Here is a 54,583-nt window from a genome sequence, read left to right as displayed (position 1 = left end):
TGCGCCGTCGGAGCCGTCGCGCCCGAAGACGGCCCGCGCCAGCCCGCAGACGATCGCCACCTCGCTGCGCAGCTGCTCGGAGGCCGGCGCGAGCGTCCCGCGCGAGCCGTGGACCATCCCCATCGAGTCCTCGACCGTCACCGCCTGCGCGCCGCGCGCCTGCATGTCGACCTCGGTGCGGCCGAGCGTCGGCAGGATCAGCGCGCGCCGCCCGGGCACGACGTGCGAGCGGTTGAGCTTCGTCGACACCTGGACCGTCAGCCGGCAGCTCCGCAGCGCGGCGTACGTCGTCTCGGTGTCGGGCGCGGCGGCGGCGAAGTTGCCGCCCATCGCGAAGAAGACCTTCGCGCGCCCGTCGCGCATCGCACGGATCGCCGCGACCGCGTCGAGCCCGTGCTCGCGCGGCGGCGCGAAGCCGAGCTCGGCGCCGAGCCGGTCGAGGAACGCCGCGGGCGGCTTCTCGTAGATCCCCATCGTCCGGTCGCCCTGGACGTTGGAGTGGCCGCGGACGGGGCAGACGCCGGCGCCCGGCCGGCCGATGTTGCCGCGCAGCAGCAGGAAGCTGACGATCTCGCGGATCGTCGCGACGGCGTGCTTGTGCTGCGTCACGCCCATCGCCCAGCAGACGATCGTGCGCTCGCTCGACGCCGCCAGCCGCGCGACCGCCTCGATCTCCGCGCGCGTCAGCCCGGTCGCCTCGAGCACGTCCTCCCAGCGCAGCGACGCCAGCCCGTCGGCGTACGCCTCGAAGCCGTCGCAGCAGCGGTCGATGAAGTCGCGATCGAGCACGGTGCCGGGCGCGGCGGCCTCGGCGTCGAGCAGCAGCCGGCCGAGCGCCTGGAAGAGCGCGAGGTCGCCGCCGAGCCTGATCTGCAGGTGGCGGTCGGCCAGCTCGGTGCCGCGGCCGAGCAGCCCGCCGGGCTTCTGCGGGTTCTTGAAGCGGATCAGGCCGGCCTCGGGCAGCGGGTTGACGGCGACGATCCGCGCGCCGCCGCGCTTGGCGCGCTCGAGCGCCGAGAGCATCCGCGGGTGGTTGGTGCCCGGGTTCTGGCCGACGACGATCAGCAGATCGGCCTGCTCGACGTCCTCGAGCGTGACCGAGCCCTTGCCGATCCCGATCGTCTCGGTCAGCGCGACGCCGCTCGACTCGTGGCACATGTTCGAGCAGTCGGGCAGGTTGTTCGTGCCGTAGGCGCGCACGAACGCCTGATAGGCGAAGGCGGCCTCGTTCGACGTGCGGCCGGAGGTGTAGAAGACGGCCTCGTCGGGGGAGGAGAGCCCGTTCAGCTCCTCGGCGATCAGGGCGAACGCCTCCTCCCAGCCGATCGGCTCGTAGTGGCTCGCCCCCTCCCGCAGCACCATCGGGTCGGTGAGGCGGCCGGAGCGGCCGAGCTGGTGGTCGGTCCAGCCGGCCAGCTCTGCGACCGGGTGACGGGCGAAGAACTCGGGCCCCACGCGCTTGCGCGTCGCCTCCTCGGCGACCGCCTTGGCGCCGTTCTCGCAGAACTCGGCGCGCGCGGTCTGGCCGGGGTCGGGCCAGGCGCAGCCGGGGCAGTCGAAGCCGTGCGGCTGGTTGAGCCGCACGAGCGTCTGCAGCGCCCGCCGCGTGCCCATCTCCTCGTGGGCGTGTCGCAGCGCGACCGCGACGCCCTCCATCCCCGCCGCGTGCGCGTGCGGGGGCTCGACCTTCAGCCGACGGTCCTCGTCCTGCGTCTGCTGCGCCATCGGCGGAGCCTATCCGCGCCGTGCGGCGGCCGTCAGCGCGCCGCTCAGCCGCGCTTGCTCCACGCCGCCGGGTCGCCGGCGAGCGCCGTGACGTGCTCGGGCAGCTCGCCGGCGACGACGTCGGCGAGCGTCGTGCGGTCGAGCACGTCGCGCAGCGCCGCGCGGGCGGCGACGAGGACCTCCGGCAGGCTCGCGGCCGCGCCGTCGTAGGAGAGCTCGTGCGGGCGCTTGCCGGAGACGTTGGCGAGCGGCCCGTCGATCGCGCGGATCACGTCCGCGACGGCGATCTCGTCGGCCGGCGCGGCCAGCAGGTGGCCGCCCTCGACGCCGCGGCGGCTGTCGACGATCCCGGCGCGGCGCAGGTCGTTCAGGATCTTCTCCAGGAAGCGCGGCGGGATCTGCTGCGCGGTGGCGATCGTCTCGGCCTTCACCGGCCGGTCGCCCGCCGCCGCGGCCAGCTCCAGGGCCGCGCGCAGCGCATAGTCGGTCTTCGCTCCGATTCGCACGTCGTCGATTCTTGTCTATTCCGACCTGGAAGGCAAAATTGCGGGGACGCTCGACGCGATCTCGGAGGTCGCGGCCTCCGGCACGCTATCGAGCGGCCCGCGGGCCGGGTGGGCGGTCGCGTGCGGCGGTGGCGGGACGACCGTCAACCGCCCCCGCGACGGGGATTCTCGCTACACTCCGTGGCTCGCGCCGGTTGGCGACCGACTCTCTGTCTGCCGCCGGTCGATGGCACTTGCCCTGAGACGACGACTGGAACCCTGGAACGACCATGGCTCGCGGAGACGTTCGCATCGCAGTCACCCTCGCGTGCGAGGAGTGCAAGCGGCGCAACTACCAGACGAACAAGAGCAAGCGGAACAATCCCGAGCGGATTCAGCTCCGCAAGTACTGCCGCTGGTGCAAGAGACACACGGCCCATCGGGAGACCCGCTAGTCCCCTAGCGCGTACACGACGTGGCCCGCGACCGCAGACGAGCGAAGCAGCGCCGCGAGCGGCAGAACCGCTCCGCGAGACCTTCGGCGAACGCCGAGGGCAACAGCGCGCTGCCCGAGGAGAACACGCTTCACCAGCAGGAGCCCGCCGAGCTCGCCTCCGGTGAGGTCGATCTGGCAGACGCGCAGCTCGCCGTCGGCCGTCCCGAGCTCGCGAGCGCGGACGCCGCCGGCGCCGCGGAGCCCTCGCTCGGCGGCAGCACGGCCGACGAGCTGATCGAGAGCGCGATCGACGACGACGGCGAGTCGCTCGACACCGACCGCGGCGGTGGCCGCGGCGGCGACGGCGGCGCGGTCGTGGCGCGCGGCGGCGATCGCACGCCGGAGCCCAAGCGCCGCGAGGGCGGCCGCTTCATCAACTTCCTGCGCGGCAGCTGGCGCGAGCTGCAGCGTGTCCAGTGGCCCGACCGCACCCAGGTCGCGCAGGCCACGGCCGTCGTGATCGGCTTCGTCGCCATCGCGGGCGCCTTCCTCGGCGCTGCCGACTGGATCTCGTCGCGGATCGTCGACCTCATCGTCTGAACCGGCTCGCGCCCCTCCCGAAGGAAACCTCCCCCGACATGTTTCGCTGGTACGTCGTCAACACCTATTCCGGTCACGAGAACAAGGTCAAGCACAACCTCGAGCACCGTGTCGTCTCGCTCAACCAGAGACGCGCCGTGCGGCAGGTCGTCGTGCCGACCGAATCCGTGACCGAGATGAAGGACAACCAGAGAGTTGTCACCGAGAAGCGCACGATGCCCGGCTACGTGCTGGTCAACATGGACCTCAACGAGGATTCGTGGGCGCTCGTCAAGGGCACGCCCGGCGTCACCGGCTTCGTCGGCGCGTCCAACGAGCCCGTGCCGCTGACGCAGGCGGAGGTCGATCGGCTGCTCCACCGCGAGACCGCGGAGCGTCCGCGCACCCGCGCGCAGTTCGCGATCGGCGAGTCGGTCAAGGTGGTCTCCGGGCCGCTGTCCGACTTCTCCGGCGAGATCTCGGAGATCAACGAGGACGGCGCCAAGCTCAAGGTGCTGGTATCAATCTTCGGCCGCGAAACCCCGGTCGAGGTCGGTTTCGACCAGGTGAAGAAGATCTGACATGGCGAAGAAGGTTCTGACAGTCATCAAGCTCCAGGCCGTCGGCGGCCAGGCGAGCCCGGCCCCGCCGGTCGGCCCTGCGCTGGGCCAGCACGGGGTCAACATCATGGAGTTCGTCAAGGCGTTCAACGCCCAGACGCAGCAGGACAGCGGGACGGTCATTCCCGTTGAGATCACGGTCTACGAGGACCGCTCGTTCACGTTCGTCACGAAGAGCCCGCCGGCTGCGGTCCTGATCAAGCAGGCGCTCGGCATCGACAAGGGCTCGGCCGAGCCGCACGTGAACAAGGTCGCGCAGATCACCGAGGACCAGCTTCGCGAGATCGCGCAGAAGAAGCTCAACGATCTGAACGCCCACGACGTCGACCAGGCGGCGAAGATCATCGCCGGCACGGCGCGCTCGATGGGCGTGGAGGTGGTGTGACGGTGGCCAAGCACGGCAAGTCCTATCTCGAGGCGCGCCAGCGCTACGACCGCGAGCACCTCTACCAGCCCGCGGAGGCGATCGCGCTCGTCAAGGAGCTGAAGCGCTCCAAGTTCGACGAGTCGGTCGAGCTGCACGTCCGCACCGGCCTGAACGTCCGCCACGCCGACGAGCAGCTGCGCGGCACGATCGCGCTGCCGCACGGCCTCGGCAAGAACGTCAAGGTCGCGGTCTTCGCGCAGGGCGACAAGGCGCGCGAGGCCGAGGAGGCGGGCGCTGACGTCGTCGGCGCCGACGACCTGGCGAGAAGAATCGAGGACGGCTTCACCGACTTCGACGTCGCGATCGCGACGCCGGACCTGATGCCGGTCGTCGGCCGTCTCGGCCGCATCCTTGGCCCGTCGGGCAAGATGCCGAACCCGAAGGTCGGCACAGTCACGATGGACGTCGCCAGAGCGGTGCAGGAATCGAAGGCCGGCAAGGTCGAGTACCGCACCGACCGCACCGCGATCGTCCACATGGTGATCGGCAAGTCGAGCTTCGACGAGCAGCGCCTGCTGGAGAACTACGCGGCCGTCGTCGAGGAGCTGGTTCGCGCCAAGCCCTCGGCCGCGAAGGGCAGATACATCCATTCGATCACGCTCACCTCGACGATGGGGCCGGGCATCAAGGTCGACGCCACGCGCACGCGTGACATCCTTGGGGAGGCGCCGGTCGCGGCGTAGCCCGTTCCAGAGACGCGCTGCCAGAGACCCCCGGCGACCACGTAAGTCCGGGGCAGGCGGAGCATCGGACGCCCCGGGCCGCTCTCGGCCCGCCGCTCGACGCCCGCCTCCGCGCGGGCGTTTCGCATTTCCGGAAGAGAGTGACCTGACATGAACAGAAACGAGAAGGCGGCGGTCATCGACCGGATCGCCGGGGAGATCGAATCCTCCTCGGCGGTCTTCGCGGTCGACTACCGCGGCATCACGGTCAGCCAGGTCGCCGACCTGCGCACGAGACTGCGCGCGTCGGACACGACGCTCAGCGTCGTCAAGAACTCGCTGACTGAGCGCGCGGCCGACAAGGCCGGCGCCGAGGCGCTGAAGGAGATCCTCACGGGTCCGACGGCGCTCGCGTTCGTGCGCGGCGACGCGGCTGCGGCCGCGAAGGCGCTCAGCGACGCGCAGAGAGAGACGCAGGTGCTGGAGTTCAAGGGCGGCCTGATGGACGGCAAGGCCGTCTCGCCCGACGAGATCAGAGCGATCTCGAAGCTCCCGTCGCGCGAGGTGCTCTACGGGCAGCTCGTCGGCGTCGTCGCCTCGCCGCTCAACGGCCTCGCCCGCTCGCTCAACGCGCTCATCTCGGGCGTCGCGATCCAGCTCAGAGCGATCGCGGACCAGGGCCTGGTCGGCGGCGACGCGGCTCCGGCCGCCGAGGCGCCTGCCGAGACGGAGGCCGCGGCTCCCGCCGAGGCCGCCCCCGCCCCGGAGGCCGACGCCTCCGGCGGCGACACCGATTCGACCCCCACCACTGACCAGACGGAGGACGCGGCGGAAGCCGGCGCTTCCGACGCGAAGGAGGACTGACATGGCGACCACGCAGGAGTGGATCGACGAGCTGAAGAGCATCTCCGTGCTCGAGCTGGCCGAGCGCATCAGAGCGCTCGAGGAGGAGTTCGGCGTGTCGGCGACGGCCGTCGCCGCGGCGGCCCCGGCGGCCGGCGGCGGCGCGGCCGGCGGTGACGGCGGCGGCGGCGAGGAGTCCTCGACCGTCGACGTCATCCTGACCGGCGCCGGCGACAAGAAGATCCAGGTCATCAAGGTCGTCCGCGCGGCGACCGGCCTCGGTCTGAAGGAGGCCAAGGCGCTCGTCGACGAGGCCCCGAAGCCCGTCAAGGAGGGCATCGAGCGCGACGAGGCCGACAAGCTCAAGGCCGAGCTCGAGGAGGCCGGCGCCAGCGTCGAGCTCAAGTAAGAGCCGACAGCGCCAGCAGCTGTTGCACGAGGGGCCGGCTCCGCAAGGAGCCGGCCCTTCGTCGTTCCGGGCGGCGCAGGCCATACGGCCGCGGGAGGCGTCCGGCGCCAGATCGCCCGATCTTGCCGGCCCCGGTACAATCCGGCGGTCGGCCGATAGTCGCAGCCGCCCAGCAGGTTCGAGATCGCGCCACATACGCGGTCTCGCGGGTGGGGTCCGTGAGCGCTGACAGCCCCGCGCGAGGGCAGCGATGCCCTGTGCTATCTTTGCTGGTCGCGCTCTCGCGCTTCCTCTGCTCGCCTCTCGACCGCCCGAGGAGTCGCCGTCTTGGCACCTGTTGACGCCCCCCGGACGCGCCGCACGTTTGCGCGTCTCTCCAAGGCCCTTGAAGTCCCCAACCTCATCGATATCCAGAAGAAGTCCTTCGACTGGCTGACCGATCCCGAGAGCGGCGGCCTGCGCGAGACGATCGACGACATCTCGCCGATCGAGGACTACACCGGCAACCTCGCCGTCCAGTTCGGCGAGTTCACCTTCGACGAGCCGGTCGCGTCGCTGGACGAGTGCCGCGAGAAGGACCTCACGTACGCCCGCCCGCTGACCGTCACCGTCGCGTTCGTCAACCGCGAGACCGGTGAGATCCGCGAGCAGTCGGTCTTCATGGGCGACTTCCCGTGGATGACCGAGCGCGGCACCTTCATCATCAACGGCACCGAGCGCGTCGTCGTGACGCAGCTGGTCCGCTCCCCGGGCGCGTACCTGATGGAGGCCAAGGACCGCGAGAAGCAGGTCTTCATCGCCAACCTGATGCCGGCTCGCGGCTCCTGGCTGGAGCTCGAGATCGACAAGAAGGGCAAGGTCTACGTCCGCATCGACCGCAAGCGCAAGCTGCCGGTCACGGTGCTGCTGCGGGCGATGGGCTACGCGAGCGACGAGGAGATCCTCAACCTCTTCGAGGACTCCCTCTACATCCGCAACACGATCGAGAGCGACACCGAGGTCACGAAGACCGAGGAGGGCGCGCTGATCGAGCTGTTCAAGAAGCAGCGCCCGGGCGAGCCGCCGTCGGTCGACGCGGCGAGAGCGCTGCTGCACCAGCTCTTCTTCGACCCCAAGCGCTACGACCTGACGCGCGTCGGCCGCTACAAGCTGAACTCGCGCCTGCGCCTCGACATCGACCTCGAGACGCGCACGCTGACGCACGACGACATCATCTCGCTCATCAAGGAGCTGGTGTCGCTGCCGCGCCTGCTCGGCATGCCGGAGAACCCGGACGTCGAGATCAGAGACTACGCCGCGGAGTCCGTCGCCTACCCGCGCGAGGCGGTCGCCGACCACCTCGACGAGTACGAGCACTTCGGCAACCGCCGTCTGCGCACCGTCGGCGAGCTGATCCAGGAGGCCTTCCGGATCGGCCTCTACCGCATGGAGCGCGTCGTGCGCGAGCGCCTCACGACCGAGGACGCCGACACGATCACGCCGCAGACGATCGTCAACATCCGCCCGGTCGTGGCGGCGCTGAAGGAGTTCTTCGGCTCCTCGCAGCTGTCGCAGTTCATGGACCAGAACAACTCGCTCTCGGGCCTGACCCACCGCCGCCGCCTGTCGGCGCTCGGCGCCGGCGGCCTGACGCGCGAGCGCGCCCCGATCGAGGTGCGCGACGTCCACCCGACCCACTACGGCCGCATGTGCCCGATCGAGACCCCCGAGGGGCCGAACATCGGCCTGATCGGGTCGCTCTCCTCCTACGCGCAGATCTCCGAGCACGGCTTCGTCACGACGCCGTACCTCGTCGTCAAGGACGGCAAGGTCACCGACGAGATCGTCCATCTCGACGCCACGCAGGAGGAGACGGCGAAGATCGCCCAGGCGAACACGCCGCTGGGCGACGACGGCGCGCTGCTCGGCGACGCGATCGTCTGCCGCACCCAGGCCGGCCAGTACGTGACGGTCCCCGCCGGCGACGTCGACCTGATGGACGTCTCGCCCGAGCAGATCTGGTCGGTCGCGACGGCGATGATCCCGTTCCTCGAGCACGACGACGCCAACCGCGCGCTGATGGGCTCGAACATGCAGCGCCAGGCGGTCCCGCTGCTGAAGACCGACGCCCCGCTCGTCGGCACCGGCATGGAGTACCGCGCCGCCGTCGACTCCGGCGACGTCGTCGTCGCCAAGCGCGCCGGCACGATCTCCTACGTCGACGCCGACCAGATCGTCATCGAGACGACCGACGGCGCCAAGGACGAGTACGCCCTGCAGAAGTTCATGCGCTCCAACCAGGGCACGCTGATCCATCAGAAGCCGCTGGTCCGCACGGGCCAGGAGGTCGCCGAGGGCGAGGTGCTCGCCGACGGCTCGTCGACCGACCAGGGCGAGATGGCGCTCGGCAAGAACCTGCGCGTCGCCTTCATGTCCTGGGAGGGCTACAACTTCGAGGACGCGATCATCCTCTCCAAGCGCCTCGTGAAGGACGACGAGCTCACCTCGATCCACATCGAGGAGTACGAGATCGACGCCCGCACGACGAAGCTCGGCGACGAGGAGATCACGCGCGACATCCCGAACCGCTCCGAGGAGTCGCTGCGCAACCTCGACGACCGCGGGATCGTCCGCATCGGCGCCGAGGTCGGCTCCGGCGACCTGCTCGTCGGCAAGGTCACGCCGAAGGGCGAGACCGAGCTGACCGCGGAGGAGAAGCTGATCCGCGCGATCTTCAAGGAGAAGGCGCGCGAGGTCCGCGACACCTCGCTGAAGGTGCCGCACGGCGAGGGCGGCGTCGTGATCGACGTCAAGACCTTCTCGCGCGACGCCGGCGACGACCTGCCGCCGGGGGTCAACGACCTCGTGCGCGTCTTCGTCGCGAAGAAGCGCAAGATCTCCGAGGGCGACAAGCTCGCGGGCCGCCACGGCAACAAGGGCGTCATCTCGAAGATCGTCGACGAGCAGGACATGCCGTTCCTCGAGGACGGCTCGCCGGTCGACGTCATCCTCAACCCGCTCGGCGTCCCGTCGCGCATGAACATCGGCCAGATCCTCGAGACCCACCTTGGGTGGGCGGCCGCCGAGGGCTGGTACGACGACGGCAGCGACGCGTACCAGCTCGCGCACGGCAACGGCGACGGCGAGAAGGCGCGCGTCTACGTCTCGACGCCGGTCTTCGACGGCGCGACGGTCGAGGACGTCGACAACGCGCTGCTGAAGTGGCAGGAGGAGCACAAGGGCCGGATCCGCATGAAGACGGATCCCGACGGCCGCCCCGGCACCCGCGCGAGCGGCAAGTTCACGCTCTTCAACGGCCGCACGGGTGAGCCGTTCGAGACGCAGGTGACGGTCGGCTACATGTACATCCTCAAGCTCCACCACCTCGTCGACGACAAGATCCACGCGCGCTCGACCGGCCCGTACTCGCTCGTCACCCAGCAGCCGCTGGGCGGCAAGGCGCAGTTCGGCGGCCAGCGCTTCGGCGAGATGGAGGTGTGGGCGCTGGAGGCGTACGGCGCCGCGTACACGCTCCAGGAGATGCTGACGATCAAGTCCGACGACACGGTCGGGCGCGTCAAGGCCTACGAGGCGATCGTCAAGGGCGAGAACATCGCCGAGCCGAGCATCCCGGAGTCGTTCAAGGTCCTCCTGAAGGAGATGCAGTCGCTGGCGCTCGACGTCAACGTCGTCTCCGAGGAGGGCACCCGCGCGGAGATGCGCGAGGAGGACGACGACCTCCTGCGCGCGGCGGAGGAGCTCGGCATCGACCTCTCCGGCGTGCGCGCGACCGACGGCCAGGCGGCCGACGAGGGCACGGAGGGCGAGGACGCCACGGATGCGGAGCCCGAGGCCTCCGCGCAGTCCGGCGAGGAGCTCGCTCCCGTCGGCGAGGGCGACGACGAGCTGACCGAGGACGAGGGCTCGGAGACGTGATCCGGCCGCGCTGAGCCCGGCCGCCCCGCGGCCGGGCCCGGCGCTCCCGGAATCACGCTCTCCACCTTCCAACACACGGGATTCGAATGATCGACATCAACAACTTCGACGCCATCGAGATCGGGCTCGCGTCCTCCAAGCAGATCCGCTCTTGGAGCTCGGGCGAGGTCACGAAGCCGGAGACCATCAACTACCGCACGCTCAAGCCGGAGAAGGACGGTCTCTTCTGCGAGCGCATCTTCGGTCCGACCAAGGACTGGGAGTGCTACTGCGGCAAGTACAAGCGCGTGCGCTACAAGGGCATCGTCTGCGAGCGCTGCGGCGTCGAGGTCACCCGCTCCAAGGTCCGCCGCGAGCGGATGGGGCACATCGACCTCGCCGCGCCGGTCTCGCACATCTGGTTCTTCAAGGGCGTCCCGAGCCGCATCGGCTACCTGCTCGACATGGCTCCCAAGGAGCTCGAGAAGGTCCTCTACTTCGCCGCCTCGATCGTCACCTGGATCGACGAGGAGGCGCGCGACCGCGACCTCGACACGCTGCAGGACGAGGTCAACAAGGTCCTCGACTCCTACGCCGCGGAGAAGGAGGAGCGCCTGCTCGAGCTGAGAGAGTCGCTCGAGCGCCGCGTCGAGTTCCTCGAGTCCGGTAAGCAGCCGGGCGGCTTCAACGACGAGGACGAGCTGTGGGCCGAGGCGCTCGACGTCAACGTCGCGAGACTCGACGAGGACGAGCGCGCCAAGCTGCTCAGAGACCTGCGCAGAACCTTCCAGGCCGACATGGACGACACGGAGGCGTACATCGAGGACGCCGCCGAGCGCATGCGCCAGGTCTGGGACCTGTTCCAGTCGATGAAGCCGAAGGACGTCGTCAACGACGAGACGCTCTTCCGCGAGCTGAAGGACCGCTTCGGCAGCCCGTTCGGCTTCGGCGAGTACTTCCGCGGCGGCATGGGCGCCGAGTCGGTGCGCGACCTGCTCGAGCAGGTCGACCTGGAGGCGGAGAGAGCCGAGCTGCAGGAGCTGGTCAAGACCGCCAAGGGCCAGAAGCAGAGCCGCTCGGTCAAGCGCCTGAAGGTCGTCTCGGCCTTCATCCAGTCCGGCAACCGCCCGGAGATGATGATCCTCGAGGCCGTCCCGGTGATCCCGCCGGAGCTGCGCCCGATGGTCCAGCTCGACGGCGGCCGCTTCGCGACCTCCGACCTCAACGACCTCTACCGCCGCGTCATCAACCGCAACAACCGCCTCAAGCGGCTGCTCGACCTCGGCGCGCCGGAGATCATCGTCAACAACGAGAAGCGCATGCTGCAGGAGGCCGTCGACGCGCTGTTCGACAACGGCCGCCGCGGCCGGCCCGTCACGGGCCCGGGCAACCGTCCGCTGAAGTCGCTCTCCGACATGCTGAAGGGCAAGCAGGGCCGCTTCCGCCAGAACCTGCTCGGCAAGCGCGTCGACTACTCCGGCCGCTCGGTGATCGTGTCGGGCCCGTCGCTGAGACTGCATCAGTGCGGCCTGCCGAAGCTGATGGCGCTGGAGCTGTTCAAGCCGTTCATCATGGCCCGGCTCGTCGAGCGCAAGGCGGCGCAGAACATCAAGGCGGCCAAGAAGATGGTCGACTCGATGATCCCGGAGGTCTGGGACGTGCTCGAGGAGGTCATCCACGAGCACCCGGTGCTGCTCAACCGCGCCCCCACGCTCCACCGCCTCGGCATCCAGGCGTTCGAGCCGCAGCTGGTCGAGGGCAAGGCGATCCAGGTCCACCCGCTGGTCTGCCACGCCTTCAACGCCGACTTCGACGGCGACCAGATGGCGGTCCACCTGCCGCTCTCCGCGGAGGCGCAGGCGGAGGCGCGGATCCTGATGCTGTCGGCCAACAACATCCTGTCGCCGGCGCACGGCGCGCCGCTCGCGACGCCGACGCAGGACATGATCCTTGGCGCCTACTACCTCACCTACGGGCCCGAGGTCGACGAGCTGGCGAAGATCGACCCGGCCAGACACACCCCGCGCCCGCACGTGTACCGCACGGCGCAGGAGGCGGAGTGGTCCTACGAGCACGGCGTGGTGAGACTCCACGACGTCGCCGAGTACCGCCCGGCCGGTCGCGAGGGCGGCCACATCCTCACGACGGTCGGCCGCATCATCTACAACGACAAGATCGAGCGCTCGATCCGCGAGACGCTGGGCGAGGACTACGACCCGACGTCGTACGAGTTCGTCAACCGCTCGATGAAGAAGCGCGACACGACGCAGTTCGTCGACGACCTCGTGCAGGCGTACGGCGCCGCGACGATCTCGCAGGTGCTCGACGCCTTCAAGGACCTCGGCTTCCGCTACGCGACGCAGGCCGGCATCACCGTCTCCAAGAACGACGTCGTGATCCCGCCCGACAAGGAGCAGATCCTCGCCAAGTACGAGGGCGAGGTCGCCGAGATCCAGGACCAGTACGACATGGGCCTGATCACGGAGGAGGAGCGCAAGGACGCCGTCGTCGAGCGCTGGACGTCCGCGACCGAGGAGGTCGCCGGCGCGATGGAGCAGCACTTCAACGAGCTGAACCCCATCTTCATGATGGCCAACTCGGGCGCCCGCGGCTCCTTCAAGCAGATCCGCCAGCTGGCCGGCATGCGCGGCCTGATGGCCAACCCGAAGGGCGAGATCATCGAGCGTCCCGTGAAGGCGAACTTCATGGAGGGGCTCGACGTGATCGAGTACTTCACGTCGACCCACGGCGCCCGCAAGGGCCTCGCGGACACGGCGCTGCGGACCGCGGACTCCGGCTACCTGACGCGCCGTCTCGTCGACGTCGCCCAGGACGTGATCATCCGCCAGGAGGACTGCGGCACCGAGGAGTACGTCGAGCTCGACCTCTACAAGAGCGGCGGCGAGCCGAACGACAACCTCGTCGGCCGCGTCGCGGCGCACGACTTCGGCCCGAAGAAGGGCGAGGTCATCGTCACGAAGGGCAACGAGATCGGCCGCCCGGAGTTCGCCGCGCTGCTCGCCGCCTTCGGCGAGGAGAACGCGAAGATCCCGGTCCGCTCGGTGCTCAAGTGCGAGGCGCAGACCGGGGTCTGCCAGCTCTGCTACGGCCGCTCGATGGCGACCGGCAACCTGGCGCAGATCGGCGACGCGGTCGGCATCGTCGCCGCCCAGTCGATCGGCGAGCCGGGCACGCAGCTGACGATGCGCACGTTCCACACCGGCGGCGTCGCCGGCGCGGACATCACGCACGGCCTGCCGCGCGTCGTGGAGCTGTTCGAGGCGCGCAAGCCGAAGGGCCTGGCGAAGATCGCCGAGGTCGGCGGCGTCGTCGAGATCGAGGAGACGGACAAGGCGCTGACGGTCGTCATCACCGACGACGGCGGCGACGAGCACCGTCACACGTTCCCGCGTCGCACGCGCCTGTTCGTCGAGCGCGGCCAGAGAGTCGAGCCCGGCACGCAGCTCAACGAGGGCTCGCTGTACCCGCACGAGCTGCTGGCGATCCGCGGCCGCACGGAGACCGAGCTGTACCTCGTCAAGGAGGTCCAGGAGGTCTACAAGTCGCAGGGCGTCGACATCAACGACAAGCACATCGAGCTGATCGTGCGTCAGATGCTGAAGAAGGTCCGGGTCGACCAGAAGGGCGACACCGACCTGCTGCCGGGCGTCTTCGTCGACCGCCACGACTACGCCAAGATCAACCAGGCCGTGATCGAGGCGGGCGGCGAGCCGGCGCAGGCGGAGGAGATCATCCTCGGCATCACGAAGGCGTCGCTCAACACCGACTCCTTCCTCTCGGCCGCCTCCTTCCAGGAGACGACGAAGGTCCTGACCGACGCGGCGCTCGAGGGCAAGATCGACCGCCTCAACGGTCTCAAGGAGAACGTCATCATCGGCAAGCTGATCCCGGCGGCGACGGGCCTGAAGCGGTACCGCCGCATCGAGATCGAGCCGGCCGAGCCGCTCCCCCGCGGGATGGACGACGTCGGCCTGCTCGACCACGACGAGCTGGCCGCCGAGCTCGGCCTCACCGACGGCGAGGCGCTGCAGGGCTTCGGCCCCTCGGGCATCGAGGCCGACCTCGCCGACCTCGAGGAGATCGGCAACGGCGGCGCCTCCCACGGCTTCGCCGAGGAGCTCGCCGAGCTCGACGTCCCCGAGGACGACAGACAGTAGGCGCGCAGACCGCCCCGCGCCGGCGCAGCCCGGCGCGGAGGCGCTCGGCGTTTCGCACGACGGCCGCCCCACGGGGCGGCCGTCGCCGTTTCAGCGGCCGCCGCCTGTCGCGTCAGCGCGTCCCCGCGCTTACAGCCGCGCCGCCCAGGCGGTCAGCGCCTCGACGTGGGCGGCGGCGATGCCGGTCGCGGGATCGGTCGTGACCAGGAGCGTCGGCGCGCCGGCCTGCTCGCGCGCTCGCGCCCACGCGCCGCATTCGTCGTCGTGCGCGTCGTCGATCCAGGCGAGCGGGCGTGCGCCGGCATAGGCGTCGATCGCGCCGATCTTCCAGTGCGCATGCGCCTGGCGGGGACTGCGCGCGAAGGTGAGATGAGGGTATGCATCGAGCAGCCCGAGCGCGTGGGGGAGATGCTCGGGCGCCTTCTCCTCCCAGCCGGTGCACCAGACCGTCTCGAACTGCGACGACAGCCGGCGCAGGTGTTCGCCGGCAGTGGCCGAAAGGTAGTGCGGGATTCCGTCGACGAGCTGGAAGCGCCCTGGCGGCGGGGCATCGGCCTCGAAGCCGAAGAGCGAGATCACGCCGTCGACGTCGACGAAGAGGACAGGCTGCTGCATGTGTCGAAATGATCGAGCCGAACGTTTCGCCGTGCGTCGTTCAGCAACGGCCGCTACCCTGCTTCGTGCTCGGGAGGGCCTCAAGTCGGTCACTCGCGCTGCCGAAGACGCAGCGTGAGGAGCTTCTCGGGGGCCGGTCGCTGATCCTGCCTCAGTTCGATTTATGACGATTTATCTTGGCATCCTGCTTGCGCTGATCTGCGCGTTCACCACGAACCTCGCGTTCCTGTACAAGCACCGCGGCGCCTGCGCCGCACCCGCCGTCCACGTCAGCCACCCGCTGCGCTCCGCGGCGGGGCTGTTCCGCTCGCGCTGGTTCGCGATCGGCATGGGCGTCGCGTTGCTGGCGTGGATCCTCCACGTCGCGGCGCTCGCGGTCGCGCCGATGTCGGTCGTGCAGACGGTGCTGGCCGGCGGCGTCGTGATGCTCGCGGTGATGGCCGAGCGGATCTTCGGCTTCTCGGTCGGTCCGCGCCAGTGGATCGGGCTCGGCTGCACCGCGCTCGGCCTCGTGCTGCTCGGCCTCACGCTGCCGGCGGTCCATGACGCGCAGTCGCAGTTCTCGCTGCCGGGGATGATCGCCTTCGAGGCCGGCCTCGTCGCGGTCGGCGGGCTGCTCGTGATGGGCAAGCGGATCGGCGCGCCCGACCATCACCATGGCGTGATGCTCGCCGCCGCCGCCGGCCTGCTGTTCGGCGTCTCCGACGTCGCGCTCAAGGCGCTGACCGGGATCGCCGCCGACGACGGCCTGCTGGCGCTGCTCGCGACGCCGTGGACGGCCGTCGCCGTCGCCGCGTCGATCGCCGCCTTCTACGCCTCCGCCAAGGCGCTGCAGGAGGGCGAGGCCGTCCCGGTGATCGCCTTCACCGGCACGGCCGCCAACATCGCCGGGATCTCCGGCGGCATCATCGTCTTCGGCGACCCGCTGCCGGGCGACGCGCTCGGCATCGCCGCCCAGGCGCTCGCGTTCGTGCTGGTCGTCGTCGCCGCCGCGCTGACGCCGGCGCCGGTCCGCGCCGCCAGGCCAGGCGCCGCCGTCGCCTGATCGCCGCGCGCCGTCGCCTGAGCCCGGCCGACCGCGAGCGCGCCGCGCTTCGCCCCGGCCCCGTCGCGGAGTACCTTTGTACGAAGCGGCGAATCGGCTTATCCGATCCGGAGGGTGATGCGGCGATGGCGACGACGGAGAGAGAGGCTGCGGCGACGCTCCAGGAGCTGGCGAGACGCCACCTCTGGATGCACTTCACCCGCATGGGCGCGTACGCCGGTGCCGAGGTGCCGATCATCGTCCGCGGCGAGGGCTGCCACGTCTTCGACGAGCACGGCCGCCGCTACTTCGACGGACTCTCCGCGCTCTTCTGCTGCAACCTCGGCCACGGCCGCGCCGACCTCGCGCAGGCCGGCGCCGAGCAGGCGAAGGAGCTCGACTTCTACTCGACCTGGTCCTACGCCCACCCGCGCGCGATCGAGCTGGCGGCGCGGATCGCGTCGCTGACCCCCGGCGACCTCAACCGCGTCTTCTTCACCAGCGGCGGCGGCGAGGCGGTCGAGTCGGCGCTGAAGCTCGCGCGCCAGTACCACAAGCTGACGGGCAACCCGAACAAGACGAAGGTGATCGCACGCGAGGTCGCCTACCACGGCACGCCGATGGGAGCGCTGTCGGCGACGGGGATCACGCCGCTGCGCGTCCCCTTCGAGCCGTTGACGCCGGGCGGCTGCCACGTCCCGAACACCAACGTCTACCGGCTGCCGCCCGGCGTCTCGCCGGCGTCGCTGGCGGAGGCGGTGCGCGAGCGGATCCTGTTCGAGGGGCCCGAGACCGTCGCCGCGGTGATCATGGAGCCGGTCCAGAACGCCGGCGGCACGTTCACGCCGCCCGACGGCTACTTCCGCCGCGTGCGCGAGATCTGCGACGAGTTCGACGTGCTGCTGATCTCCGACGAGGTGATCTGCGCGTGGGGCCGCGTCGGCGAGTGGTTCGGCTGCCAGCGCTACGACTTCGCGCCCGACATGATCACGACCGCCAAGGGGCTGACCGGCGCGGTCGCGCCGATGGGCGCGCTGATCGCCTCCGACCGCGTCGCCGAGCCGTTCATGGAGGGCGACGTGTCGTTCCTGCACGGCTTCACCTTCGCCGGCCACCCGGTCGCGGCCGCCGTCGCGCTCGCCGCGATCGACGCCTACGAGCAGGAGGGGATCCTCGAGCACGTGCGCGAGCACGAGGGACGGCTGCGGGCGATGCTGGAGTCGCTGCGCGACCTGCCGATCGTCGGCGACGTGCGCGGCGCCGGCTACTTCCAGTCGATCGAGCTGGTCAGGGACCGCGACGAGAAGACGACCTTCAGCGCCAAGGAGGCCGCCGTTCTGCTGCACGGCTTCCTCGACGTGGAGCTGCACAGAGCGGGCCTGATCTGCCGCGCCGACGACCGCGGCGACCCGGTCGTCCAGCTGTCGCCGCCGCTGATCGCGGGCCCGCAGGAGTTCGAGGAGATCGAGGGCATGCTGCGGCCGGTCCTCGCCGAGGCCGGCCGGCGCATGCGCGTCGGCTGAGAGGAGAGGGACCGCAGGTGCTGACCGTTCGCGAGCTGTTCCGCGACATCGACATCCGTCTGCTCGCGGGCGAGCAGGGGATCGACGCCCCGGTGCGCTGGGTGCACATCACCGAGCTGGAGGACCCGACGCCGTGGCTCTCCGGCGGCGAGCTGCTGCTGACGACGGGCATGCAGCTCGGCTCGGCCGACAGGCAGCGGGCGTTCGTGCTGCGGCTCGCCGACCACGGCCTCGCCGGGCTCGGCTTCGGCACCGGCTTCGCGCACGAGCGGGTCCCCGAGGCGCTCGTCGAGGCGGCCGCCGAGCGCGGGCTGCCGCTGTACGAGATCCCCTACGCGGTCCCGTTCATCGCGATCACCGAGACGGCCTTCAGCCGGCTGGTCAACGAGCAGTACGCGGTCCTGCGCCGCGCGATCGCCGCGCACGAGCGGCTCGAGCGGATCGTCCTCTCCGAGCGCGGCATCGACGCCGTCGCCGGCGCGCTCGCCACCCTGATCGGCGGCGCCGTGCTCGTCTTCGACGCGCGCGGCGGGCTGCTGGCGCAGCGCTCCTTCCGCGCCGAGGTCGACGACGAGACGGTCGCCTCGCTGGAGAAGGAGCTGCGCGAGCGGACGCGCGGCGGCCCCGACGCCGGCGGCCGCCGCGGATTCGCGCCGAGCGCCGGCGCCTTCGGCGGCCGCGCGCTCGCGCTGCCGGTCGGCGCCGGCGGCCGACGCGACGGCGAGGCCGACGGCGCCCCGCTGCTGCAGGCGTGGCTGGTGGCGGCGAAGGACGGCGGCGCGCTGACCGAGTTCGATCGGCTCACGCTCCACCAGGCGGTCACGATCGTCGCGCTCGAGCTGCTGCGCCGGCGCGTCGCCGAGGACACCGAGCGGCGGCTCGCCGGCGACGTCCTGTCGGCGGTCGTCAGCGGCGAGCTGCGCGGTCCCGACCTGAAGCGGCGGCTGGAGCCGTTCGGCCTCGGCGCCCGCGTCGGCGTGATCGTCCTGACGCCGCCGCGGCCCGGCGCCGGCGGGCTGGCGGCGGCCGAGGCGGCGCTCGGCGCGGCGCTGCGCAGCGAGGCGGCCGACGGGCTCGTGGCGGTCCACGACGGGCTCGTCGGCGCGCTCGTCCCCGGCTACGACGAGGACGAGCTGTTCGCGCTCGCGCGCCGGATCGCCGAGCGCGCGACGCGCACGCTCGGCGCGTCGCTGAGGCTGGGCGCCGGCCGCGCCGTCGACAGCGCCGACGCCCGGCGCGCCTTCCACGAGGCCCGCTGCGCGCTGGAGGCGCTGGCGCTCGCGCAGCCGCACGGGGACGGCGACGTCGACCGCGGCGCCGCCGACGGCGCGTCGGCGCGGACGACGGTCGCGACCTACCGCGACCTCGGCTCCTTCCAGCTGCTGCTGTCGCTGCAGGACGACGACGCGCTGCGGCTGTTCTGCGACTCGATCCTGTCGCCGATCGAGGAGAGCGAGGGCGCCTACGGCGGCGAGCTGATGCGCTCGCTGGAGGCGTTCATCGAGGAGAACGGCCAGTGGGAGCGCGCCGCCAAGCGGCTCTACTGCCATCGCCACACGCTCCGCTACCGGATCCGCCGCGTCGAGGAGCTGACCGGCCGCAGCATGGGCAGCGCGCGCGACCGGATCGAGTTCTGGCTGGCGCTGCGCGGCCGCGAGCTGGTACGCGACTAGAACCCGCCGCTCATCGGAAACACTCCGTCGCACAGCCCGCGAGTGCGAGGAAGGCGAGGTTCCGATGAGGGTCGGCGTCCCCACCGAGGTCAAGACCGACGAGTACCGCGTCGCGCTGACGCCGGCCGGCGTGCGCGAGCTCGTCGACGCCGGCCACGAGGTGCTGATCGAGCGCGGCGCGGGGGAGGGGTCGGCGATCGCCGACGACGACTACGTCGCGCAGGGCGCCGAGATCGTCCCCGACGCGGACGCCGTCTTCGACGGGGCGGAGATGATCGTCAAGGTCAAGGAGCCCCAGCCGGAGGAGGTGCTCCGGCTGCGGCCCGATCACCTGCTCTTCACCTACCTCCACCTCGCGCCGGCTCCGGAGCTGACGCGCGAGCTGATGGCCTCGGGCGCGACCTGCGTCGCCTACGAGACGGTCGAGGACGCCAACGGGCGCCTCCCGCTGCTGGCGCCGATGAGCGAGGTCGCCGGCAAGCTCGCGACGCAGGCCGGCGCCTTCATGCTCGAGAAGCCGCTCGGCGGCCGCGGGATCCTGCTCGGCGGCGTGCCGGGCGTCGCGGCGGCCAACGTGATGGTGATCGGCGGCGGCGTCGTCGGGAAGCGCGCCGCGCTGATCGCGATCGGGATGGAGGCGACCGTCTTCGTCTACGACCGCGACATCGACCGCCTGCGCGAGCTCGACTCCGAGTTCGGCGGCCGCGCCGACACCTGCTTCGCGACGACGCTCGCGATCGAGCAGCGGCTGCCGGAGGTCGACCTCGTGATCGGCGCGGTGCTGGTGCACGGGGCGAAGGCGCCGCGCGTGATCACGCGCGGTCAGCTGGCGCTGATGAAGCCGGGGGCGGTGCTCGTCGACGTCTCGATCGACCAGGGCGGCTGCTTCGAGACCTCCAGACCGACGACCCACACGAACCCGACCTACGCGGTCGACGGGATCACCCACTACTGCGTCGCGAACATGCCTGGCGCGGTCCCGATCACCTCGACCCACGCGCTCACGAACGCGACGCTGCCGTACGTCGTCCACCTCGCCAGCGTCGGCGTTCACCGCGCTGTGCAGGACAATCCCGGGCTGGCGAGAGGCGTCAACGTCGTCGCGGGCGGGGTAACATATGCTCCTGTCGCGGACGCCGTCGGCGTTCCGTACGTGCCCTTGGAGGAGGCGCTCGGTACCCCGCGCACGGCGTAAGACCTGCGACCGGCCCAACGCTGCTAGCATTCCGCGCCACATGCCGACTACCAGCCAACTTGTCCGCAAGGGCCGCAAGACGCCGAAGAAGAAGCTCGCTACGCCGGGCCTCAAGTCCGGCAGAGGCCGCAAGACCAAGGTCGCCGCGCCTCAGCGTCGCGGCGTCTGCACGCGCGTCTACACGACGACGCCGAAGAAGCCGAACTCGGCCCTCCGCAAGGTTGCTCGTGTCCGGCTGACCCACGGGATGGAGGTCACCGTCTACATCCCCGGCGAGGGTCACAACCTTCAGGAGCACTCCGTCGTGCTCGTCCGCGGGGGCCGCGTCAAGGACCTCCCGGGCGTGCGCTACAAGGTGGTGCGCGGCACGCTCGACGCCGCCGGCGTCAGCGACCGCAAGAAGGCCCGTTCGCAGTACGGGGTGAAGGCGAAGTAATGCCCCGCCGCGCTGCCGCGTCGATCCGGCCGATCGAGCCGGACGCCCTCCACCGCTCCCGCCTCGTCCAGCAGGTCATCAACAAGGTGATGCTGGACGGCAAGAAGTCCACCGCCGAGCGCATCGTCTACGACGCGCTGGCGATCCTCGCCGAGCGCACCGGCAGAGACCCGATCGAGGCGCTCGAGGCGTCGGTCAAGGCGCTCACCCCGTCGCTCGAGGTCCGCTCCCGCCGCGTCGGCGGTGCCACCTACCAGGTGCCGGTCGAGGTGCAGCCGCGCCGCGCCCGCACGCTCGCCGTCCGCTGGCTGGTGCTGTTCGCCCGTCAGCGCCGCGAGAAGACGATGGCGCAGCGCCTCGCCAACGAGCTGCTCGACGCCCAGTCGCAGCAGGGCGGCGCCTACAAGCGCAAGGACGACATCTACCGCATGGCGCAGGCCAACAAGGCCTTCGCGCACTACCGCTGGTAGCGCTCCGCGCGCATCTCGCCGCAACTCCGCGCGCCGCTGGCAGACAGCGGCGCGTCGTCGTTAATCGGCCGCTCGCCCCCAGGGGGCGAAAACCCAATGCGCACCGAGCGACTCGCGCGCCTTTGCTATATTCATTCGCCGCCTCCCGGAGGCGTGCGCGCTTGCGCCCGGCTCCAGACTCGGAGGTCACGACCCATGGAGACTTCGACGAACTAGAGCACGAGCCCCGGGAAGACATCTCAGTCATGACCGGGCCCCGCTGGGGCCATTTTTGTGCCTTTCGCCGACGACGAGACCGCGAGTAGAAACCGAGCCAATGCCACGCAAGTACGCCCTCGAGAAGACCCGGAACATCGGGATCATGGCGCACATCGACGCCGGCAAGACCACGACGACTGAGCGGATCCTCTTCTACACGGGGCGGACGCACAAGCTCGGCGAGACGCACGAGGGCGCCGCGACGATGGACTGGATGGAGCAGGAGCAGGAGCGTGGCATCACGATCACCTCCGCCGCGACTGCGTGCGAGTGGAAGAGCCACCGCATCAACATCATCGACACGCCCGGTCACGTCGACTTCACCGTCGAGGTCGAGCGCTCGCTGCGCGTCCTCGACGGCGCGGTTGCGGTCTTCGACTCGGTCGCCGGCGTCGAGCCGCAGTCCGAGAACGTCTGGCGGCAGGCCGACAAGTACCGCGTCCCGCGGATCGCCTACATCAACAAGATGGACCGCATCGGCGCCAACTTCGAGCGCGGCGTGCAGACGATGGTCGACCGTCTTGGCGCCCATCCGGTGCCGATCCAGCTGCCGATCGGCTCCGAGGCCGACCTCGAGGGCATCATCGACCTCGTCGAGAACCACGCGATCCTCTACAAGGACGACCTCGGCAAGGAGCAGGAGATAACGGCGATCCCGGCCGAGCTGGCCGACGCCGCCGCGGCTGCCCGCGAGCACCTGCTCGAGGAGGTCTCCAACTACGACGACGAGCTCGTCGAGATGATCCTTGAGGACGCCGAGATCCCGGTCGAGAAGATAAAGGCCGCGATTCGCAAGGCGACGCTCGACCTCAGCCTGACGCCGGTCCTCTGCGGCTCCTCGTTCAAGAACAAGGGCGTCCAGCCGCTGCTCGACGCGATCGTCGAGTACCTGCCGTCGCCGCTCGACGTCCCGGCGGTCGAAGGCATCGAGCCGGTCAAGGGATCGGACGAGGGCCGCCCGGCGACCCGCGAGGCCGCCGACGACGCGCCGTTCTCGGCGCTCGCCTTCAAGATCGCCGCCGATCCCTACGTCGGCAAGCTCACCTACTTCCGCGTCTACTCGGGCAAGCTCGAGGCCGGCTCGCGCGTCCTCAACGTGTCGAGCGGCAAGAGCGAGCGCGTCGGCCGCATCCTCGAGATGCACGCCAACGAGCGCGTCGACCTCGAGGACGTCGCGGCCGGCGACATCGCCGCCGCGGTCGGGATCAAGCAGGTCGTCACCGGCGACACCCTGTGCGCGCCCGACAGACCGATCAAGCTCGAGACGATCGAGTTCCCGGAGCCGGTCATCAAGGTCGCGATCGAGCCGAAGACGAAGGTCGACCAGGAGAAGATGGGCGTCGCCCTCGGCCGTCTGGCCGAGGAGGACCCGACCTTCCAGGTCCGCACCAACGAGGAGACCGGCCAGACCGAGATCGCCGGCATGGGCGAGCTGCACCTCGAGGTGCTCGTCGACCGCATGCTGCGCGAGTTCAGAGTCGAGGCGACCGTCGGCCGTCCGCAGGTCTCCTACCGCGAGACGGTGCGCGGCACGGCCTCCAGAGTCGAGGGCCGCTTCGTCCGCCAGACCGGCGGCTCGGGCCAGTACGGCATCGTCTACGTCGACATCGAGCCGAACGTGGGCGAGGGCTTCGAGTTCGTCAACAGAATCAGAGGCGGCTCGGTCCCGTCGGAGTTCATCCCCGCTGTCGAGAGAGGCGTCGAGGAGGCGCTCGACACGGGCGTCAAGGCCGGCTACCCGATGGTCGACATCAAGATCACCCTGGTCGACGGCAAGTACCACGACACGGACTCCTCGGAGATCGCGTTCAAGGTCGCCGGCTCGCTGGCGCTGAAGGAGGCCGCCAAGCGCGCCAAGCCGGTGCTGCTCGAGCCGATCTTCGCCGTCGAGGTCGTCACGCCCGAGGAGTTCATGGGCGACGTGATCGGCGACCTCAACCGTCGCCGCGGCCGCGTCGAGGGGATGGAGGCGCGCGGCAACGCCCAGGTCGTGACCGCGAGAGTGCCGCTGTCGGAGATGTTCGGCTACGCGACGGATCTGCGCTCGAACACGCAGGGTCGCGCCAACTACACGATGGTGTTCGACCGGTACGAGGAAGTGCCGCCGAACATCGCCGAGAAGGTCGTCGAGGCGCGGTCTGGAGGCGAACAGGCCGCCTGAGCAGGGAAATTCCGCCGCGCGTCGTTTCAAGCTGACGCGAAACGCGGAACTGAGATAGATTTCCGAGGTTCGCCCAGTAGGCGATCCCCAACCAAGTTCCAAGGAGCAACCCAAAGTGGCGAAGGAGAAGTTCGAGCGCGATAAGCCGCACGTCAACGTCGGCACCATCGGTCACATCGACCATGGCAAGACGACGCTGACTGCTGCCATCACGACGGTGCTGGCGGAGAAGATGGGCGGCGAGGCCCGCAGCTTCGCGGAGATCGACAACGCTCCTGAGGAGAAGGAGCGCGGGATCACCATCGCCACCTCGCACGTCGAGTACCAGACGGAGAACCGGCACTACGCCCACGTCGACTGCCCGGGCCACGCCGACTACGTCAAGAACATGATCACGGGCGCCGCGCAGATGGACGGCGCGATCCTCGTGGTCTCGGCCGCCGACGGCCCGATGCCGCAGACGCGCGAGCACATCCTCCTCGCCCGTCAGGTCGGCGTCCCGTACATCGTCGTCTTCCTCAACAAGGCCGACATGGTCGACGACGAGGAGCTCCTCGAGCTCGTCGAGGTCGAGGTCCGCGACCTCCTCAACGAGTACGACTTCCCGGGCGACGACATCCCGTTCATCACGGGCTCGGCGCTGAAGGCGCTCGAGGGCGACGAGCAGTACAGAGCCAAGATCGTCGAGCTGGCCGCTGCTCTCGACGCCTACATCCCGGAGCCGGAGCGCGACCTCGACAAGCCGTTCCTGATGCCGGTCGAGGACGTCTTCTCGATCACCGGCCGCGGCACCGTCGCGACCGGCCGCATCGAGCAGGGCATCATCAGAACGGGCGACACCGTCGAGATCGTCGGCATCAAGGAGACGACCAACACGGTCGTCACCGGCGTCGAGATGTTCCGCAAGATCCTCGACGAGGGTCGCGCGGGCGACAACGTCGGCTGCCTCCTCCGCGGCACCAAGCGCGAGGAGATCGAGCGCGGTCAGGTCCTCTGCCAGCCCGGCTCGATCACGCCGCACACGAAGTTCAAGGCCGAGGTCTACATCCTCAAGAAGGAGGAGGGCGGCCGTCACACGCCGTTCTTCACCGGCTACCGTCCGCAGTTCTACTTCCGCACGACGGACGTGACGGGCGTCTCGAACCTCCCCGAGGGCGTCGAGATGGTCATGCCGGGCGACAACATCCAGATGGACATCGAGCTGATCCAGCCGATCGCCATGGATGCCGGCCTTCGGTTCGCCATCCGCGAGGGTGGCCGCACCGTCGGCTCGGGCGTGGTGACCGAGGTCATCGAGTAGCACCAAGCTGCACCGCGGCGGGGCTCCGGTCCCGCCGCACGTGTGCTGAAGTCGAGAGATACGACCAACGCGGGCGGGTCCCGGAAGGCCCAGGGACTCGCCTTCAGCGCGCAAAAGACCAATCGTAAGAAGACAGCAAGTACCGGACGGAACGAACCAAAGGCAACAGTGGCAACTCTGGCCCAGAACAAGATCCGCATTCGCCTCAAGTCATACGATCACTCCGCGATCGAGACGGCGGCGAAGGAGATCGTCGAGACGGCGACTCGTACCGGCGCGACCGTGTCCGGGCCCGTGCCGCTGCCGACGGAGAAGAACGTCTACTGCGTGATCCGGTCCCCCTTCAAGGACAAGGACTCGCGGGAGCACTTCGAGATCCGCACGCACAAGCGGCTGATCGACATCCATCAGCCGACGCCCAAGACGGTCGACTCGCTCCAGCGCCTCGACCACCTGCCCGCGGGCGTCGACATCGAGATCAGGCTGGCGAGCTGAGATGGCTGCGATCCTCGCGAAGAAGCTCGGCATGACCCAGCGCTTCCTCGAGGACGGGCGCGTCGAGCGCGTCACCGTCCTGGAGGCCGGGCCCTGCCCCGTGACGGCGATCCGCACGCTCGAGCGCGACGGCTACGAGGCCGTGCAGCTCGCGTTCGGCGCCTGCCGTGAGAAGAGCCTCACCAAGGCCGAGCTCGGCCACCTCAAGAAGGCGGACGCCTCCGCGCACCGTCACCTCGTCGAGTTCCGTGACGAGGCCGGCGAGCTGCAGGTCGGCGAGACCGTCACCGTCGACGCCTTCGAGGCGGGCGACACCGTGAAGATCGCCGGCACGTCGAAGGGCAAGGGCTTCGCCGGCACGATCAAGCGGCACAACTTCAGACGCGGCCCGGCGTCCCACGGCTCGCACAACGTGCGCGCCCCGGGATCGATCGGCGCGTCCGCCTGGCCCGCTCGCGTGATGAAGGGCATCCGCGGCCCGGGCCAGATGGGCAACAAGCGCGTCACCCAGAAGGGTCTCGAGATCGTCGAGATCATCAGCAAGGACAATCTGATGCTCGTCCGCGGCTCGGTTCCGGGTCCGAAGGGCAGCACGGTGGAGGTGCGCACCGATGCCTAGCGCTCCCAAGCTCGGCGGCGGTGAGGTCGTCCTCGACGAACTGGCCTTCACCGCGAAGTTCAACGGCCCGCTCGTCCACGAGACGGTCCGCTCGGAGCTGAACGCGCTCCGACAGGGCACGTCCGCGACGAAGACGCGCGGCGACGTCCGCGGCGGCGGCGCCAAGCCGTGGCGCCAGAAGGGCACCGGCCGCGCGCGCGCCGGCTCGTCCCGCTCGCCGATCTGGAAGGGCGGCGGCACGGTCTTCGGCCCGTCGCCGCGCCACTACACGTTCAAGGTCAACCGCAAGGCCCGCCGCGCCGCGCTGCGCAGCGCGCTGTCGGTCCAGGCCGACCGCGGCTCGTTGGCGGTCTTCGACGCGACGAGCTTCGACGCTCCGTCGACGAAGACGGCGGCCAAGCTGCTGTCCGACTGGGGTCAGCCGAACCCGACGCTGGTGCTGCTCGACGCCGATGAGGCGAACGCGGGGCTGTCGTTCCGCAACCTCGACCGCGTGCTCGTGCTGCCGGTCGAGGACGCCGGCGTCGCCGACGTGATCGGCGCCGCGTCGCTGCTGATCTCGGAGACCGCGCTGGCCCAGATCACCGCGCGCGCCACGGGCGCCGCGCAGGAGGAGGCGGCGTAGTCATGGACGCGAGCCAGGTCATCATCCGTCCCGTCGTCTCGGAGAAGAGCTTCGTGCTCGCCGAGATCGGCAAGTACACCTTCCGCGTCCATCCGGACGCGCACAAGACGCAGATCCGCCAGGCCGTCGAGGAGCTGTTCGACGTGAGAGTGCGCGAGGTGCGCACGGTCGCCGTCAGAAGCAAGCCGAAGCGGCGCGGGTACACCTCCGGGCGCACCCGCACGTGGAAGAAGGCCATCGTGCAGGTCGGCGAGGGAGACACGATCCCGATCTTCCAGGGTCTGGAGGGGAGCGAGTAATGTCGATTCGCAAGCCGAAGCCGACCTCCCCGGGTCGTCGTTTCGTCACGTATCCGGACTTCGCGGAGATCACGCGCAGCAAGCCGGAGAAGTCGCTGGTCGAGGGCCTGACGAAGTCGGGCGGCCGCAACTCGTACGGCCGCAAGACCTCGCGTCATCGCGGCGGCGGCGCCAAGCGCCTCTACCGCCGGATCGACTTCAAGCGCCTGAAGGACGGCGTGCCGGCGAAGGTCGCGCACATCGAGTACGACCCGAACCGGTCGGCGTACATCGCGCTGCTCCACTACATGGACGGCGAGAAGCGCTACATCCTCGCGCCCGCGAGACTGGCCGTCGGCGCCACCGTGGTGAGCGGTCCCGAGGCGGAGATCCGCATCGGCAACTGCCTGCCGCTGGAGCGGATCCCCGCCGGTACGGTCATCCACAACGTCGAGCTGACGCCCGGCCGCGGCGGCCAGATCGCCCGTTCGGCCGGCAACTCCGTGCAGCTGCTGGCCAAGGACGGCGAGATGGCGACGCTGCGCCTGCCGTCCGGCGAGATGCGGATGGTCCGCGCCGAGTGCCGCGCGACGATCGGCGTGATCGGCAACGCCGACCACCAGAACGTCAAGGTCGGCAAGGCCGGCCGCAAGCGTCACATGGGCGTGCGCCCGCAGACGCGCGGCACGGCGATGAACCCGGTCGACCATCCGCACGGCGGTGGCGAGGGCTCGACGACCCCCGGCCGTCATCCCGTGACGCCGTGGGGCGTGCCGACGCTCGGCTACCGCACGCGCAAGAGAGGCAAGCAGTCCGACCGCTACATCGTCCGCGGCCGCCGCCGTGGCAAGAAGCGCTAGAGGGTGACGACCAGATGAGCCGCTCGAGCAAGAAGGGTCCGTTCGTCGAGGAGCGCCTGATGGCGCGCATCGAGAGAATGAACGAGGCCAACACGAAGCAGATGATCAAGACCTGGTCGCGGACCTCGACGATCTTCCCGGAGATGGTCGGCCACACGATCGCGGTGCATGACGGCCGCAGACACGTCCCGGTCTTCGTCAGCGAGTCGATGGTGGGGCACAAGCTCGGCGAGTTCGCGCCGACGCGCCTCTACCGCGGCCACACCCAGACCGGCAAGCGCCGCTAGAGATTTCCATGGCAGACGAGAACGAGAGAACAGAGACGTCCGAGGCGAACACGCCGGAGACCGAGGCCACCGACACGGGGGCCCCTGAGTCCGGGGAGACGGAGCCCACGCAGGCGGAGACGCCGGCGGAGGAGCCCGTCGCTGCGGCTGACGAGCCCACCGAGGCCGAGGCTAGAGCAGCGCCGAGACGCAGAAGAGCAGCCAGAAGAGCGGCGGCGAGAGCCGACGCCGAGGCCGCTGACGAGAAGCCGAGAAGAGCAGCGCGCAGAGCCGCCGAGAGAGCCGCTCCCGCCAAGGCTGCCAAGCCGGCCGACGGCGATCGCCCCGTGGTTCGCGCGCAGGCCAAGTACGTGCGCTCCTCGGCGCGCAAGGCCCGTCTCGTCTGCGATCACATCCGTGGCAAGTCCGTCGAGGAGGCTCGCGCCATCCTCGCCTTCACGCCGCGCGCCGTCGCGGAGGACTGGAGCAAGCTGCTCGAGTCCGCGGTGGCCAACGCCGAGCACAACCACGAGCTCGACGGTGACGACCTCGTCATCAAGGCGGTCCACGCCGACGAGGGCCCGACGCTGAAGCGCTTCCGGCCGCGCGCCATGGGCCGTGCGACGCCGATTCGCAAGCGCACCAGCCACCTCACGATCCTGCTCGCGCCGAAGGAGTAGACGCCATGGGTCAGAAAGTCCATCCCGAGTCGCTCCGCGTGGGCTACATCCACGACTGGAAGTCGAACTGGTTCAACGAGAAGCAGTTCTCCGACTACCTCGTCGAGGACATCGCGATCCGCAACCACATCGTGGGTCGCCTCTCGCACGCCGGGCTCTCCGACATCACGATCCGCAAGAACGCGAACGAGGTGGAGGTCAACATCCACACCGCGCGTCCGGGCATCGTGATCGGCAAGTCCGGTTCCGAGGTCGACGCGCTGCGCCGCGACCTGCACCGGATCACCGACAAGCAGGTCAAGGTCAACATCCTCGAGATCAAGCGCCCGGAGCTCGACGCGCGCCTCGTCGCGCAGTCGATCGCCGAGCAGCTGCAGAACCGCGTCGCCTTCCGCCGCGCGATGAAGCGCGCGCTCACGAGCGCGATGCGCTCGGGCGCCAAGGGCGTCAAGGTCCAGGTCTCCGGCCGCCTCGGCGGCGCCGAGATGGCCCGCACCGAGGGCTACTCGGACGGTCGCGTCCCGCTGCACACGCTGCGCGCGGACATCGACTACGGCTTCCACGAGGCGCGCACGACCTTCGGTCGCATCGGCGTCAAGTGCTGGATCAACAAGGGCGAGATCATGCCGGAGGGCTACACCGGCGCCGATCTGACGCAGATGGACGACCCGGGCCCGCAGGCTCCGGATCGCGGCCGGCGCGGTGAGCGCGACGGCCGTGGTCGCGGCGGCCGCGGTCGGGGCGGCCAGGGCGGCCCCGGTGGCGGCGACGGTCGCGGACGCGGCCGTGGCGGTCGCGGGCGCGGGCCGGGCGGTCAGGGCGGTCGCGGTGGCCAGGGCGGCTACGGCGGCGGGCGCGGTCCCGGCGGCGGCGGTCGCGGTCCGGGCGGCGGCGGTGGCCGCGGGCCCGGTGGCGGCGGCGGTCGCGGTCCGGGCGGTCCCGGCGGCGGCGGTCGCGGCCCCGGTGGCGGCGGTCGCGGTCCGGGCGGCGGCGGTGGCCGCGGGCCCGGTGGCGGCGGCGGTGGCGGGCGTGGCCCGGCCGGCGGCGGCGCAGGTGGCAATCGCGGTACCGGAGGTCAGGGCTGATGCTCTCCCCCAAGCGTGTGAAGTTCCGCAAGCAGCACCGCGGCCGTCGCCGCGGGCTGTCGCGGGGCCAGGTCAAGGTCCAGTTCGGCGAGTACGGCCTCAAGGCCCTCGAGGAGGGCTGGCTGACCAACCGCCAGATCGAGGCCGCTCGTATCGCCATGACGCGCAAGATCAAGCGCGGCGGCAAGGTGTGGATCAACGTCTACCCGGACAAGCCCTACACGAAGAAGCCGGCCGAGACCCGCATGGGCTCCGGCAAGGGCTCGCCGGAGGGCTGGGTCGCCGTCGTGAAGCCGGGCCGCGTGATGTTCGAGCTCGCCGGCGTGTCGGAGGAGCTCGCTCGCGAGGCGATGCGGCTCGCCGGCCACAAGCTTCCGGTGAAGACGAGATTCGTCATGCGAGAGGACGGCTGACATGACCAACGCGACTGAACTGCGCGACCTGGACGACAGCGCCCTCGCCGAGCACCTGCAGACGGCCCGGCGCGAGCTGTTCGGGCTGCGCTTCCAGCACGCGACCGGCGAGCTGGAGAACACCGCCCGGCTGCGCCTCGCCAAGCGCGAGGTCGCGCGGACGCTCACGGTCATCCGTGAGCGCGGACTTGACGCTGACAACAAGGAACTGGGCTAGCAATGGCCGACGAAGAGCAGAACGAGAACGTCGAGGAGACCACCCCGGCGCCCGAGGCCGAGGCGGCCGAGGACACCGCTGCCGCGCCCGAGGCGTCGGCGGGTGAGCCCGTGCCGCAGCTCGCGCCCAAGGAGCGTCGCCAGCAGGCGCGCGCGAAGAAGGCCGCCAAGGCCGGCTCGCGCCCGCAGCGCTCGATCGAGGAGCGCCAGGCCGAGCGCGCCGCCAAGCGCGCCAAGAACGCCGCGAGACGCCGCAACCTGCGCGCGAAGGCGCGTGAGGCTGCGAAGGCCGCCCCGAGAGGCGAGCCGACGCCGCCGCGCGAGCCCGGCGAGGGCCGTCAGAAGACGCGGCAGGGCGTCGTCGTCTCCGACAAGGCCGACAAGACCATCACCGTGCAGATCGACGTCGCTCGTCGTCACCGTCGCTACGAGAAGGTCGTCCGCAGCTCGACGACCTTCCACGCGCACGACGAGAAGAACGACGCGCACATCGGTGACACGGTCATCATCCGCGAGTCCCGCCCGCTCTCCCGTCTGAAGCGCTGGCGCCTCGTCGAGGTTGTGGAGCGTGCCAAGTGATCCAGAACGAGAGCCGTCTCAAGGTCGCCGACAACACCGGCGCCCGCGAGATCCTGTGCATTCGCGTGCGCGGCGGTTCCAGACGTCGCTACGCCGGGGTCGGCGACACGATCGTCGCGACCGTCAAGCAGGCCAGCCCGCAGGGCTCGGTCAAGAAGGGCGAGGTCGTGACGGCGGTGATCGTCCGCACGAAGAAGCCGTACGGCCGCGAGGACGGCACGTACATCGGCTTCGACGAGAACGCGGCCGTGATCATCGACGCGCAGAACAACCCGCGCGGCACGCGCATCTTCGGGCCGGTGGCCCGCGAGCTGCGCGAGCGCAACTTCATGAAGATCGTCTCGCTCGCTCCGGAGGTGCTCTGATGCCCGCCCGGATTCGCAGAGACGACCAGGTCATCGTCGTCAGCGGCAAGGACAAGGGCAAGACGGGCAGAGTGCTGCGCGTCGACCCGTCCGAGGAGCGCGTGTACGTCGAGGGCCTCAACATCGTCAAGCGGCATCAGCGTCCGACCCCGGGTCGTCCCGACTCGGTCGCCGGCGTGATCGAGAGAGAGGGCCCGATCCACCTCTCGAACGTGATGCTGCTCGACCCCAAGGACGGGAAGCCGACGCGCGTCGGCATCGAGATCCACGACGGGAGACGATTCCGCGTCGCCCGGCGCTCCGGAACCCGCATCGACTGAGCCCGCTATGCCCGCACGACTCAAACAACGCTACGTCACCGAGATCCGCCCGCAGCTGATGGAGAGATTCGGGTACTCGACGCCGATGCAGGCGCCGAAGATCACGAAGATCACCCTCAACATGGGCGTCGGCGAGGCCAAGCAGGACTCCAAGCAGTTCGAGCAGGCCCAGGAGCAGCTCGCGGCGATCGCCGGCCAGAAGCCGAACGTCCGCCGCGCGCGCAAGTCGATCGCAGCCTTCAAGCTGCGCGAGGGGATGCCGGTCGGGCTCAGCGTCACGCTGCGCGACGACCGGGCCTACGAGTTCCTCGACCGCCTGCTGTCGGTCGCGATCCCGCGCATCCGCGACTTCCGCGGACTGAACCCGAGATCGTTCGACGGCCGCGGCAACTACTCGATGGGCGTCCGCGAGCAGATCATCTTCCCCGAGATCGATTACGACAAGGTCGATCAGGTCCGCGGCCTGGACATCACGTTCACTACCACCGCGGAAACCGACGACGAAGCCTTCGCGCTGCTGAGCTCGTTCGGCATGCCGTTCGCGAAGGACGGGCGCCCTGGCGGGGCGGCCGTGACGACAGGGAGCTAGGAACTTCATGGCGAAGACCTCTCAGCGCGTCCGCCAGCAGCGGACTCCTAAGTACAGAACCCGCGCGTACACGCGTTGCCGCCGGTGCGGCCGCCCGCGCTCCGTCTATCGCAAGTTCGGGATGTGCCGCATCTGCCTGCGCGACCTCGCGCACAACGGCTACATCCCCGGCATGACGAAGAGCTCCTGGTAAGGGTGGGCTGGATTCCATGTCGATGACAGACCCCATCGCCGACTTCCTCACGCGCGTGCGCAACGGCGCGCGGGCTTCGCACGACACCGTGCTGATCCCGTCGTCGAAGCTGAAGCGCGAGATGGCCCGCATCCTGAAGGAGCAGGGCTACATCGAGGGCTACGAGCTCGAGGCGCCCAGCGCCGAGCACCCGGGCGAGCAGATCAAGATCAAGCTGAAGTACACGGGCAACCGCCGCCCGGTCATCCAGGGCATCCAGCGGGTGTCCCGCCCCGGCCAGCGCACGTACGTCGGCCACGGCGAGATCCCGAAGATCCAGGGTGGCCTCGGCACGGCGATCATCTCGACGTCCAAGGGCGTCATGACCGGTCACGAGGCGCGCCGCGAGGGCGTCGGTGGCGAGGTCGTGGCGAAGGTGTGGTGAGGCTGGCATGAGTCGTATCGGCCGCAAGCCCATCACCGTCCCCGCAGGCGTCACCGTCGCGATCGAGCCGGAGCGCGTGACCGTCAACGGCCCCAAGGGCGAGCTGTTCGAGCGCGTCCACCGGGACATCAGAGTCGAGCAGGTGGGCGACGAGCTCGTCGTCACCCGCCCGACCAACCGCGGCGAGCACCGCGCGCTGCACGGCCTCACCCGCTCGCTGGTCGCGAACATGGTCGAGGGCGTCACCAACGGCTTCGAGAAGAGACTGGAGATCCAGGGCGTCGGCTACCGCGCCCAGCTCAAGGGCAGAGACCTCGAGCTGGCGCTCGGCTACTCCCATCCGGTTCCGATCAAGGCGCCCGCCGGCATCGAGTTCGAGGTCCCGCAGCCGACCAGGATCACGGTCCGGGGCATCTCGAAGCAGCTCGTCGGCGAGGTCGCCGCGAACATCCGCAAGCAGCGGAAGCCGGAGCCCTACAAGGGCAAGGGCATCCGCTACGAGGGCGAGTACGTCGCCCGGAAGGTTGGCAAGCGCGCATGACCGTTCTCACCAAGCCCGCGAAGCGCCTCAAGCGCCGCCGTCGCGTCCGCGCGAAGGTCGTCGGCACGGCAGAGCGTCCGCGCATCTCGGTGTTCCGCTCCAACAAGGGCATCAGCGCCCAGCTCATCGACGACGATCGCGGTCACACGATCGCGGCCGTCAACTGGACCGAAGCAGGCGTCCGCGACCTGCGCGCGACCGAGCAGGCCACGCGCGTCGGCGAGCTGCTCGCCGAGCGCGCGAAGGCGGCCGGCGTCGAGACCGCGGTGTTCGACCGCGGCGGCTACCAGTACCACGGCCGCGTGAAGGCACTCGCGGAGGGCGCTCGGGAGGGCGGCCTCGCCTTCTGAGTGGCGCCCGACCCGTCTCACCAGCTACCTTAGGATCACATGGCCATCGACCGTTCCGTATCAGCTTCCGGACTCGACCTGCAGGAGCGGGTCGTCGAGATCAACCGTGTCGCGAAGGTCGTCAAGGGCGGCCGTCGCTTCTCCTTCACCGCGCTCGTCGTGGTGGGTGACGAGCGCGAGATCGTCGGCGTCGGCTACGGCAAGGCGAACGAGGTCCCGGTCGCGATTCAGAAGGGCGTCGAGCGCGCCAAGAAGAATCTGATCCGGGTCCCGAAGCACGGCTCCACGATCACCCATCCGACGCTCGGCATCTTCGGCTCCGGCCGCGTGCTGCTGAAGCCGGCCTCGCCCGGTACCGGCGTCATCGCCGGCGGCGGCGTGCGCGCCGTGCTGGAGCTCGCCGGCATCCACGACATCCTGTCGAAGAGCCTCGGCACCCAGAACCCGATCAACCTCGTGAAGGCGACGATGGCCGGCCTCGAGTCGCTGCGCCGCCCCGAGGAGGTCGCGGAGCTGCGCGGCCTGTCCGTCAACGCCGTCCTTGGGCTCCAGCCCGGCGGCGACGGCGCCGAGGACCTGACGACCGAGGGCGACGCGGCCGAGGAGGCCGTCGGCGCCGGCGCCGAGGCCTAGCACCAATGAGCACGCTCAAGATCACCCAGGTCAAGTCGCGCAACGGCGCCAACCAGCGCCAGCTCGACACGCTCCGCTCGATCGGCCTTCGCAAGATCGGCCAGACGGTGGAGCAGCAGGACTCCCCGCAGATGCGCGGGATGGTCCACGCAGTTCGTCATCTCGTAAAGGTCGAGGAAGCCTAAATGAGCCCTGTGAAGGAAGAGGCGGAGCGCGAGGAGCGCATCGGCCTCCACAACCTGAGACCCGCTCCGGGTCACCGCAAGCCGCGCAAGCGCGTCGGCCGCGGCGAGGGCTCCGGCACAGGCAAGACCTCCGGCCGCGGCCAGAAGGGCTACGGCTCGCGCTCCGGCGCGAAGGACCGCGCCCGCTTCGAGGGCGGCCAGATGCCGATCCACATGCGGATGCGCAAGCTGCGCGGCCCGCACATGAAGAAGTCGATGCCGTTCGAGCCGTTCCGGACGCACACCCAGCCGGTCAACCTGGCCGACCTGGAGGAGCGCTTCGAGTCCGGCGCCGAGGTCACGCTCGAGGCGCTGCGCGCCAAGGGCCTCGCGACCCGCAAGGGCATCCCGGTGAAGGTGCTCGCCAAGGGCGAGATCACCAAGCCGCTGACGGTGCACGCCAACGCCTTCAGTGCGGCCGCGCGCGAGCGCATCGAGGCCGCCGGCGGTACCGCGCAGCTGCTCGACGCGTAGCGCCTGAGGCCGCCGAACCGTGCTGTCGACGATTCTCAAGGCGTTCACGGTCGGAGAGATCCGCAAGAAGCTGCTGTTCACCGCAGCGCTTCTTGCGCTCTACCGACTGGGCGCTCACATCCCCGCCCCCGGCATCAACTCGGAGGCGGTCGAGCAGATCCAGTCGAACTTCTCCGACGGCGGCATCCTCAACTTCCTCAACATCTTCTCCGGCGGGGGGTTGTCCCGGATCGCGCTGTTCGCGCTCGGGATCATGCCGTACATCACGGCGTCGATCATCCTGCAGCTGCTCACGGTCGTCGTCCCCTCGCTCGAGAGACTCCAGAGAGAGGGCGAGGTCGGTCAGCAGCGGATCACGCAGTACACGCGCTACCTGACCGTCGGCCTCGCCTTCGCGCAGTCCATAGCGTACGTCTTCCTCTTCCGCTCCTTCCAGCAGTCGGCCGGTGCGTCGATCATCGACAACTTCACGCTGGCGAAGGTGATGCTGATCGCGATCTGCCTCACCGCGGGCTGCATGCTCGTCATGTGGATGGGCGAGCTGATCACGCAGCGCGGCATCGGCAACGGCATCTCGCTGATGATCCTCGCGAGCATCGTCGCCGGCCTCCCGCAGGGCATCCGCGCCTGGTGGACGAGCCCGGACCCGGTCTTCAAGGTGATGATGCCGTTCCTCGCGCTCGCGATCATCGCCGCGATCGTCTTCGTCCAGGAGGGGCAGCGGCGGATCCCGGTCCAGTACGCGCGCCGCGTGATCGGCCAGCGGATGACGCAGGGCGGCCAGACCTACCTGCCGCTGCGGGTCAACATGGCCGGCGTCATCCCGGTCATCTTCGCGGCGAGCATCATGGCCTTCCCGCCGACGATCGGCCAGCTGATCAACCGACCATGGGCGACCGACCTGGCGAACTTCTTCTCGCCGTCGGGCTGGGCCTACCTCGTCGGCGAGGCGCTCTTCATCATCGTGTTCACCTACATGTACACGGCGATCACGTTCAACCCGGTGGAGCAGGCCGACAACCTGAAACGGTACGGCGGCTTCATCCCCGGGGTGCGACCAGGGCGGCCCACGGCCGAGTTCCTCGACCGCATCCTCGCGCGCCTGACCTTCCCGGGGGCGATCTTCCTCGCCGTCGTCGCGGCCGGGCCGACGATCCTGATCAACCAGACGAACGCCGACTTCTTCTTCGGCGGCACGTCGATCCTGATCGTCATCGGCGTCGCGCTCGACACGATGAAGCAGCTCGAAGCTCAGCTGATGATGCGCAACTACGAGGGCTTCCTGAGATAGGGCTGCGCCTTGCGAGTTCCACGGCGTCGGAGCGGACGACCGCGACGCCGGGGAACTCGCGGGCCGTTCCCGCGCGACGGCGCGGGCAGGCGGGCAACGTGGCAACCATGCGCGCCCGCATCATGTAAGTTCCGCTCCTCGTGCGTGAGCTGAACCTCATCCTCTTCGGCCCTCCGGGGGCCGGCAAGGGCACCCAAGCGGCTCGTCTGCAGGACGACTTCCGCCTGCCCTACGTCGCCACTGGCGACATCCTCCGTGCCGCCGTCAAGGAGGGCACCGAGCTCGGGAGAGCCGCCAAGGCCTACATGGACGCCGGCGATCTCGTGCCCGACGAGCTCGTCATCGACCTGATCGTCGAGCGCATCAGCGCCGACGACTGCCGCGACGGCTTCATCCTCGACGGCTTCCCGCGCAACCGGCCGCAGGCCGACGCGCTCGGCGCCGCCTTCGAGAAGCTCGGCCGCCGCATCACGGCCGTCCTGCTGATCGACGTCCCCGACGAGGACCTCGTCAGACGGATCAGCGGTCGCCGCGTGAGCGCCAAGACCGGGCGGCCCTACCACGTCGAGACCGACCCGCCGAAGCACGAGGGTCGCTGCGACATCGACGGCTCGCGGCTGATCCAGCGCGACGATGACAAGCCTGAAGTGGTCCGCAAGCGGCTCGAGGTCTACCATCGCGAGACCGAGCCGCTGATCTCCTACTACGACGAGAAGGGTCTGCTGCGCCGGGTCGACGGCACGCGCAGCCCGACGGAGGTCCACGACCACATCCGAGCCGTGCTGGCCACGCTGCGGCTCGAAGAAGACCTGTGATCGTCAAGAAGACACCCGAGCAGATCGAGAAGATGGCGGCCGCGGGCGAGATCCTCGTCCGCACGCTCAACCTGATCGAGGGCAAGATCCGCGCCGGCGTCACGACGAAGGAGCTCGACGAGGCGGCGGAGAAGTTCATCCGCTCGCAGGGCGCGACGCCGGCGTTCAAGGGCTACCGCGGCTTCCCCGGCTCGATCTGCGCCTCGCCCAACGACATGGTCGTCCACGGCATCCCGGGCCCCTACAAGCTCGATCGCGGCGACATCATCTCCGTCGACGTCGGCGTCGTCTACGACGGCTGGGTCGCCGACGCCGCCCGCACCTTCCCGGTCGGCTCGATCTCCGCGGTCGCCAGCAAGCTGCTCGACGTGACCGAGGGCTCGCTGTTCGCAGCCGTCCCGCACGTCAGAGCCGGCAACCGCCTCGGCGACGTCTCCAACGCGATCCAGCGGCACGTCGAGGGGGAGGGCCTCTCGATCGTCCGCTCGCTCGTCGGCCATGGCATCGGCCGCGACATGCACGAGGACCCGCAGATCCCCAACTACGGGCCGGCCGGCAAGGGCCCGCTGCTCGAGGAGGGGATGGTGCTGGCGATCGAGCCGATGGTCACGGCCGGCCGCCACCAGGTCCGGATGGCCGACGACCACTGGGCGATCTACTCGCAGGACGGGTCGCTCGCCGCTCACTTCGAGTTCACGATCGCCGTCACGGCTGACGGCCCGCGCGTGCTCACGCCGTGGCACGAGAGCGGCAAGCGAGCCGCGGCCTGAGTTGCGCACGCGCCACGTCCGCTCCGCGCCCGAGTGCGGGAGCGCCATGAAGGTGGTTCCGTCCGGTCGCGCGGGTACGACACGACGCGCGGGCGCGAGCTCCTGCTCTCGGGTTTGGTACCATCCACCGTCGCGCTCGGAACCGCATGGCTTTCGCGCGTGCTTCGTCCTCGACGCGGTAGCGGCGGCCGGCCCGGCAGCCAGAGCCGCATCGACAGGAATCAGCCGAAAGGGAACATGAAGGTACGACCGTCGGTCAAGCCGATGTGCGAGAAGTGCAAGATCATTCGCCGCCACGGCCGTGTGCTGGTCATCTGCTCGAACCCGCGTCACAAGCAGCGGCAGGGCTGAGATGGCTCGTATCGCAGGCATCAACATCCCGCTGAACAAGCGCGTCGAGATCGGTCTGACGTACATCTACGGGATCGGGCGGGCGACTTCGAACGAGCTGCTGGTGAGAGCCGGCATCTCGCCCGACACCTACGTCCGTGACCTGACCGAGGACGAGGTCGGCAAGCTCCGCGACGAGATCGACGCCCTCACCGTCGAGGGCGATCTGCGGCGCGAGCGCTCCCAGAACGTCAAGCGCCTGATGGAGATCGGCTGCTACCGCGGCCTCCGTCACCGCCGCGGCCTGCCGGTGCGCGGTCAGAAGACCAAGACGAACGCGCGCACGCGCAAGGGCCCCAAGCGCATGTCGGTGGCCGGGAAGAAGAAGGCGGGGAAGAAGTAAGTGAGTCCAGCTCCGAAGCGTCCGCAGCGTGGCCGCCGCAGAGTTCGCAAGAACATCCCGGTCGGTCAGGCCCACATCAAGACGAGCTTCAACAATACGATCGTCTCCCTCACCGACCGTGAGGGCAACGTGATCGCGTGGGAGTCCGCCGGTGGCGCCGGCTTCAAGGGCTCCCGCAAGTCGACGCCGTTCGCCGCGCAGGTGACCGCCGACGCCGCAGCCCGCAAGGGCATCGAGCACGGCCTCCAGAAGGTCGAGGTCTTCGTGAAGGGCCCTGGTTCCGGCCGGGAGACCGCCATCCGCTCGCTGCAGGCCGCCGGCCTGGAGGTCACCGGCGTCAAGGACGTCACGCCTCAGGCACACAACGGCTGCCGCCCGCGAAAGCGGCGGCGGGTCTAGAGGAGGGCCGGGGCATGGTCCGCGGGTCGCGCGCCGAGCAGCCGCCAGCGACCCGCGCCGTGTGCTCCACCGGCCCTCGCTCGCAGTAAGCCTTGTTCCGTCGCGGGGTCGCCGTCCGGCCCCTGCGACGCCCGGATGACCGCCCCGCGGCGGGCGGCGCTCACGACACGACGACGTTAGGAACCGACCCCGATGCTTGACTTCCAAGTCCCCCGAATCACCACCGAGACGGTCGAGGAGAACCGCGGCTCCTTCACGATCGAGCCGCTCGATCGTGGGTTCGGCTACACGTTCGGCAACTCCCTGCGCCGTGTGCTCCTCTCCTCGCTCGCCGGCGCCGCGGTCACGAGCGTCCGGATCGAGGGCGTCGCGCATGAGTTCTCGACGATCCCGGGCGTCAAGGAGGACGTGACCGACATCGTCCTCAACCTCAAGGGCATCGTCTGCCGCATGCACTCCGACGCCACGGAGATCGAGGCCCCGCTCGTCGTCACGGGCCCCGGCGACATCACGGCGAAGGACATCGACCTGCCCTCCGGCGTCGAGATCCTCAACCCGGACGCGCACATCGCGACGCTCGAGAAGAAGACGAAGCTCGAGGTCTACCTGACGATCGGCCGCGGCCGCGGCTACCGTCCGGCCGAGGAGAACAAGTCGCCCGACCAGCCGATCGGCGTGATCCCGATCGACTCGATCTTCTCGCCGGTCCGCCGCGTCGCGTACGCCGTCGAGCAGGCGCGCGTCGGCCAGAAGACCGACTTCGACAAGCTGACGCTCGACATCGAGACCGACGGCTCGATCGACCCGCACGCCGCGCTGCGCGAGGCGGCCGAGATCCTGATCTCGCAGCTGGCGATCTTCACCGACGCCGATCGCGTCGTCGAGCTGCGCGACACCGGCGGCCTCGGCGCGCTGGAGCCCGGCCTCGCCGGCGGCGTCGGCGGCCCGGGCGGCGCCGGCGGTCCCGGCGGCCGTCCCGCGAACGCGATGGACGACATCCTCATCGAGGAGCTCGAGCTCGGCGTCCGTTCGTACAACTGCCTCAAGCGCGCCGGCATCCAGACCGTCGGCGACCTCATCTCGAAGACCGAGAACGAGCTCAACGCGATCCCGAACTTCGGCAAGAAGTCGATCGACGAGGTCATCGAGACGCTCGAAGGGCGCGGGCTCCACCTGCGCCAGGACTAAGAACCGGGTACCCTTCTCGATCCCATGCGTCACCAGCGAAACCGCTACCAGCTCAGCCGCTCCTCCGCTCATCGGAAGGCGCTGCTCGCCAACCTCTGCAAGGAGGTCATCGAGCACGAGCGCATCAGAACCACCGAGACGAAGGCGAAGGCTGTCAAGCCGGAGCTGGAGAAGCTCATCACGCTCGCCAAGCGCGGCGACCTGCACGCCCGTCGTCAGGCCCTCTCGGCGCTCGGTCAGGACAAGTACTCCGTGTACAAGCTGTTCGAGGAGATCGCCCCTCGCTACACGGAGCGCCCGGGTGGCTACACCCGCATCCTGAAGCTCGGCCCGCGTCGCTCCGACGCGACCGAAATGGTCTTCCTCGAACTCGTCTGACCCCGCGGCCTGCGGCCTTGGGTCAGATTGGAAGAACTCGCCCCGGGGGCTCGTTCTTCCGTACTTGACAGGGTGACGTGGTGAGCACCGGCCCCCACGTCACGCGACTCGAGCTGGAGTACGACGGTCGCGAGTTCGCCGGCTGGGCCAAGCAGCCCGGCCGGCGCACCGTCCAGCAGGAGCTGGAGCGGGCGCTCGCGATCGTGCTGCGACGGGAGGCCGTGCCGGTCACCGTCGCCGGACGCACCGACACCGGCGTCCACGCCTGGAGCCAGGTCGTCTCCTACGAGGGGCGCCCGGCGGCGCCGCACCAGCTCAACGCGCTGCTGCCCGACGACGTCGCCGTGCTGTCGGCGTGCGCCGCGGCGCCCGGATTCGACGCCCGTCGCGACGCGACCAGCCGCGCCTACTGCTATCGCGTGCTCGCCCGCCGGGCCCGCAGCGCCCACGAGCGCGGCCGCGCCCTGTGGTGGCCTCACCCGATCGACCGCGACGCGCTCGACGCCTGCGCGGCGGCGCTCGTCGGCACGCACGACTTCACTGCCTTCACGCCGACCGAGACGGCCCACGTCCGCTTCGAGCGCGACGTGACGTGGGCGTCGTGGGAGCGCCGGGGCGACCTGCTCGCGTTCCTGATCGAGGCCGACGCCTTCATGCGCAACATGAACCGCGCGCTCGTCGGGACGATGCTGGAGGTCGCGGGCGGCCGGCGCACGGTCGAGGCGTTCCGCGCCCTGCTGGAGGGCGCGCCCCGTTCGCGCGGCGGGACGACCGCTCCGCCGCACGGGCTCTACCTCGCCGGCGTCGGCTACGACGGGCGGCGGGTGCTCGACGGGCCCGGGTCAATACGATGGACGCAGCGATGATGAGAGTCCTGCTGACCAACGACGACGGCATCGAGGCCGAGGGGATCAACGCGCTGCGGCGCGCGCTCGCGGCGCTGGACGAGATCGAGCTGCTGACCGTCGCGCCCGACGGCAACCGCTCGGCGACCGCCCGCTCGATCACGACACGCAGGCCGCTGTGGGTCGAGGAGGTCGACTTCGAGGACGGGACGATCGGGTACGCGACCGACGGCACGCCGGTCGACTGCGTCCGCCTGACCCAGCTCGGGATCGTCGAGGGCTTCAGACCGGACCTGGTCGTCTCGGGCATCAACCACGGGCTCAACATCGGCGACGACGTCACCTACTCGGGCACGGTCGCCGCGGCCTTCGAGGCGCTGCTGCTGGGAATCCCCGGGATCGCCGTGTCGCAGCAGTCGACGGCGCGCGAGACCGACTTCCGCCAGGGCACCGGCTTCGACTTCTCCGCCGTCGCCGCCTTCGCCGCGCGGATCGTCGAGGAGCTCGATTCCGTGCCGCTGGAGCCGGGCATCCTGCTGAACGTGAACGCACCGGGCATGCAGCCGGAGGGCGTCGAGGTGACGCGGCTGGGCAAGCGCTTCTACCGCGATGCGCTCGAGCTGGCCGACGAGGAGCATCCGCGCCGGCGCCTCTTCAGAATCTACGGCGACGCCCACGACCTCGTCGACGACGACGGCACGGACATCGCGGCGGTGGCGAGGGGACGGATCTCGGTCACGCCGATCCACTTCGACCTGACCAGCCACGCCGACATCGAGCCGCTGCGCGGCTTCGACCTCGACCAGCTGATCGACCCGCCCGTACGGGACCCGGAGTGAGCAGCGCGGCCGCCAGAGACCCGGCGGCCCGCGCCGCCGAGCTGCGCAGAGAGCTCGACCACCACGGCTACCGGTACTACGTCCTCGACGACCCGGAGGTCGGCGACGACGTCTACGACGCGCTGCTCGACGAGCTGCGCGCACTCGAGCGCGAGCATCCCGAGCTGGTGACGCCCGACTCGCCGACGCAGCGGGTCGGGGGCGCGCCGGTCTCCAACCTCGAGAAGGTCAGACACCTCCAGCCGATGCTGTCGCTGGCGAACGCGCGCAGCGAGGAGGAGCTGGTCGCGTGGGTGCAGCGGATGCGGGCCCACCTCGCGCGCGAGGGGATCGAGGACCCGAGATTCGACTACGTCGTCGAGCCGAAGGTCGACGGGCTGGCGATCTCGCTGTTGTACAGGGACGGCGTGCTGGTGCGCGGCTCGACGCGCGGCGACGGCCAGATCGGCGAGGACGTGACCCACAACCTGCGCACGATCCCGTCGATCCCCCTGCGCGTCGACGACGCGCCGCCGCTGCTGGAGGTCCGCGGCGAGATCTACATGTCGCTCGCCGACTTCGAGGCGCTCAACGAGCGCCGCGCCGAGCAGGGGCTGTCGACCTTCATGAACCCCCGCAACTCGGCGGCGGGCACGATCCGCCAGCTCGACCCGAGACTGGCCGCCGAGCGGCCGCTGTCGATGTGGTGCTACCAGGTCGGCGTCACCGACGGCCTCGCGTTCTCCAGCCACTGGGAGAGCCTCGAGTGGTTGAGAGCGCGCAGATTCCGCGTCAACCCCGACATCAGACGGCTCGGCAGCGAGCAGGCGGTGCTGAGACGGTGCCACGAGTGGCAGGACCGGCGCGGGGCGCTGCCGTTCGAGATCGACGGCGTCGTCGTCAAGGTCGACGACGTCGAGCTGCAGCGGCGGCTCGGGTCGGTCGGGCGCGACCCCCGCTGGGCGATCGCGTGGAAGTTCCCGCCGACGACCGCCGTGACGAGATTGATCGACGTGATGTGGAACGTCGGCAAGTTCGGCACGCTCCACCCGTTCGCGCAGCTGGAGCCCGTCCACGTCGGCGGCGTCACCGTCAAGCTCGCGACGCTGCACAATGAGGAGGACCTCGCGCGCAAGGACGTGCGGCCGGGCGACGACGTGATCGTGCTGCGCGCCGGCGACGTGATCCCGCAGGTGATCTCCCCGGCGCCGCACGTCGCCGAGCGCAGAGACCGCGCGCCGGTGCCGAGACCGCCGGCCAGGTGCCCGATCTGCGACACGCCGACGGTGAAGGGCGAGGGCGTCTTCACGAAGTGCCCGAACATGGCCTGCCCCGGCCGTCGCTGGCAGCTGCTGCAGAGCTTCGTCTCGCGCGGGGCGATGGACGTCGACGGGATCGGGGAGAAGCAGGTCTCGCAGCTGATGGAGGCCGGGCTCGTGAAGGTGCCGGGCGACTTCTACCGGCTCGACGCCGAGCAGCTGCAGCGGCTCGACCGCTACGGCGAGGTGTCGGCGCGCAAGGCGGTCGAGGCGATCGCGGCGTCGAAGGAGCGGCCGTTCGGGAGAGTCCTGTTCGCGCTCGGGATCGAGGGGGTCGGGGCGGTCACCGGCCGCAACCTCGCCCAGCGCTTCCGCACGATCGACGCGCTGCTGGAGGCGACGGCCGCGCAGATCGCCGACACGCCGGGGATCGGGCCGGTCGTCGGGCAGCTGATCCACGACCAGCTGCAGGACGAGCACATGCGCCGCGTGATCGCCGACCTGCGCGCCGAGGGCGTGCGGATGGAGGAGGAGGGGCCGCCGCCCGGCGACGGGCCGCTGAACGGCCGCACGGTCGTGCTGACGGGGACGCTGCCGAACCTGACGCGCGAGCAGGCGACCGCGCGGATCCTCGCGGCCGGCGGGCGCGTCACCTCGTCGGTGTCGAGAAGAACCGACTTCGTCGTCGCCGGCGACAGCCCCGGCACGAAGCTGGAGAAGGCCGAGCGGCTCGGCGTGCGCGTGCTCGACGAGGAGGGGCTGGAGGCGGCGCTGAGAGGCGAGCTGGCCGAGCCGGGCGACGGCGCGGCGGGCGGCGGCGGCGCGGCGGGCGGGAGTGGCGCGTAGCGCTCAGGGCGGCGGCGCGGTCGCGAGCTCGCGGCCGTTGGCGACGACCCACGCGACGAACGCCTCGGTCGCCGGCGAGCGGTAGCGCGAGCGGTCCCAGGCGAGGCCGAGGAGCCGCTGGGCGCCGCGATCGGCGACCTGCAGGTGGGGCGTCGCCGGCTGGTCGATCTCGGCGCCGGCGGAGTGGGGGAGCGGCAGCAGCGCGACGCCGAGGCCGGCGGCGACCAGCCCGCGCAGCGTGCCGATGTCGTCGCCCTCGAACGCGACCCGGGGCGCGAAGCCGGCGGCGGCGCAGAGGGCGTCGGTCACGCCCCGCAGGCCGTACTCGGGCTTCATCGCGACGAACGGCTCGTCGGCGACCTCGGCGAGCCGGACCCGCTTGCGCGCGCCGAGCCGGTGGCCGGGCGGCACGGCGAGCCGCAGCGGCTCGTTCGCGAGCGGGTGCCAGCCGATCGACCGGCCCTCCGGCCGCGGGCTGGTGAGGATCGCGTCGACCTCGCCGGCGTGCAGCAGCTCGGTCATCTCCTGCGCGCTGCCCTGGTCGAGCCGCAGCGCCACGTCGGGTCGCTCCGCGCCGAAGCCGCGCAGCAGCGCCGGCACGAGCCAGGTGCCGAGCGTGTGCAGGAAGGCGAGCATCACCGTGCCGCCGCCGCCCTGGCCGGTGGCGGCCGACAGCTCCTCGTCGCCGGCGTCGAGCTCGGCGAGCGCCCGGCGGGCGCGCTCGAGGTAGAGGCGGCCGAAGCGGTTGAGCCTGAGGTTGCGGCCGCTGCGGTCGAACAGCGGCACGCCGACGTGCGCCTGGACGCGCGCGAGCGCGCGCGACAGCGCCGGCTGGCTGACGTGCAGCTCGGCGGCCGCCGCGGTGACGTGCTCGCGCTCGGCGACGGCGACGAACCAGCGCAGCTCCTCGACGGTCATCGGATCACCGGCCAGACGGGGCTTTTTCGCGGAGCCATCTCACATATGCTTGCAGCACATCGGTTCGATCTCAACCATGCATTGGACACATGCGTTGTCCGGTCCTACGGTGTGATCCGTGCCTACGACCGACGCGACCACCGCTCGTCACCGCTCCGGCGAGCCCGGCTTCCGCCGCGTCGCGATCGCGCTGTTCGCGGGCGGCGGCGCCACCTTCGCGCTGCTCTTCTCGCCGCAGGCGCTGCTGCCGCTGCTGTCGGAGCGGTTCGCGGTCACGCCGGCCGCCTCCGCGCTCGTGCTCGCGGTCACGACGGCCGCGCTCGGGCTCGCGCTCGTGCCCGCCGGCTGGGTCGCCGACACCTGGGGCCGCACGCGCGTGATCTCGTCGTCGCTGCTGCTGTCGGCGCTGCTCGGCCTCGCCTGCGCCGCCGCGCCGAGCTTCGAGGCGCTGCTGGCGCTCCGCGCGCTCCAAGGGGTCGCGCTCGCCGGCTTCCCGGCGGTCGCGATGGCCTACCTCGCCGAGGAGGTCCACGGCAAGTCGCTCGGCCTCGCGATCGGCCTGCTGGTCGGCGGCAACGCGATCGGCGGCATGTTCGGGCGACTGCTGAGCGGCGTGCTCGCCGACGGCGGCAGCTGGCGGATCGCCTTCGCCGGCGTCGGCGCGATCGGGCTGGTGTGCGCGCTCACGACCGTCAGGCTCCTGCCGGCCTCGGCCCACTTCCGCTCGCGCCCCTTCGAGCCGCTGCGGCTGGTGCGGGGGATGCGCGTCCACCTGACCGAGCCGGGGCTGCTGCGGCTCGACGCCGTCGGCGCGCTGCTGATGGCGACCTTCGCCGCCGTCTACAACGGCCTCACGTTCCGGCTGGAGGACGCGCCGTACGGCCTCAGCCACGCGGCGGTCGCCGCGATCTTCCTCGTCTACCCGATCGGCTCGTTCAGCTCGGCGTGGGCCGGGCGGCTGGCCGACCGCGTCGGGCGCCGGCCGGTGCTGCCGGCCGCGATCGTGCTCGCCGGCGCCGGGCTGGCGCTGACCGGGGCCCATTCGCTGCCGCTGATCGTGCTCGGCGTCGCGGCGCTGACGGCCGGCTTCTTCGCCGGCCACTCGGTCGCGTCGAGCTGGGTCGGCCGCCGCTCGGGCGGCCTTGGCTCGGCGGCGCAGGCCTCGGCGCTCTACCTGCTCGCCTACTACGCCGGCTCCTCGCTCGGCGGGATCGCCGCCGGCGCGGCGTGGAGCGGCGGCCACTGGGCGGCGGTGATGGTCGTCTGCGGCACGCTGCTGGGAGCGGCGCTGCTGCTGTCGCTGCGGCTGCGCCGCACCCCGCCGCTGGTCGCGCCGGCTACCGCCTGAGGGCCGGCGGCTTCGCGCCCGCGACCGCCTCCCGTCGGCGGTGAGCGCGGGAGGCGACGCTAGCGCGCGACGCGGACCGCTCCGACCCGCCGCGCGTGGGCGGCGGCGCCCGTCGCGGCGCCGCCGGAGCGGTTCTTCTGCGCCTTCGCCTTCGCGTCGGCGCGCGCGGCGCCGGCCGGCCGCTGCCGGGCCAGCATGATCGCGAGCCGGTCCTCGGCCGCCTTCGCGGAGACCGTGTAGACGCTGTTGGCGAGGAAGGCGAACGCGACGACGTGGTTGTTCGCGGTGCGGCAGTAGCCGGCGAGCGCCGAGACGTTGGAGAGCGTGCCGGTCTTCGCCTGGCAGCGGTCCTGCGCCGAGGTGCCGCGCATCCGCTTGGCGAGCGTGCCGGTGCGGCCGGCGACCGGCAGGCTGGCGCGGAAGCCGGGCTCGTCGCGCATCCCGTCGAGCATCAGCACGACCTGGCGCGGCGTCGTCGCGTTGACGCGCGAGAGGCCGGAGCCGTCGGCGATCCGCGGGCTTGCCTTGAAGCGCCGCATCGTCTGGCGCACGACCGCCGCGCCGGCGGCCGTCGAGCCGGCGCGGCCGTGGTGGGCGCCGACGGTCTTCAGCAGCTGCTCGGCGTAGAGGTTGTCCGAGTCGACGTTCGTCAGCCGCGCGAGCGTCGACATCGGCGGCGAGGAGATCGCGGCGAGCTGCTCGGCGCTCTCGGGCGCGGGTCCGCTCGACGCCGCCTTCCCGACGCGCACGCCGGCCCGCTTCAGCGCGGCCGTCAGCTGCTGGGCGGCGAACAGCGCCGGCGCCGTCTGCCGCGCCGAGCCGTCCTCCTTGGCGAGGCCGCGGTTGTAGAGCAGCGCCGAGAGGGCGCCGCCGATCCAGACGTCGTAGCGCCAGCTGGTCGAGGGGCCGCCGCGGCGCAGGTCGAAGCGGCTCTCGTCGCCGTAGACGCGGCCGGTGACGCGCGTGATGCCGGCGTCGGCGATCGCCTGCGCGAGCTCCTCGACGCTCGTGCCGACCCCGTAGGAGCGGTTGATGAAGCTCTGGGAGCCGAAGGTTGGGTCGCCGGTGCCGCGCAGCCACAGGTCGCCGCGCCAGGTGCCGTTGTCCAGCAGCCTGCCGCTGCCGAGCACGCTCGTGTCGAGCGTGCCGTCGGCGCCGAAGCGCAGGAGCGCCGTCGAGGTCGTGTAGAGCTTCTCGACGGAGGCCGGTATCCGCGGCGTGTCGGCGCGCACGGAGGCGAGCACGCGGCCGGTGGTGGTGTCGAGCACGTAGCCGCCGTTGACGCCGCCGGCGCGGCTCAGCTCACGCGTGACGGCGCGGTCGAGCGGGGCGGCGGAGGCGGTCTGGGCGACGGCGGCCGGCGCAGTCAGCGCGGCCGCGGAGAGGAGCAGGGCAATTCGGCGCACGCTGCTCGGAACAGGCATGCGCGCGAAAAGTCGCGGTCCGGGGGAGATGGCAGTGCGTTTGGCGGTCAAAACGCAGCCGTACACTATTGGGTGACCATGGGCAGAGTCGTCAGATTGGAGCGGTCGGCCGCCGAGCGCGCCGGCCGCGGCGCCGCCACCGGCCCACGCGCCGGCGCGAGAAGAGGCGCGGGCGCCGGTCGCCGCGGCAGCTCGAAGACGGCGCTCGTGCTCGGCGGCGGCGGCTTCACCGGCGCGGTCTACGAGATCGGCGCGCTGCGGGCGCTCGACCTGCTGTCGGTCAACCGCTCGGTGACCGACTTCGACGTCTTCGTCGGCACCAGCGCCGGCTCGTTCGTCGCGGCGATGACGGCGAACGGGATCACGCCCGAGGAGATGATGCGGGTCCTGAACCGGCAGGTGCCGACGCCGTTTCCCGACGTCGACCTGAAGGCGGTCCTCGCGCTCAACGTCCGCGACCTGGCGATCAGCGCGATCGCCTTCCCCTTCAACGCCGCACGGCTGACGCGCCGGCTGATACGGGAGCTGGGCCAGGTGTCGGCGCTCGACGTCGTGCTCGGCCTCGCGGAGGGGATGCCGCCCGGCCTCTACACCGGCAAGGGGATAGAGCAGTACGTGCGCAGCGTGCTGGAGGGCGGCGAGCGCAGCGACGACTTCCGCGCGCTCGAGCACGAGCTCTACCTGACCGCGACCGACCTCGACACGACCGAGCGGGTCGTCTTCGGCAGACCCGGCTTCGACGACGTGCCGATCTCGACCGCCGTGCGCGCGTCGACGGCGCTGCCGATGGTCTACGAGCCGGTGCGGATCGGCGACCGCGAGCTGGTCGACGGCGGGATCGTCTCGACCACCAACCTCGACCTCGCCGTCGAGGCCGGCGCGAGACTGCTGGTCGTCGTCAACCCGCTCGTCCCCTACGTCAACGACCTGAGAGATCCCGACCGCAGGCGGCGCCGCGTCTCGGACATGGGCTTCCCGCAGATCGGCTACCAGACCTTCAAGCTGATGGCCCACGGCCGCCTGCACGAGCTGAAGCGCCAGTGGGAGCAGCGCTACCCGGGCGTCGACATCATCCTGATCGAGCCCGAGCCGACCGACGAGCTGATGTTCCGCACGAGCGTGATGGACTATCGCGCGCGCGTGGAGATCGCCCGCCACGGCTTCCGATCGGTGACGGTGAAGCTGTCGGAGGACTACGACAGGCTGCGCCGGATCGCAGCCAGGCACGGGATCGAGATCTCCGCCACGCGGGTGCGCAAGGTCGTCAAGCACTTCGCGGCCGCGGAGCCGGTCGAGACGGCCCGCTGGCGCTCGATCCTGGAGCAGACGAGAAGCACCCTGCTGCGCCAGTCGGCCGGCGACTGACGGTCAGAGCGAGGTGCGGATCGCCTGCAGCAGGCGGTCGGCATGCTGGGGCGCCTGGACCGTCGCGCGCACGTGCTCCTCGTCGCCGACCTCCTCGCCGGACATGACGATCACGTTGCCGTTGCGCAGCCGCGCGGTCAGCTCGCCGGCGGTGAGGCCTGGGGCGCGCAGCCAGAGCACGTTCGCCTCGGTCGGGGCGGCGTCGACGGGCAGGTCGTGGAGGGCGTCGAGCACGCGCGCCCGCTCGGTCAGGACGACGGCGCGGCGGGCGGCGACCTGCGCGTCGCAGGCGCGGATCGCCTCCAGCGCGCCGGCCTGGACCGGCGTCCCGACGCCGAGCTCCGGCGCCAGCTGGGCGAGCAGCCGCTCCGAGCCCGGGCCGCCGAGGACGTAGCCGCAGCGCAGCCCGGCGAGGCCGTAGACCTTCGAGAAGGTGCGGAAGACGAGCAGGCGCGGATGGTCGTCGAGCAGCGCCAGCGAGCCGGCGGCGGCGCGCTCGTCGGCGACGTAGTCGACGAGCGCCTCGTCGAGCAGCAGCGAGACCTGCTCGGGCAGCGCGTCGAGCAGCTCGCGCAGCCGCTGCGGGGGGATGTACGCGCCGGTCGGGTCGTTCGGGTTGCAGAGCGCGATCGCGCGCGTCTTCTCGGTGACGGCCGCGAGCAGACGCTCGACGTCATGGCCGTGCGGGACCGGGACGGCGCGGGCGCCGGAACGCTGCGCCATCAGCGGGTAGAGGCCGTACGACGGCCACGGGATCAGCAGCTCCTCGCCGGCCTTCAGGAGCGCGCGGGTCGCGGCGGAGAGCAGTTGGGCGGCGCCGTTGCCGACGGCGATCCGCTCCGGCTCGATCCCGACGCGGCGGCCGAGCGCCCGCCGCAGCTCCTCGGCGGTCGGGTCGCCGGCGGCGTTGAGGGCGCCGCGCGCGGCGAAGGTGACCGCGGCGACGACGTCGGGGTGGGGCAGCTCGTGCCAGGTCGTTCTGGAGAGGTCGAGCGGGTCGACGCGGGCGAGCGCCTTGCGCCGCTCCTCTGCCGCCTTCTCCTTCAGCTCCTCGGTGATCTCCTCGTCGGACATCCCCGCGAACTGCTTGTAGTACCCGCGAAGCCCCATCCCCGCCTAATGGTACGCCGCGTACGGTCGGCCGGCGTCGCTCACCGGGTCATATGCCCATGTTGCCCATGCCGGAGAGCTGGGCCCCGCTGAAGCCGAGCAACCAGACGACGAAGACCGGCGCGCCGATCGCGCAGCAGATCATGAAGATGCGGCCGATCACGCCCTGGCGCTGGTCGACTCCGCTCGCGCGCCGCACGAGGATCCACATGTAGTCGAGCCGCTTCAGCGCCATCAGGCCGAGCAGGAGGCCGCCGATCAGCGTGCCGAACGAGGCGACGAGGCCGACGCCGATGTTGTCGGTCAGGTGCTGGAGCCGGCCGCCGACGAACAGGCAGGCGAGCGGCAGCGGGCCCCAGAAGCAGAGGTTGATGAAGATCATCACCGCGAGCAGGAAGCCGGCGAAGAGGCTGTCGGCGCGACGGCGTCTCTCGCCGAGCGTTCTCGGCGGCGCTCTGTACTTCGTCGGTCTCGTCCCGGGCCGTCGGGTGACGAACAGCCCGCCCGTGTCGCTCGGATCGGTGCGCATCTCTCTCGCTTGGAGACTACGCCCTCGCGCTACTCCGCGTAGAGGGCATCGAATTCGGCAGCGTACTTGTCGTTGACGACCGCTCGCTTCACCTTGAGCGTCGGCGTCAGCTCGCCGGTCTCCTGCGCGAGGTCGTGCGGGAGGACGAAGAACCTCTTCACCTGCTCGACCTGGGCGTACCTCTCGTTGGCGCGATCGAGGTCGGCCTGGATCAGCGCCAGCACGCGCGGCTCTCTGGAGAGCGCGGCGACGTCCTCGGGGAGGCCCTGCTGCTGGGCCCACGGGACGACGACCTCGGCGTCGAGCGTGATCAGCATCACGGGGAAGGGGCGGCGGTCGCCGTGCATCACCGCCTGGGAGACCCAGCGCGACCGCTTCATGTCGTTCTCGATGTTCGCGGGCGTGATGTTCTTGCCGCCGGCGGTGATGATGAGGTCCTTCTTGCGCCCGACGATCGTGAGGAAGCCGTCGTCGTCGATCGAGCCGAGGTCGCCGGTGTGCAGCCAGCCGTCGACGATCGCGCCGAAGCTCGCGTCGTCGCGCTTGTGGTAGCCGGCGAAGACGTTCGCGCCCTTGATCAGCACCTCGCCGTCGTCGGCGACTCTCAGCTCGACGCCGGGAAAGGGCTTGCCGACGGTGCCGAACTTGTGCTCCTCCAGCGACTGGAAGGTCGCGGCGGTCGAGGTCTCGGTCATGCCGTAGCCCTCGAAGACCGGCACGCCGCAGGCGAAGAAGAACTCGAGGATCTCCTTCGCGATCGGGGCGGCGCCGGTGACGGCCTGGCGGACGCGGCCGCCGAAGGCGGCGCGGACCTTCGAGTAGAGCTCCTCGTCGGCTCTGGCGAAGGCGGCCTGGAGGTCGGGCGGGACCGGCTCGCCGGCGAGCTGGAGGTGGCGGACCCGGACGCCGAGCTGGGCCGCCTGGCGGATCTCGTCCGGCGGGAAATTGCCCGTGACGAGCGTGTAGATCTTCTCGAAGATCCGCGGGACCGACGGGAGGTTGGTCGGATGGACCTCGTTCAGCTCGACGATGATCTGGAGCGGGTCGTTGGACCAGTACGCGAGCGCCGCGCCGACGTCGAAGGAGAGCAGCTGGACCAGCAGCGCGTAGGAGTGCGCGAGCGGCAGGTAGAGGTAGGTCAGCTCGTCCTCGACGATGCTGTTGCCGTGCTCGGCCATCGTCAGCATCGCGCGGTAGTTGCCGTGCGTGAGGACGCAGCCCTTCGGCGGGCCGGTCGTGCCGGAGGTGTAGATGAAGGTGAAGGGGTCGCCGGGCTTGACCGCCGCGATGCGGGCCTCCAGCTCGGCGCGGTCGCCGCGGGCGCGGGTGCGGGCGCGGCCGCGGGCCCGCAGCTCGGCGAGCGAGATCGCGCTCGAGTCGTTCATCTCCGCCTCGTCGATCCCATCGGGGTCGATCACGACCACGTGCCTGAGGTGGGGGAGGCGGGCGCGGACTGCGCGCACCTTCGCCAGCTCGCCAGCGTTCTCGACGACGACCGCGATCGCGTCGGAGTCGCTCAGCACCCACTCGCACTCCTCCGGCGAGTTGGTCTGGTAGATCGGCACGACGACGGCGCCGATCTGCGCGATGCCGAAATCGGCGTAGGTCCACTCAGGGCGCGTGCGGGAGAGGATCGAGACGCGGTCGCCGGGGGCGACGCCGAGGTCGATCAGGCCTTCGGAGATCTCGTCGGCGATCGCCCCGACCTCGGCGAAGGTCGCGTCCTGCCAGGCGCCGTCGCGCTTGACCTTCACCGCCACGCGGTCGCCGTAGCGGTCCGCGGCGAGGGACAGCAGGTCGGCGATCGTCTCCGAGCCGGTCGACGCGTCGGTCGCGCGCTGGGTGGCGCTGGCCTCCATCACAACCTCCTCCTCGGTGCGGAATGGGAGCAAGCCGATCCTAACCGCGCCTCAGAGGGCGATGTGCGGGTTCCTGGCTATCCGGCCAGGCGGCTGTTCGCGCGCGTGTGAATGGCGCACGCGCGATGCCCGCCTGCGTTCGGGTCGGCGGCGGCGGGCGCGACCGGGATGTCGAGGAGGCCTATCCGGTCGCCAGCGGGGTGGGGGAGGCGGTGACCTGGTACTGCTGCTCCAGGCTCGCCGCGAAGAGGGTTCTGTCGATCCGACCGTTGTAGATGGGGACGCCCATCTCGAGGCACTTCATGATCACGTCGCGCCGGTCGAGGCCGGCCTCACGTGCGAGCTCCGTGGGCGTCAGATGGTTTGCCATCGGTCTCGAGACCTCCCGTGTGGATGCCGTTGAGCGGTTATACCTCCCCCGACGGACGCGCTCAAACCCGCTGGTCCGAGCGTGCGGCGTTGGCGCCTAGACGGGGTTTGGGAGATCGACGAAGTGGTGAGCGACGCCGAACCGCTCGGCGACCAGCTCGCCGATCCGCCGGATCCCGAAGGTCTCGGTCGCGTAGTGGCCGGCGGCGATGAAGTGGATGAAGTTCTCACGCGCCTGCGCCATCACGTGCTCCTTCGGCTCGCCGGTCATGAAGGCGTCGAGCCCGAGGTCGATCGCGGTCGCCAGATCGTTGGCCGCGGAGCCGGAGACGATCCCGAGCCGCCGCACGAAGGCGGGGCCGGCGTCGAAGACGAGCGGATCGCGGTCGGTCAGCGTCGCCACGCGCGCGAACAGCTCGCTGGCGGGGATCCCGTCGCCGCCGTTGTCGTCGAAGTGGGCGATGACGCCGATCGTCCGCCCCTTGTGGTCGAACGCCGGCTCGACCACGTCGGCGCCCAGCCCGGCCGCGATCAGCGCGTTGTTGCCGACCTCCGGATGCGCGTCGAGCGGCAGGTGGTAGCCGGCGAGCGCGACGTCGTTGGCGAGCAGGGTCTTCAGCCGCTTCGCCTGCGCCGCGCCGATCCGCCGCGGCTCGAAGTCCCACAGGATCCCGTGGTGGACGATCACCAGCTGCGCCCCGAGCTCGACCGCGCGCTCGAACAGCTCCAGCTGCCCCGAGACGCCGGTGACGACGGTCGTCACGGTCGGCGAGCCGGGCACCTGCAGCCCGTTGGGCCCCATGTCCGGGAAGCCCCTGACGCCGAGCAGCTCGTCGAGGTAGGCGATGATCTCTTCGGTGCGGGCGGCCATGAGGGGAACGCTAGCCGGTCGGGGCGGGTGGCTGCGCTCGCGGTGGCGTCGGCGGGCCTCGGATCGAGACGCCGCTCCTCGCGCCGCTTGTGGAATACTGACCGGGCACCGTACGTCGGGGCGTGGCGCAGCCTGGTAGCGCGCACCGTTCGGGTCGGTGAGGTCCCGAGTTCAAATCTCGGCGCCCCGATTACACAAAACCCCTGCTAACGAGGGTGTCGCACAAACCCCGGCCTGTGGCCGGGGTTTGTGCTGTCCGGGGGCTTTAAGACGATGCCGTGGTCGGCGTCGTCGGGGAGGTGCTGT

General features: G+C 70.6%; 61 protein-coding genes and 1 tRNA gene (1 of these 62 cut by a window edge). 52 read left to right on the top strand and 10 right to left on the bottom strand.

Annotated elements, in window-relative coordinates; all coding sequences use genetic code 11:
• Positions 1-1,725, bottom strand: partial view of an FdhF/YdeP family oxidoreductase gene (locus BDZ31_RS12610; protein WP_183342598.1) — the 5' portion only. 576 nt of this gene lie to the left of the window's left edge; only the first 1,725 of its 2,301 coding nucleotides appear in the window; its start codon is at positions 1,723-1,725; its stop codon lies beyond the left edge, outside the window.
• A gap of 44 nt (positions 1,726-1,769) precedes the next feature.
• Positions 1,770-2,231, bottom strand: a complete 462-nt coding sequence (locus BDZ31_RS12605) for an Rrf2 family transcriptional regulator (protein ID WP_183342596.1) — start codon at positions 2,229-2,231, stop codon at positions 1,770-1,772.
• A gap of 269 nt (positions 2,232-2,500) precedes the next feature.
• On the opposite strand from BDZ31_RS12605, the gene rpmG reads away from it, so the two are divergent.
• The 9 genes from rpmG to BDZ31_RS12560 all read left to right on the top strand — a co-directional run bounded on the left by rpmG (position 2,501) and on the right by BDZ31_RS12560 (position 14,258).
• Entirely contained in the window at positions 2,501-2,665 is a 165-nt protein-coding gene (gene rpmG / locus BDZ31_RS12600) for a 50S ribosomal protein L33 (RefSeq protein ID WP_012932800.1), read from the top strand.
• 20 nt (positions 2,666-2,685) lie between these two features.
• A complete protein-coding gene (secE, locus tag BDZ31_RS25990; protein ID WP_183342594.1) occupies positions 2,686-3,246 on the top strand; it encodes a preprotein translocase subunit SecE in 561 nt (186 codons plus the stop codon).
• Positions 3,247-3,284: 38 nt separating this feature from the next.
• Positions 3,285-3,806, top strand: a complete 522-nt coding sequence (nusG, locus tag BDZ31_RS12590; RefSeq protein WP_183342592.1) for a transcription termination/antitermination protein NusG — start codon at positions 3,285-3,287, stop codon at positions 3,804-3,806.
• A 1-nt stretch (position 3,807) separates the two neighbouring features.
• Positions 3,808-4,230 carry a 50S ribosomal protein L11 gene (gene rplK, locus BDZ31_RS12585; protein WP_183342590.1) on the top strand — a complete coding sequence of 141 codons (423 nt, stop codon included), beginning with the start codon at positions 3,808-3,810 and terminating at the stop codon, positions 4,228-4,230.
• A 2-nt stretch (positions 4,231-4,232) separates the two neighbouring features.
• On the top strand, positions 4,233-4,955 hold the full coding sequence (gene rplA, locus BDZ31_RS12580) for a 50S ribosomal protein L1 (protein ID WP_183342588.1): 723 nt from the start codon (positions 4,233-4,235) through the stop codon (positions 4,953-4,955).
• 150 nt (positions 4,956-5,105) lie between these two features.
• Complete coding sequence (gene rplJ / locus BDZ31_RS12575) at positions 5,106-5,798, top strand: 50S ribosomal protein L10 (protein WP_183342586.1); 693 nt, start codon at positions 5,106-5,108, stop codon at positions 5,796-5,798.
• A gap of 1 nt (position 5,799) precedes the next feature.
• Complete coding sequence (gene rplL / locus BDZ31_RS12570; RefSeq protein ID WP_183342584.1) at positions 5,800-6,186, top strand: 50S ribosomal protein L7/L12; 387 nt, start codon at positions 5,800-5,802, stop codon at positions 6,184-6,186.
• Positions 6,187-6,513: 327 nt separating this feature from the next.
• Positions 6,514-10,101, top strand: coding sequence for a DNA-directed RNA polymerase subunit beta (rpoB, locus tag BDZ31_RS12565; protein ID WP_183342582.1), 3,588 nt, complete (start codon positions 6,514-6,516; stop codon positions 10,099-10,101).
• Positions 10,102-10,187: 86 nt separating this feature from the next.
• Positions 10,188-14,258, top strand: coding sequence for a DNA-directed RNA polymerase subunit beta' (locus BDZ31_RS12560; protein ID WP_183342580.1), 4,071 nt, complete (start codon positions 10,188-10,190; stop codon positions 14,256-14,258).
• Between the two features lie 129 nt (positions 14,259-14,387).
• Here BDZ31_RS12560 and BDZ31_RS12555 read toward each other — a convergent pair whose 3' ends face one another.
• Entirely contained in the window at positions 14,388-14,873 is a 486-nt protein-coding gene (locus BDZ31_RS12555) for an HAD domain-containing protein (RefSeq protein WP_183342578.1), read from the bottom strand.
• A 163-nt stretch (positions 14,874-15,036) separates the two neighbouring features.
• Between BDZ31_RS12555 and BDZ31_RS12550 the strand changes: the two genes are divergently transcribed.
• The 40 genes from BDZ31_RS12550 to ligA all read left to right on the top strand — a co-directional run bounded on the left by BDZ31_RS12550 (position 15,037) and on the right by ligA (position 44,484).
• Positions 15,037-15,918 carry a hypothetical protein gene (locus BDZ31_RS12550; protein ID WP_183342576.1) on the top strand — a complete coding sequence of 294 codons (882 nt, stop codon included), beginning with the start codon at positions 15,037-15,039 and terminating at the stop codon, positions 15,916-15,918.
• A 125-nt stretch (positions 15,919-16,043) separates the two neighbouring features.
• The gene (locus tag BDZ31_RS12545) at positions 16,044-17,420 is read left to right on the top strand and encodes an aspartate aminotransferase family protein (protein WP_183342574.1); all 1,377 of its coding nucleotides are present in this window, start codon (positions 16,044-16,046) and stop codon (positions 17,418-17,420) included.
• A 17-nt stretch (positions 17,421-17,437) separates the two neighbouring features.
• Positions 17,438-19,093, top strand: a complete 1,656-nt coding sequence (locus tag BDZ31_RS12540; RefSeq protein ID WP_183342572.1) for a PucR family transcriptional regulator ligand-binding domain-containing protein — start codon at positions 17,438-17,440, stop codon at positions 19,091-19,093.
• A 64-nt stretch (positions 19,094-19,157) separates the two neighbouring features.
• Positions 19,158-20,288 carry an alanine dehydrogenase gene (gene ald, locus BDZ31_RS12535; protein ID WP_183342570.1) on the top strand — a complete coding sequence of 377 codons (1,131 nt, stop codon included), beginning with the start codon at positions 19,158-19,160 and terminating at the stop codon, positions 20,286-20,288.
• Between the two features lie 40 nt (positions 20,289-20,328).
• On the top strand, positions 20,329-20,724 hold the full coding sequence (gene rpsL, locus BDZ31_RS12530; RefSeq protein ID WP_012932815.1) for a 30S ribosomal protein S12: 396 nt from the start codon (positions 20,329-20,331) through the stop codon (positions 20,722-20,724).
• Positions 20,724-21,194 carry a 30S ribosomal protein S7 gene (rpsG, locus tag BDZ31_RS12525; RefSeq protein ID WP_183342568.1) on the top strand — a complete coding sequence of 157 codons (471 nt, stop codon included), beginning with the start codon at positions 20,724-20,726 and terminating at the stop codon, positions 21,192-21,194. Before rpsL ends, rpsG begins: the two co-directional genes overlap by 1 nt.
• 316 nt (positions 21,195-21,510) lie before the next feature.
• Positions 21,511-23,613, top strand: a complete 2,103-nt coding sequence (gene fusA, locus BDZ31_RS12520) for an elongation factor G (RefSeq protein ID WP_183342566.1) — start codon at positions 21,511-21,513, stop codon at positions 23,611-23,613.
• Positions 23,614-23,728: 115 nt separating this feature from the next.
• Positions 23,729-24,913 (top strand): elongation factor Tu, encoded by a 1,185-nt coding sequence (tuf, locus tag BDZ31_RS12515; protein WP_183342564.1) that lies wholly within the window; start codon positions 23,729-23,731, stop codon positions 24,911-24,913.
• Positions 24,914-25,090: 177 nt separating this feature from the next.
• Positions 25,091-25,408 (top strand): 30S ribosomal protein S10, encoded by a 318-nt coding sequence (gene rpsJ / locus BDZ31_RS12510; RefSeq protein ID WP_041731781.1) that lies wholly within the window; start codon positions 25,091-25,093, stop codon positions 25,406-25,408.
• A 1-nt stretch (position 25,409) separates the two neighbouring features.
• Positions 25,410-26,027, top strand: a complete 618-nt coding sequence (gene rplC, locus BDZ31_RS12505; protein WP_183342562.1) for a 50S ribosomal protein L3 — start codon at positions 25,410-25,412, stop codon at positions 26,025-26,027.
• A complete protein-coding gene (gene rplD / locus BDZ31_RS12500) occupies positions 26,020-26,652 on the top strand; it encodes a 50S ribosomal protein L4 (protein WP_183342560.1) in 633 nt (210 codons plus the stop codon). The genes rplC and rplD overlap by 8 nt, the downstream gene beginning before the upstream one ends.
• A 2-nt stretch (positions 26,653-26,654) precedes the next feature.
• Entirely contained in the window at positions 26,655-26,951 is a 297-nt protein-coding gene (rplW, locus tag BDZ31_RS12495; RefSeq protein ID WP_183342557.1) for a 50S ribosomal protein L23, read from the top strand.
• On the top strand, positions 26,951-27,790 hold the full coding sequence (rplB, locus tag BDZ31_RS12490; RefSeq protein WP_183342555.1) for a 50S ribosomal protein L2: 840 nt from the start codon (positions 26,951-26,953) through the stop codon (positions 27,788-27,790). The genes rplW and rplB overlap by 1 nt, the downstream gene beginning before the upstream one ends.
• A gap of 14 nt (positions 27,791-27,804) precedes the next feature.
• Complete coding sequence (gene rpsS, locus BDZ31_RS12485) at positions 27,805-28,077, top strand: 30S ribosomal protein S19 (RefSeq protein WP_183342553.1); 273 nt, start codon at positions 27,805-27,807, stop codon at positions 28,075-28,077.
• A 326-nt stretch (positions 28,078-28,403) separates the two neighbouring features.
• Positions 28,404-28,736: a 50S ribosomal protein L22 gene (gene rplV / locus BDZ31_RS24990; RefSeq protein WP_343075592.1), complete on the top strand. Its 333-nt coding sequence runs from the start codon at positions 28,404-28,406 to the stop codon at positions 28,734-28,736.
• Positions 28,737-28,741: 5 nt separating this feature from the next.
• Positions 28,742-29,821 (top strand): 30S ribosomal protein S3, encoded by a 1,080-nt coding sequence (gene rpsC, locus BDZ31_RS24985; protein ID WP_183342549.1) that lies wholly within the window; start codon positions 28,742-28,744, stop codon positions 29,819-29,821.
• Positions 29,821-30,234, top strand: coding sequence for a 50S ribosomal protein L16 (gene rplP, locus BDZ31_RS12470; protein WP_183342547.1), 414 nt, complete (start codon positions 29,821-29,823; stop codon positions 30,232-30,234). The genes rpsC and rplP overlap by 1 nt, the downstream gene beginning before the upstream one ends.
• Position 30,235: 1 nt before the next feature.
• Positions 30,236-30,451, top strand: a complete 216-nt coding sequence (rpmC, locus tag BDZ31_RS12465; protein ID WP_183342545.1) for a 50S ribosomal protein L29 — start codon at positions 30,236-30,238, stop codon at positions 30,449-30,451.
• A gap of 257 nt (positions 30,452-30,708) precedes the next feature.
• The gene (gene rpsQ / locus BDZ31_RS24980; RefSeq protein ID WP_343075591.1) at positions 30,709-31,029 is read left to right on the top strand and encodes a 30S ribosomal protein S17; all 321 of its coding nucleotides are present in this window, start codon (positions 30,709-30,711) and stop codon (positions 31,027-31,029) included.
• The gene (gene rplN / locus BDZ31_RS12455) at positions 31,026-31,394 is read left to right on the top strand and encodes a 50S ribosomal protein L14 (protein ID WP_183342542.1); all 369 of its coding nucleotides are present in this window, start codon (positions 31,026-31,028) and stop codon (positions 31,392-31,394) included. The genes rpsQ and rplN overlap by 4 nt, the downstream gene beginning before the upstream one ends.
• Positions 31,394-31,714, top strand: coding sequence for a 50S ribosomal protein L24 (gene rplX, locus BDZ31_RS12450; RefSeq protein ID WP_183342540.1), 321 nt, complete (start codon positions 31,394-31,396; stop codon positions 31,712-31,714). The genes rplN and rplX overlap by 1 nt, the downstream gene beginning before the upstream one ends.
• 7 nt (positions 31,715-31,721) lie before the next feature.
• On the top strand, positions 31,722-32,303 hold the full coding sequence (gene rplE, locus BDZ31_RS12445; RefSeq protein ID WP_183342538.1) for a 50S ribosomal protein L5: 582 nt from the start codon (positions 31,722-31,724) through the stop codon (positions 32,301-32,303).
• 7 nt (positions 32,304-32,310) lie between these two features.
• Complete coding sequence (locus BDZ31_RS12440; RefSeq protein ID WP_183342536.1) at positions 32,311-32,496, top strand: type Z 30S ribosomal protein S14; 186 nt, start codon at positions 32,311-32,313, stop codon at positions 32,494-32,496.
• A 16-nt stretch (positions 32,497-32,512) separates the two neighbouring features.
• The gene (gene rpsH, locus BDZ31_RS12435) at positions 32,513-32,920 is read left to right on the top strand and encodes a 30S ribosomal protein S8 (RefSeq protein ID WP_183342534.1); all 408 of its coding nucleotides are present in this window, start codon (positions 32,513-32,515) and stop codon (positions 32,918-32,920) included.
• A 7-nt stretch (positions 32,921-32,927) separates the two neighbouring features.
• Positions 32,928-33,461: a 50S ribosomal protein L6 gene (gene rplF / locus BDZ31_RS12430; protein WP_183342532.1), complete on the top strand. Its 534-nt coding sequence runs from the start codon at positions 32,928-32,930 to the stop codon at positions 33,459-33,461.
• On the top strand, positions 33,458-33,811 hold the full coding sequence (gene rplR, locus BDZ31_RS12425; protein ID WP_183342530.1) for a 50S ribosomal protein L18: 354 nt from the start codon (positions 33,458-33,460) through the stop codon (positions 33,809-33,811). The genes rplF and rplR overlap by 4 nt, the downstream gene beginning before the upstream one ends.
• A gap of 39 nt (positions 33,812-33,850) precedes the next feature.
• Positions 33,851-34,444 (top strand): 30S ribosomal protein S5, encoded by a 594-nt coding sequence (rpsE, locus tag BDZ31_RS12420; protein ID WP_183342528.1) that lies wholly within the window; start codon positions 33,851-33,853, stop codon positions 34,442-34,444.
• A gap of 5 nt (positions 34,445-34,449) precedes the next feature.
• Entirely contained in the window at positions 34,450-34,629 is a 180-nt protein-coding gene (gene rpmD / locus BDZ31_RS12415) for a 50S ribosomal protein L30 (RefSeq protein WP_183342526.1), read from the top strand.
• Positions 34,630-35,142 (top strand): 50S ribosomal protein L15, encoded by a 513-nt coding sequence (gene rplO, locus BDZ31_RS12410; protein WP_183342524.1) that lies wholly within the window; start codon positions 34,630-34,632, stop codon positions 35,140-35,142.
• Between the two features lie 19 nt (positions 35,143-35,161).
• The gene (gene secY / locus BDZ31_RS12405; RefSeq protein ID WP_183342522.1) at positions 35,162-36,433 is read left to right on the top strand and encodes a preprotein translocase subunit SecY; all 1,272 of its coding nucleotides are present in this window, start codon (positions 35,162-35,164) and stop codon (positions 36,431-36,433) included.
• A gap of 149 nt (positions 36,434-36,582) precedes the next feature.
• The gene (locus BDZ31_RS12400; RefSeq protein ID WP_183343046.1) at positions 36,583-37,248 is read left to right on the top strand and encodes an adenylate kinase; all 666 of its coding nucleotides are present in this window, start codon (positions 36,583-36,585) and stop codon (positions 37,246-37,248) included.
• Positions 37,245-38,018 (top strand): type I methionyl aminopeptidase, encoded by a 774-nt coding sequence (gene map / locus BDZ31_RS12395; RefSeq protein ID WP_183342520.1) that lies wholly within the window; start codon positions 37,245-37,247, stop codon positions 38,016-38,018. Before BDZ31_RS12400 ends, map begins: the two co-directional genes overlap by 4 nt.
• A 237-nt stretch (positions 38,019-38,255) precedes the next feature.
• Entirely contained in the window at positions 38,256-38,369 is a 114-nt protein-coding gene (gene rpmJ / locus BDZ31_RS12390) for a 50S ribosomal protein L36 (RefSeq protein ID WP_012932843.1), read from the top strand.
• 1 nt (position 38,370) lies between these two features.
• Positions 38,371-38,751: a 30S ribosomal protein S13 gene (rpsM, locus tag BDZ31_RS12385; RefSeq protein WP_183342518.1), complete on the top strand. Its 381-nt coding sequence runs from the start codon at positions 38,371-38,373 to the stop codon at positions 38,749-38,751.
• Entirely contained in the window at positions 38,752-39,150 is a 399-nt protein-coding gene (rpsK, locus tag BDZ31_RS12380; RefSeq protein ID WP_012932845.1) for a 30S ribosomal protein S11, read from the top strand.
• 192 nt (positions 39,151-39,342) lie between these two features.
• Positions 39,343-40,338, top strand: a complete 996-nt coding sequence (locus tag BDZ31_RS12375; protein WP_183342516.1) for a DNA-directed RNA polymerase subunit alpha — start codon at positions 39,343-39,345, stop codon at positions 40,336-40,338.
• 24 nt (positions 40,339-40,362) lie between these two features.
• Complete coding sequence (rplQ, locus tag BDZ31_RS12370; protein ID WP_183342514.1) at positions 40,363-40,716, top strand: 50S ribosomal protein L17; 354 nt, start codon at positions 40,363-40,365, stop codon at positions 40,714-40,716.
• An 80-nt stretch (positions 40,717-40,796) separates the two neighbouring features.
• Positions 40,797-41,582: a tRNA pseudouridine(38-40) synthase TruA gene (truA, locus tag BDZ31_RS12365; protein ID WP_343075579.1), complete on the top strand. Its 786-nt coding sequence runs from the start codon at positions 40,797-40,799 to the stop codon at positions 41,580-41,582.
• Positions 41,579-42,400: a 5'/3'-nucleotidase SurE gene (gene surE, locus BDZ31_RS12360; protein WP_246345137.1), complete on the top strand. Its 822-nt coding sequence runs from the start codon at positions 41,579-41,581 to the stop codon at positions 42,398-42,400. The genes truA and surE overlap by 4 nt, the downstream gene beginning before the upstream one ends.
• The gene (ligA, locus tag BDZ31_RS12355) at positions 42,397-44,484 is read left to right on the top strand and encodes an NAD-dependent DNA ligase LigA (protein ID WP_183342510.1); all 2,088 of its coding nucleotides are present in this window, start codon (positions 42,397-42,399) and stop codon (positions 44,482-44,484) included. Before surE ends, ligA begins: the two co-directional genes overlap by 4 nt.
• A gap of 3 nt (positions 44,485-44,487) precedes the next feature.
• Here ligA and BDZ31_RS12350 read toward each other — a convergent pair whose 3' ends face one another.
• Positions 44,488-45,402 carry a LysR family transcriptional regulator gene (locus tag BDZ31_RS12350; protein WP_183342508.1) on the bottom strand — a complete coding sequence of 305 codons (915 nt, stop codon included), beginning with the start codon at positions 45,400-45,402 and terminating at the stop codon, positions 44,488-44,490.
• Between the two features lie 118 nt (positions 45,403-45,520).
• Here BDZ31_RS12350 and BDZ31_RS12345 point away from each other — a divergent pair, with 118 nt between their 5' ends.
• Positions 45,521-46,750 carry an MFS transporter gene (locus BDZ31_RS12345; RefSeq protein ID WP_183342506.1) on the top strand — a complete coding sequence of 410 codons (1,230 nt, stop codon included), beginning with the start codon at positions 45,521-45,523 and terminating at the stop codon, positions 46,748-46,750.
• A gap of 59 nt (positions 46,751-46,809) precedes the next feature.
• Here BDZ31_RS12345 and dacB read toward each other — a convergent pair whose 3' ends face one another.
• Positions 46,810-48,174 (bottom strand): D-alanyl-D-alanine carboxypeptidase/D-alanyl-D-alanine endopeptidase, encoded by a 1,365-nt coding sequence (gene dacB / locus BDZ31_RS12340; RefSeq protein WP_183342503.1) that lies wholly within the window; start codon positions 48,172-48,174, stop codon positions 46,810-46,812.
• A gap of 78 nt (positions 48,175-48,252) precedes the next feature.
• Here dacB and BDZ31_RS12335 point away from each other — a divergent pair, with 78 nt between their 5' ends.
• A complete protein-coding gene (locus BDZ31_RS12335; RefSeq protein WP_183342502.1) occupies positions 48,253-49,539 on the top strand; it encodes a patatin-like phospholipase family protein in 1,287 nt (428 codons plus the stop codon).
• Between the two features lie 3 nt (positions 49,540-49,542).
• On the opposite strand, the gene BDZ31_RS12330 is transcribed toward BDZ31_RS12335, so the two are convergent.
• The 5 genes from BDZ31_RS12330 to BDZ31_RS12310 form a co-directional block, all read right to left on the bottom strand.
• Entirely contained in the window at positions 49,543-50,649 is a 1,107-nt protein-coding gene (locus tag BDZ31_RS12330) for a pyridoxal phosphate-dependent aminotransferase (protein WP_183342500.1), read from the bottom strand.
• Between the two features lie 49 nt (positions 50,650-50,698).
• Entirely contained in the window at positions 50,699-51,178 is a 480-nt protein-coding gene (locus BDZ31_RS12325) for a hypothetical protein (RefSeq protein ID WP_183342498.1), read from the bottom strand.
• Positions 51,179-51,207: 29 nt separating this feature from the next.
• Positions 51,208-53,037 carry an AMP-dependent synthetase/ligase gene (locus BDZ31_RS12320; protein WP_183342496.1) on the bottom strand — a complete coding sequence of 610 codons (1,830 nt, stop codon included), beginning with the start codon at positions 53,035-53,037 and terminating at the stop codon, positions 51,208-51,210.
• A 181-nt stretch (positions 53,038-53,218) separates the two neighbouring features.
• Entirely contained in the window at positions 53,219-53,407 is a 189-nt protein-coding gene (locus tag BDZ31_RS12315) for a hypothetical protein (protein ID WP_183342494.1), read from the bottom strand.
• 96 nt (positions 53,408-53,503) lie between these two features.
• Positions 53,504-54,277 carry a Nif3-like dinuclear metal center hexameric protein gene (locus BDZ31_RS12310; RefSeq protein ID WP_183342492.1) on the bottom strand — a complete coding sequence of 258 codons (774 nt, stop codon included), beginning with the start codon at positions 54,275-54,277 and terminating at the stop codon, positions 53,504-53,506.
• Positions 54,278-54,393: 116 nt separating this feature from the next.
• Here BDZ31_RS12310 and BDZ31_RS12305 point away from each other — a divergent pair.
• Positions 54,394-54,467 (top strand) — tRNA-Pro (locus tag BDZ31_RS12305).
• Positions 54,468-54,583: the final 116 nt, after the last annotated feature.

The sequence above is a fragment of the Conexibacter arvalis genome (genome assembly GCF_014199525.1).
Classification (GTDB): Bacteria; Actinomycetota; Thermoleophilia; order Solirubrobacterales; family Solirubrobacteraceae; genus Conexibacter; species Conexibacter arvalis.
Note: the sequence above shows the minus strand (reverse complement) of the source record. Positions and strands in the feature narration are given on the sequence as shown.

Excerpts from the sequence above, each read along its gene's own strand:
- rpmG (WP_012932800.1), top strand. The coding sequence starts at position 2,501 with ATGGCTCGCGGAGACGTTCGCATCGCAGTCACCCTCGCGTGCGAGGAG.
- nusG (WP_183342592.1), top strand. The coding sequence starts at position 3,285 with ATGTTTCGCTGGTACGTCGTCAACACCTATTCCGGTCACGAGAACAAG.
- rplK (WP_183342590.1), top strand. The coding sequence starts at position 3,808 with ATGGCGAAGAAGGTTCTGACAGTCATCAAGCTCCAGGCCGTCGGCGGC.
- rplJ (WP_183342586.1), top strand. The coding sequence starts at position 5,106 with ATGAACAGAAACGAGAAGGCGGCGGTCATCGACCGGATCGCCGGGGAG.
- rplL (WP_183342584.1), top strand. The coding sequence starts at position 5,800 with ATGGCGACCACGCAGGAGTGGATCGACGAGCTGAAGAGCATCTCCGTG.
- BDZ31_RS12560 (WP_183342580.1), top strand. The coding sequence starts at position 10,188 with ATGATCGACATCAACAACTTCGACGCCATCGAGATCGGGCTCGCGTCC.
- BDZ31_RS12555 (WP_183342578.1), bottom strand. The coding sequence starts at position 14,873 with ATGCAGCAGCCTGTCCTCTTCGTCGACGTCGACGGCGTGATCTCGCTC.
- BDZ31_RS12550 (WP_183342576.1), top strand. The coding sequence starts at position 15,037 with ATGACGATTTATCTTGGCATCCTGCTTGCGCTGATCTGCGCGTTCACC.
- BDZ31_RS12545 (WP_183342574.1), top strand. The coding sequence starts at position 16,044 with ATGGCGACGACGGAGAGAGAGGCTGCGGCGACGCTCCAGGAGCTGGCG.
- ald (WP_183342570.1), top strand. The coding sequence starts at position 19,158 with ATGAGGGTCGGCGTCCCCACCGAGGTCAAGACCGACGAGTACCGCGTC.
- rpsL (WP_012932815.1), top strand. The coding sequence starts at position 20,329 with ATGCCGACTACCAGCCAACTTGTCCGCAAGGGCCGCAAGACGCCGAAG.
- rpsG (WP_183342568.1), top strand. The coding sequence starts at position 20,724 with ATGCCCCGCCGCGCTGCCGCGTCGATCCGGCCGATCGAGCCGGACGCC.
- fusA (WP_183342566.1), top strand. The coding sequence starts at position 21,511 with ATGCCACGCAAGTACGCCCTCGAGAAGACCCGGAACATCGGGATCATG.
- rplC (WP_183342562.1), top strand. The coding sequence starts at position 25,410 with ATGGCTGCGATCCTCGCGAAGAAGCTCGGCATGACCCAGCGCTTCCTC.
- rplD (WP_183342560.1), top strand. The coding sequence starts at position 26,020 with ATGCCTAGCGCTCCCAAGCTCGGCGGCGGTGAGGTCGTCCTCGACGAA.
- rplW (WP_183342557.1), top strand. The coding sequence starts at position 26,655 with ATGGACGCGAGCCAGGTCATCATCCGTCCCGTCGTCTCGGAGAAGAGC.
- rplB (WP_183342555.1), top strand. The coding sequence starts at position 26,951 with ATGTCGATTCGCAAGCCGAAGCCGACCTCCCCGGGTCGTCGTTTCGTC.
- rpsS (WP_183342553.1), top strand. The coding sequence starts at position 27,805 with ATGAGCCGCTCGAGCAAGAAGGGTCCGTTCGTCGAGGAGCGCCTGATG.
- rpsC (WP_183342549.1), top strand. The coding sequence starts at position 28,742 with ATGGGTCAGAAAGTCCATCCCGAGTCGCTCCGCGTGGGCTACATCCAC.
- rplP (WP_183342547.1), top strand. The coding sequence starts at position 29,821 with ATGCTCTCCCCCAAGCGTGTGAAGTTCCGCAAGCAGCACCGCGGCCGT.
- rpmC (WP_183342545.1), top strand. The coding sequence starts at position 30,236 with ATGACCAACGCGACTGAACTGCGCGACCTGGACGACAGCGCCCTCGCC.
- rplX (WP_183342540.1), top strand. The coding sequence starts at position 31,394 with ATGCCCGCCCGGATTCGCAGAGACGACCAGGTCATCGTCGTCAGCGGC.
- rplE (WP_183342538.1), top strand. The coding sequence starts at position 31,722 with ATGCCCGCACGACTCAAACAACGCTACGTCACCGAGATCCGCCCGCAG.
- BDZ31_RS12440 (WP_183342536.1), top strand. The coding sequence starts at position 32,311 with ATGGCGAAGACCTCTCAGCGCGTCCGCCAGCAGCGGACTCCTAAGTAC.
- rpsH (WP_183342534.1), top strand. The coding sequence starts at position 32,513 with ATGTCGATGACAGACCCCATCGCCGACTTCCTCACGCGCGTGCGCAAC.
- rplF (WP_183342532.1), top strand. The coding sequence starts at position 32,928 with ATGAGTCGTATCGGCCGCAAGCCCATCACCGTCCCCGCAGGCGTCACC.
- rplR (WP_183342530.1), top strand. The coding sequence starts at position 33,458 with ATGACCGTTCTCACCAAGCCCGCGAAGCGCCTCAAGCGCCGCCGTCGC.
- rpsE (WP_183342528.1), top strand. The coding sequence starts at position 33,851 with ATGGCCATCGACCGTTCCGTATCAGCTTCCGGACTCGACCTGCAGGAG.
- rpmD (WP_183342526.1), top strand. The coding sequence starts at position 34,450 with ATGAGCACGCTCAAGATCACCCAGGTCAAGTCGCGCAACGGCGCCAAC.
- rplO (WP_183342524.1), top strand. The coding sequence starts at position 34,630 with ATGAGCCCTGTGAAGGAAGAGGCGGAGCGCGAGGAGCGCATCGGCCTC.
- rpmJ (WP_012932843.1), top strand. The coding sequence starts at position 38,256 with ATGAAGGTACGACCGTCGGTCAAGCCGATGTGCGAGAAGTGCAAGATC.
- rpsM (WP_183342518.1), top strand. The coding sequence starts at position 38,371 with ATGGCTCGTATCGCAGGCATCAACATCCCGCTGAACAAGCGCGTCGAG.
- BDZ31_RS12375 (WP_183342516.1), top strand. The coding sequence starts at position 39,343 with ATGCTTGACTTCCAAGTCCCCCGAATCACCACCGAGACGGTCGAGGAG.
- rplQ (WP_183342514.1), top strand. The coding sequence starts at position 40,363 with ATGCGTCACCAGCGAAACCGCTACCAGCTCAGCCGCTCCTCCGCTCAT.
- surE (WP_246345137.1), top strand. The coding sequence starts at position 41,579 with ATGATGAGAGTCCTGCTGACCAACGACGACGGCATCGAGGCCGAGGGG.
- BDZ31_RS12350 (WP_183342508.1), bottom strand. The coding sequence starts at position 45,402 with ATGACCGTCGAGGAGCTGCGCTGGTTCGTCGCCGTCGCCGAGCGCGAG.
- dacB (WP_183342503.1), bottom strand. The coding sequence starts at position 48,174 with ATGCCTGTTCCGAGCAGCGTGCGCCGAATTGCCCTGCTCCTCTCCGCG.
- BDZ31_RS12335 (WP_183342502.1), top strand. The coding sequence starts at position 48,253 with ATGGGCAGAGTCGTCAGATTGGAGCGGTCGGCCGCCGAGCGCGCCGGC.
- BDZ31_RS12330 (WP_183342500.1), bottom strand. The coding sequence starts at position 50,649 with ATGGGGCTTCGCGGGTACTACAAGCAGTTCGCGGGGATGTCCGACGAG.
- BDZ31_RS12325 (WP_183342498.1), bottom strand. The coding sequence starts at position 51,178 with ATGCGCACCGATCCGAGCGACACGGGCGGGCTGTTCGTCACCCGACGG.
- BDZ31_RS12320 (WP_183342496.1), bottom strand. The coding sequence starts at position 53,037 with ATGGAGGCCAGCGCCACCCAGCGCGCGACCGACGCGTCGACCGGCTCG.
- BDZ31_RS12315 (WP_183342494.1), bottom strand. The coding sequence starts at position 53,407 with ATGGCAAACCATCTGACGCCCACGGAGCTCGCACGTGAGGCCGGCCTC.
- BDZ31_RS12310 (WP_183342492.1), bottom strand. The coding sequence starts at position 54,277 with ATGGCCGCCCGCACCGAAGAGATCATCGCCTACCTCGACGAGCTGCTC.